Origin of the sequence: Enterobacter sp. WCHEn090032, from assembly GCF_003986875.1 — a bacterium.
Lineage (GTDB): Bacteria > Pseudomonadota > Gammaproteobacteria > Enterobacterales > Enterobacteriaceae > Enterobacter > Enterobacter sichuanensis.
The window spans coordinates 57,672-115,342 of record NZ_RXRN01000014.1; the positions used below are offsets into that span (position 1 = coordinate 57,672).

Consider the following 57,671-nt stretch of genomic DNA (forward strand, 5'->3'; position numbering starts at 1 on the left):
CGTTTTAACCCGGCACTAAAACCGTACTTTTCCGCCCCCTGTGAGGCTCCCCCCGCAAAAAAAAGTGCCACCAACAACAGGACTTTTGACCAGATGTTACACTGAGAAATAGTCATCTTTAATTACCCTACTGCATTTTTTGAAAGCGTATCCATCAATGAGAAAAGAGCAACAAAGACCCAAACCACGCTGCCCCCCAAAACAAGCGTGGCTAAATTCTTCAGAAGCCCTGCCAGTTTTTTTATGTACTCCTGAATATGCTCTCTTGAACGCTCAGAAACAGAAAGCAGTACTTCATTGAACGAAGGAAGATCGGCATACAAGCTAATATTCAGCAGTTCTTCCGGTCCCATAAGACCTGTATCAAGTGCCTTTCCATAATTGATACCATGGGCCATTTTTTCCAGCATGGCGAAAATATGCCATTTCAGCCAGCGATTGGCATTCAACTGGATAATAGTCAGGGCGTCCGTCAGAGGAATACTGTTGCTCAACATGAGCGACAAGTTATTCAGAAAGATCGAAGAGGTCAACTGCCGATAGGTCGAAAAAGGCATTACTCTGTCACAAACTTTATTCCTCATCGTTCCTTTCATATTGGCCATCGCGAAACGTATGAGGATAACCAACAGAACAAATCCAATCAGAATTTTTAGCCAGAGACCTTCATAAAGTGCAACCCCAAAATGATAAAGGCTCTGCGTAACGCCAGGCCATTTATCAATGGGCACAACGGATGCGAAAGCGGGAAAAACTTTCAGAGAATAGCCGGCAATCACAATCAGAGATAAAGTGATCATGATCAGAGGAAAGATAAGCGCACCGATGATTTTTTTCCTTAGCTCATCATTATATTTAATAATAGAAACGAGCGTAAAAAATCCCTCAGACAGGCTTCCACTCTTTTCTGCTGCAGTGATGACGCTTAATTCTGAATTCGGAACCAGGCCTTCGAATACCGCGGCTACAGAAGTTTCCTGTTTCATCTGGTTGATCAAACCAAGCAGTCGCTGACTGAAGCCTTTACCCAATAAGGTTTGGCCTTCCTTTTGCAGCTTTTGCATTGAATCATACAAAGGCAGGCCAGCCTTCACCATATCTGCGCAAAACTGGTAGATATAAATTCGCTGCTTTTTAGTGAATTTTTTCAACGATCATCTCCAGGTCTTCATCCGGCAGGACGCCGAATTCCATTGCAAACCAATACGCATCAATCCGACCACGCAAAACATGGGCCATGACTTTTTCACGTATCTCAAATCCTTCGGCAAGCCCCGGGGTTGTTTTCCTTTTTTCACGCCAGAGGGTATAAACGTTAAGCCACTCCTGTCGGGAAATGGCAGCAAGTTCCTCATAAGTCGGCAAAAAGTATTCCATTACAAGTTGCCTTCCTTTAATACCACTGTGTTTACACTTAACGCATCCATTCTCTCCTGCGCGATAGAGATTAAAGCTTTGCCCGTATATGATTTTTTCTTCATAAAATTGTTTACACGCTTCGCAAAGCACGGGGACTAATTTTTGACACTGTAAACCGGCAACAAAGCCGGGGGTGGAGAGTTTATCGCTGCTAATACCCAGCGCTGACATGCGCTGCAGCAGCGAAACGATATTTCCCGCATGAACGGTAGTAAAACAGTAGTGACCACTTTCAACCGCCCCGGCCAGGGCATTCGCGGAAACATTGTCACGAATTTCCCCCACCATCAAAACATCGGGGTCTCTGCGAAGCGCTGATTTTATTGCCGCGTGAAACCCCCCTCCATCTACACTCACAACAGAGCTTTGTTTTGCGCCATAGATCTGATATTCGACCGGATCTTCAACAGTCAGAAAACAGCCTCGGTCGTCATAGCGATTGATTTGCAGCCATTCCATCAGGTTTTTTAGGGTGGTCGACTTACCCGATCCTGTCGTACCTGCAATCACATACGCGCCATAAGGGTTACTGAGGATCTTTTTGAGATCGACAATTTCTTCAGGCGATATACCTATCTTTTCCAGAGACCCCAGATTATCTTTTTGCAAACCCGAGGGGATAATACGTAACACAGCGTGGTAGCAGTCCGCAGTTTCACCGAAGATAGGGAAGTGCGCATAACGAAAACGATAAGGTTTACCGTTAAGGCTATAAAGTATGTTTGCATTCTGTGGAATCGCCCGGTTCCATGTCGTATCTCTTGTTGTCGCTTCAACGTTGTACAATACAAATACCAGCTCATCACATTGCTGCGATTTTATCTGCATAAATGGCATCAGCACCCCATTAACGCGCGCTTCAAACTGGGCAAGCACATCATTACGCGTAATATGCAGGTCGCTGGCACCCATGCTCACTACGCGCTGGAGTATGCTGACAAGCTGCTTTTGTGTATCGGTGACATCAATCTCATTCTGAGCGGCATTTAATGCCCTCAGCGAGATAAACTCCAGAATATGAAAATAATCTTCCTCTGAAACGACGGCAATACCAACGACCGGCCGCTTATGCATTGATTTCAGACGCGATATCTGTAACTTATATTCGAAAAGCTTATCGATATTAACTATATGTACAAGTAAATATTCATTATTTTCATGGGTTGCACTGATCCCTATCCCTTCAAATTCGTGGTATTCCCAATGCCCTGAAAGTATCTCTTCAGATGCGATACGTTTAAACCCAACATTCACAGATTTGCTTCCTTAATCTGCAAACCAATTTTTTTATCTTTTGTCAGAATGTATTGTTTGCCATCCATTGCAAATGTCTCACCAGGCTGAACATAAAGCAATTGATCACCACCTTGATTAATAACGGCAATACGAGAAAGACCACCGATGACAGACTCCAGCACGACATGAGGTAAAGGCGAATTTTCAGTAACCGATGCTTTGTTCTCGGAAATATTAACCGTCTCCCGTGCCGGTGCCGGAACAGGTTTTACTTTATCCTCACCACGTAACTTGCGAATTTCGCTGAGCATCTTTTCCATCTCGACTTCATGCTTCAGCTTGCGTAATTCTGCCTGGTAGCGATAATCATTTTCTACCAGTTGCTGGATATGCTTCTGCATCATCAGTTCTGATGATAAAGATTCATCTAATTTATCATTCGAAAAATTATTTACGGTCTTGACGTCCTTTTCTGACTCATTGGCAGACGTTGTGGCATTTCCTTGCGTTTTAGGTGCCACGGGTAAATCAGTAGTGGGTGCAGCAATAACCCTACCCCCCAACGCTATTGCAAATACTACCACCATTAATTTTTTTACGCTTTGCATACTAATCCTCCAGACACTTTCATTCCGTCTTTAATACTTTCAATTTTCCTTATCAGAAAGGCATCACGATATGCTTGTTTATATAAGAAAGCCTGAAGCAATATGATCTCATCCTCTTCATTACTATCGCCTCGTGTTATTTCCATACTCCATTCTGAAAAAAGCATATTGTAAGGTTTAACCTGACCCGCTAATCTCTTTTCCAAATCGCTGACTGAGGATTTAGGTAAAGATTTAAAAATAATCTCCCCATCTTTTGACTTGTGCTCTTCTTTTTCCAATGCGCTATTATAGGTTTTAATATAAGAGATGACCTCATTGCATGCATGAAGAGTTAATTTTTTTTCCTTCTTATAGGCTTTCAGCAAATCATTTTTAAGGTCCTTAACCCCCATACCATTATATTCAAGAGAGATGACGTCCGTTTTTACCTTTCCTTTCTGCATTGGAAAAGAAGCCGTATATCGCTTGCCAAAAAATGTTAATTCCGGCTGAGTCAGAATACGCTCTGGCTCCAGTTCAAACCCCATGTTGCAAGATTTTTCTGTACAGACAATGTTTACTGATTTCGCTGAAAAATAAACCATCCTTACCGGAACTAAAGTATGATGGATCTCATTGAGGATTCTAATACCAGAGCTGATATCAAAGCCGTCTAATGATTTTTCATACCAGTCTTGAACAGTATTAATATCACTACGTATTTTCTGCGCTGCCTGCTGCCTGGCCAGTAACTCATCAGCAGGCAATTTTATAAAATAATACCAATAACCTGCCCCAGCACCAGATAATAACAGCACAACCACCAGTAAAAATGGAACAATGCGCATTGCGGATGCCGTTCCATTTTTATTTTTCCAGAAATAGAATCCTTCAAGCATAGTTTATCCTGCAACCAAAAAATGCAACGCTAACGCAAGCAGTGCCAAAAATATGATTCCGCCAAAGAGGATTGAACTAATGATAAATCTTCGACGACGTTTAAGAGATACCTGATGAGCGTGACATTTTTCAATAACGACGGACAGCTGAACCTCAGTCAAAAGTGTGACTTCAAGATGTTCATATTGTTCCGGGTGTCGCATTAACTCATCAAACAGCTCACGTTCAATAAAACAATCCGTTCCGCTAACAATCCGCCCTTCGTTAACTATTAACAGATAGGTAAAATTATCATCACTGTGCGAAAAGTAGATCCCATCTCCAAAAAGCTCTTTAATATAAATGGCAAACGGCTCATAGAGTGTGGAAATTTTTTCACAATACCCGAGCGCCAGGTGTCCCGCTGCGTCTTTATACACCAACCGACGATTAGCTTTAACCATTCCACGAAAAGCAGCCTGCGCACCGGGATCAAGGAAAGACAAACTTTCTGGTTCCCAAAGAAGACCAGTAAGAATATTGTTAGCTTGCAATAGCTTTTCCATACCTCCTCCTATCGGGAAGTGATGGGCTGTCGATAGTAATCGACACCAATGACCATTACGACAGTCGCTGCTTCATCCTCGTCTTTGTCACCAACGCCAAGCACCTGATATTCAAGACCGCCTTTCTCGCCTTTGACGTCATACTTCGCTACCATTAGCAGATCGCCGGGCATAATAATTGATGAGTTAAACGATTCTGTCGTGCTGACATTTGGCAGCTGAACATCATCGTACGTTTCAATACCTTCCAGGTAACGTTTAGTAAAACCGCTCACCACCTCTATTCGCCCATCAGAAAGTACGCGTGGTGTGATAATAAAGCTTGTCCCGGTGATGATTGCTGATGTTTCCACCTCAACATTGACCTCACCATTATCATCAACCGTTCGCGTTCTGCTGGAGACATAATTCTGGGATTTTGTCATGTTGAGCGGTACTGCCATATTATTACGAGTTATAAAAGAACCGCTTTGTAAAGACCTGTCTCCGGTTAATTTATACAAAGCATCCAGGCCACCGCTGATATCAACGTGACTATTTTTCCAGCCAGCCGTTATGCCTCCCGTCAAGGAATCTAGCAGACTTGAACTTATCTTCATGGTGTTATGCGCATCATTGAAGTTAAAATTAAGCCCCGCAGTCAACTCTTTGACTTTACTTTTGTCGAGAGTAAATATCTTATACGTAACAATAAATTGCCGGCTATTATCTGCCTTATATTTTTCTAAAGAACGATTTAAAGCTTCATATTCCGACGGTCTTGAATTGACCATTAAAATTGATGAATCTTTAAATATGTTATAATTTCCGGATGATATATAATTTTTTGCCATATCCTCAACATCATCCCAGAATGAGGATTCAAACTTGGTCTCCGTCTTACCGGTCAGCCCACCGTTCGAAGTGGCTTCATTACCAGAGAGGTCAAGTGTTGTTTCGGTTTTATTGTTTTCACCATAGAAATCCAGCTTAATAACATAGGTTTCAAAGACATTTACTTTTAGAACGTTATGGTTATCAAGCTTAGGACTCACATCATAGAGAGAGGCGATATAATCAATAAACTCTTCGAAGGTCCCATCAAATTTTACACTACGAGCAACATCCCAACTGCTATCGCCGCTGGTGCTGCCGGACTTTCCACCTAATGCAGTATCGTTAATTCGATAGCTGATTCCTGTTTGAGCTGAAACAGCGTCCATGATGACAGATAACGTCGCAGGCTCATAGGATGAGATTTTGACATGCTTGCCCATAATACGTTGCTGCTCAACGCTATAATCAACTTTCTGACCTATAAAAGCACCGTCGTATTTAATATATGGCTTTGCTTTAGATTCGTCCTGCGTGGTGGTATTTTTGAAATGTTCTTGCACCTGCCTTTCTGAATCATACTTTTCCTCAAAATCGCTAATACAACCCTGAAGCAAAATGGTTAACATTAACAAGCCTGTCTTAATTTTCATCCCTGTACCCATCTCACATTTCATCAATGACAATCACACGGTTTTTTTGGTATTTTTTCACAACCAGACCATAATTTTCTGAGAAAAAAAGTTCTCCAAGGGCTTGCAGTATCTCATCATCACTTTTACCTGATAATGTAATTCTGTTGTAAACAAGATAATCTTTTTTACTGTTCCAAAAGAGTTTATATCCATTGCCGGTTACCCACTTTTGAATCTCCTGGCTCAACAGATTATTTTCCTCAATGATTAATGAGGACACTAAAGATATAGCTACATTTTGCGCTGAATCAGAAAATGGGTTTTTACTTACTTGTTGGTTAGTCGCATTTAGCATTGTGGATTGCGTGTTCATCGTTATGGCAGAAGAACTGTCATTGCTTGCCAGCGCTTGAGGCAGTGACATAACCAAAAATAAAAAGAGGCTTATCTTCCTGACAATCATTTTTTTTCCTTACTTTCTGCAGAGTATTATTTATAAGTGGTTGTGCTTAATAAATCATATGGCGTGCCTGATTGTGGAATAGTACTGCACCACTTAGTGATCGTATAAGATATCGACTGCGGGTTTTCAATATTAACTCCCAGCCCTGATTCTGAATCATACATACCCATTGTAGCGGTCACTACCCATACATATTTGGCATTAGGATATATTAATTTTCGACCAGGGTTATGTTGTCCATCTTCCCCACCATGAGCCATTTCCTGTTCGGCAAGTTCAACCTGTATTGTCACACCACCCAGCAGATCCAATTTATCGCGATCGGAAATATTATGTCGTGTATCATTTTCAGTGGTATACATATCCGTTTTACCACCGCCACTGTAAGCCGAAACAGACGAAAGACTGGCTGATAAGTGCGGATATAACACCCTTTCCACAGATACAGTCTGTTGTTTTCCTTCACTATTCAGCAGCGCATTACCCTTAGCATCACGTAGTATTATGTCTTGCTTAATTTTTGGGCATGACTGCACATAAAATCGATGCGTTCCGGAGTGACTATCCTCATTATAATCAGGCACGAAATTTTGAACATTCGTGATGTCTACTGACTCTTTTTCGAAGCCTGAATATTCTGTCACAGAGGGTGTGACCAGTTCAAAAGCATCATATACTTCAGGTATATAATACTCTGAGGTTACATCAGCGCCACTCATTGTATTTCCATCCCAGGCACGGTGCCCGGTATTATCATCAAGGTAAAACTCACCTTCAAATGCTTCGCCGTTAGCGTCTTTATACGTAAAACGCTCAGGCTCGCCGTTTGCAGATAGCTGCAGGTCGCCACCATAGCTCCGTTTGAAGATATAAACGGGTCTGCCGGTATTTTCCATCACAAGGTTTGCTTTTAGCGTGCCTGTTCTGGTTCCGTCATCTTGATTATCCTTATCAAGCATATCCAACGACAGGATTTGATCTTCACCATGCATACCCGTACCCGCTTCCTGGTTGTAGCACAGTTCAATCTTACTCTTCGTGGTGCTCCAACACTTCGAACCACCACCACCGCTACCACCACTGTCGTTATCCTTCATCTCGAAGATAAAGCGAATGCCCAGTTGCTGGCCATTACCGATTTTCTCAAGTCGTTCCAGATTCGATGCGATATCAGCAAATTCAATGGGTGTGCTGCCATCAGCCTTTGTCACCAACTTCCAGGCATCTGCTGTCGTCCCCCGGTGAACAATCATGATATGAGAAGCGATCAAACCCGTATTATTAAGGGCATTGTTAAAAGGTGACACGTAATTGGCAAAGCTGTATTTGTCATCACCCTGCGTAAAGTTAAATGCGACAATGGCATCCATACGATCAACGGTGTTGGACTGCTTTTGCAAATCATCGGTAGCAAACCCAATACGTTCAATTTTGGCTGCTGGGTTGCTGGCTGAACTCATCAGTGAGCAGGGCAGATACTCGTTTGTTAACTCATATGTGGATTTCAGCGTAACCTTACAGCCTTTACTGATAAAATAGTAACGCTGCTGTTTTTGAGGATTGGTTCCATCACCCCATAAAAAATACTGGGTCGCGGTTCCTGTATCGATATCGGTAACACCATTCGTGATACGATAATGATAGTGCGCTTCCGAAGGCGAAATAACACTTTCATAAAATGGGTTAGGCTTCTCACCATCTTTAGTTTGCAGCGTCCCGTCGCGTAAGAAATTCATCACGCCATTCATTTCATGGACAAGTGCATTGGCAATGTTCTGGCGCATCTCTTTTGCAGCCTGTTTTCGCGCATAGTTGGTGTAAGCCACTAACGCACTTCCTGCAATAGCCAATACAACGATGATTTCCAGCAATGAAAAACCCGATGCTCGATTTCGCGACCGCATAGATAACCCTGAGTAATTCTTTTTATTGGCAATATATTTGAGTGGCTATTTATTTAAATAGCCACTCTGCTCAATCTGAAACAATTTTTATAGCATTTCAGATATCTTTAATTATTTACTACCGAAAACAATACCGTTGCCAGCGCCTGTGTTATTACAGGTTGTATCTGCAACAATGTTTGCAGCTGGGATATCTGCAGATGTAGCAAGAGACTTCAGTACGTTAGTAGAAATTGCATCATCCAATGCAACGTCAGTTAACGCAGCGGACTGATCGACGCCAGATGGTGCATTGATAATACCAACATAATCCCATTGATTACCCATTTGAGAAATCAGGTTACGACAGGTTTCTTGATCCAAACCGTTAACCAATACGACAAACCCTTTGCTAACAGTACTGCTTTGATCAACGATAGCATTACCAATTTGGAAAACATCGCCTGAGATTCCGTTGAAAGATTCATTAGGGGATATTTTTCCTAATTTGTTAAGCGTAACAATAGGAGAGAGGTCATTAGCAGTAGCTACGTTTGCTTTTGTGAGATTAATTGCGGTTGACGTTGGGTCTGGATATTCAGTCTCATCTTTGAATGCCTCAGTCATCGCGGTACGGATGCTGTTGGTATTATTCTGGATGTCAGACAAATCCTGTGAAGTAAACGCACGCTGAGCAAGGATAACCACACCCGCGGCAATAACACCGATAATCCCCAAAACGATGATAATTTCCAGCAACGTCACACCGCGCTGTTTTCTCATCTCTTTTACCTGTGCGACTTTGCGAGCCACATTCCCTTTTAAATCTAATATCAATGTATTCATTATATGCCCTTATTAATCCATGTTATGTCGCAGGTGTATTGCCCTGCAGCACTGGCATTATTCACTCAGAAAAAAACTGACACAACCAAACACAAAAAAACTAAGAATACATTTATATTTAGCTTAAAAATTTAATGCCATATTGTTATTGAACAATAACGAAAGATCATTCTTAATAATTAATTCAACGAAATAAGAGACATCTGACAGGCACTTATTTAATTTTTCATTAACATGAAATGACATTACAAATAACAACCCATGTAATTTTAAATAAAAACATTCATCCGTTTTGTTACGAATATCATTCCAAATCAAATAATTAGCCGTACTTAGCTATTTTTTTGCTCTGCCAGATAAAAAACAAAACGCCCGGTGAATGACCACCAGGCGTTTTGCATTGAAACGTAACAACGTTTTTTAGGGTTTATCAGTTCGCCGCTGCGGGCTGTTTAAACCGCCTTTACGGCATCCGCAATACGGTGCGCAAATTCTGTCACCTGCGCTTCGTCTTCGCCCTCTACCATCACGCGGATCAGCGGTTCAGTACCAGACTTACGCAGCAGAACGCGCCCACGGCTGCCGAGCGCGGCTTCAACCTCAGCCATTACCGCTTTCACATTTTCACTTTCCAGCGGATCGCCTTTGCCGGCGGTGAAGCGCACGTTTACCAGCACCTGCGGGAACATTTTCATGCCGCTGCAGAGATCCTGCAGGGTCATATGGTTACGTGCCATGGCGGCAACGACCTGCAGCGCGGCCACGATGCCGTCACCGGTGGTCGTTTTGTCCAGCAGGATCACGTGGCCCGAGTTTTCAGCACCGATACGCCAGCCCTTCTCCTGAAGTTTCTCCAGCACATAGCGGTCGCCCACTTTCGCGCGGACAAACGGGATCCCAAGCTGTTTCAGCGCCAGTTCCAGACCCATGTTACTCATCAGGGTCCCCACCGCGCCGCCGCGCAGCTGACCCTGACGCAGACCTTCACGCGCGATGATATACAGGATCTGGTCGCCGTCGACTTTATTCCCTTCGTGGTCGACCATGATCACACGATCACCGTCACCGTCCAGCGCAATACCCAGATCGGCTTTCTCCGCCAGCACGCGCGCCTGCAGGGCACGAACGTCCGTCGCACCGACCTGTTCGTTAATGTTCAGACCATCCGGCTCACAACCGATAGCGATCACTTTCGCACCCAGCTCACGGAAGACATTCGGAGCGATGTGATAGGTCGCACCGTTTGCACAGTCCACCACAATTTTGAGGTGCGCCAGGCTCAGTTCGTTCGGGAACGTACCTTTGCAAAATTCAATGTAACGACCCGCTGCATCGACAATACGGTTCGCTTTCCCCAGCTCAGCGGAATCTACACAGGTGATCTCTTTTTCCATCTCGGCTTCAATGGCTTCTTCCACTTCGTCCGGCAGCTTGGTGCCATCGATAGAGAAGAATTTGATGCCGTTGTCATAGAACGGGTTGTGAGAAGCAGAAATGACAATCCCCGCTTCCGCGCGGAAGGTGCGGGTCAGATACGCAACAGCAGGCGTTGGCATTGGCCCAGTAAAGGAGGCAGAAAGACCTGCAGCCGCCAGACCGGCTTCCAGCGCAGACTCCAGCATATAACCCGAAATACGGGTATCTTTACCGATAATGATCTTACGGGAACCATGACGTGCCAGTACCTTGCCAGCGGCCCAGCCAAGCTTCAGGACAAAGTCAGGGGTGATTGGCGCATCGCCTACCCGGCCACGGATACCATCGGTACCAAAATATTTACGATTACTCATAGCGTTTGTTTTCCTTCGCTGCCAGTGTGGCTTCCACCACACGCATGGCTTCTACTGTTTCTTTGACGTCATGGACACGAATAATGTGCGCCCCCTGCATCGCCGCAATCACCGCGCAGGCCAGACTCCCGCTCAGGCGCTCACTCGGACCGACATTAAGCAACTGCCCAATCATCGACTTTCTCGACATACCCACCAGCAGCGGCAGGCCGAAATGATGAAACTCTGATAAGCGTGCAAGCAATGCATAATTGTGTGAGAGATTTTTACCGAAACCGAACCCCGGGTCGAGCAGCAATTTCTCTTTTGGGATGCCCGCACGTTCACAGCGTGCGATGTGCTTAATAAAGAAGCGATTTACATCCGCAAAGACGTCGTCATACTTCGGCGCATCCTGCATCGTTTTCGGCTGACCCTGCATGTGCATCAGACACACCGGCAGCCCGGTTTCCGCGGCCGCTTCAATCGCCCCCGGCTCTGTCAGTGAACGAATATCATTAATAATGTGAGCACCCACTCTCGCCACTTCCCGAATCACCTCAGGTTTGGAGGTATCGACGGAGATCCATACCTCAAAGCGCTGGGCGATGGCTTCAACCACCGGCACCACGCGTGCCAGCTCTTCTTCCACCGAAACATCTGCCGCACCAGGTCGTGTCGACTCACCGCCAACGTCAATAATGGTGGCACCCGCGTTGATCATTAAATTGGCGTGCTTAACCGCCTCGATCAGGGTGTTATGCGTGCCGCCATCTGAGAAGGAGTCAGGGGTAACATTCAGGATCCCCATCACATGAGGATGTGAAAGATCGAGATGCGAGTCCTGGGCGAATAGTTTCATGGCTAAATCCCTGGTATTAATGTGGTTTAATGAAAAAGAAAAACCCCGGAGCAAGCTCCAGGGTTTGAGGTACAGAAAAACATTTCAACAGCAGTGACTTACTTATCGCCCAACTGTTCTGACATGGTGTTGCCCGGGTTCGGCGTACGCGGTTCATCAACCGGACGCGGCGCACGCGGAGTGCCATTGTTGTCAGAATTGTTGGAAGCGCCTGGGTCTTCCCAGCCTGCTGGCGGACGCACTTCGCGGCGAGCCATCAGGTCGTCAATCTGCGGAGCATCGATGGTCTCATATTTCATGAGTGCATCTTTCATCGAATGCAGGATGTCCATATTGTCGTTCAGGATCTGACGTGCGCGACCATAGTTACGTTCAATCAGCGCTTTCACTTCCTGGTCGATGATACGAGCTGTTTCATCGGACATATGTTTCGCTTTCGCCACGGAGCGGCCCAGGAACACTTCACCCTCTTCCTCTGCATACAGCAGCGGACCGAGTTTGTCGGAGAAGCCCCACTGAGTCACCATGTTACGCGCCAGATTTGTCGCGACTTTAATGTCGTTGGACGCACCGGTAGAAACATGTTCTGGCCCGTAGATGATCTCTTCCGCCAGACGACCACCGTACAGGGTCGAAATCTGGCTTTCCAGTTTCTGACGGCTGGCGCTGATCGCGTCGCCTTCAGGCAGGAAGAAGGTCACACCCAGCGCACGGCCGCGTGGAATAATCGTCACTTTATGCACCGGATCGTGTTCCGGCACCAGGCGACCGATAATCGCATGGCCTGCTTCGTGGTATGCAGTGGACTCTTTCTGCGCTTCCGTCATCACCATGGAGCGACGTTCCGCACCCATCATGATTTTGTCTTTCGCTTTCTCGAATTCGACCATCGACACCACGCGCTTGTTACCGCGAGCGGCAAACAGTGCAGCTTCGTTGACCAGGTTAGCCAGGTCCGCACCGGAGAAGCCCGGGGTACCGCGCGCAATAATTGCCGCATCGATATCTGGTGCCAGCGGTACGCGACGCATATGGACTTTCAGAATCTGTTCACGACCGCGAACATCCGGCAGACCGACAACAACCTGACGGTCGAAACGGCCTGGACGCAGCAGCGCCGGGTCAAGAACGTCCGGACGGTTAGTCGCCGCGATTACGATGATACCTTCGTTACCTTCGAAGCCGTCCATCTCAACCAGCATCTGGTTCAGGGTCTGTTCACGTTCATCGTGACCACCACCAAGGCCCGCGCCACGCTGGCGGCCTACGGCGTCGATTTCATCGATAAAGATAATGCACGGTGCTGCCTTCTTAGCCTGCTCGAACATGTCACGCACACGAGATGCACCAACACCCACGAACATTTCGACGAAGTCAGAACCTGAAATAGTAAAGAACGGCACCTTCGCTTCACCCGCGATGGCTTTCGCCAGCAGGGTTTTACCGGTACCCGGAGGACCAACCATCAGAACGCCTTTCGGGATCTTACCGCCCAGTTTCTGGAAACGGCTCGGCTCACGCAGGTATTCAACCAATTCACCTACTTCTTCTTTCGCTTCGTCACAACCGGCGACGTCAGCAAACGTGGTCTTGATCTGATCTTCCGTCAGCATACGCGCCTTGCTCTTACCGAACGACATGGCACCTTTGCCACCGCCGCCCTGCATCTGGCGCATAAAGAAGATCCAGACGCCGATAAGAAGCAGCATCGGGAACCAGGAAATGAAGATAGAAGCCAGCAGGCTTGGTTCTTCTGGCGGCTCGCCTACAACTTTGACGTTTTTGGTCAGAAGGTTATCAAGCAGCTTAGGATCGTTCACCGGGATGTAAGTCGTGTAACGGTTACTATCTTTCTTGGTAACGTTGATCTCACGTCCGTTGATACGCGCTTCGCGAACCTGGTCCTGATTGACCTCCTGCAGGAAGGTAGAATAATCCACCTTGCGGCCATTCGACTCGCTGGGCCCAAAGCTCTGGAATACTGACATCAGCACAACGGCAATGACCAGCCAGAGTATTAGGTTTTTCGCCATGTCACTCAAGGGATTAACCTCATATTACAACTGTGTTAAAAACAGCGTCAGGATACTCTATATCCAGTTTCATTCAAACTTTCGCCTGAAATCTACCGGTTATCATTTTCGCCCGGTCGCTACAATATACACTTCACGGGAACGGGCCCGGGAAGAGTCCGGCTTACGAACTTTGACCTTCGCAAACAGGGAGCGAATTTCCTTAAGATACTCCTCGAAACCTTCGCCCTGAAACACCTTCACAACAAAACTACCACCAGGCGCTAGTACATCACGACACATTTCTAACGCTAGCTCCACCAGATACATGGCGCGGGGGATATCCACCGCCGGTGTTCCACACATATTTGGTGCCATATCTGACATGACAACCTGGACCTTACTGTCACCTACACGATCAAGTAACGCTTTCAGCACTAATTCATCACGAAAGTCGCCCTGAAGGAAGTCGACACCGACGATAGGATCCATTGGTAAAAGATCGCACGCGATGATTCGGCCCGTTCCGCCGATCTGCGTTACCGCATACTGGGACCATCCGCCAGGTGCTGCTCCGAGGTCGACAACCGTCATCCCCGGCTTAAAAAGTTTGTCACTTTGCTGTATTTCATCAAGTTTAAACCAGGCACGGGAACGCAACCCCTTTTTCTGTGCCTGTTGAACATATATATCGCTAAAGTGTTCCTGAAGCCAGCGGCTGGAGCTGGCAGAACGCTTTTTACCTGTCATTTAACATTTCCGTCCTGGTTCATCGTTGCTTGCCTGTGACGTAAATTTCTACGCAGCTATTTGGCGATATAAGGGAGATGGCGGTAGAATGAACCGTTTTCAATCCCAACGTAAGCAAAAATATACGATGAATCTGAGTACTAAACAAAAACAGCACCTTAAAGGTCTGGCACATCCGCTCAAGCCTGTAGTGATGCTTGGCAACAATGGTTTGACCGAAGGGGTGCTTGCCGAGATTGAACAAGCGCTGGAACACCACGAGCTGATCAAGGTGAAAATCGCCTCTGAAGACAGAGACACTAAAAACCTGATCGTGGAAGCCATCGTGCGCGAAACCGGCGCCTGTAATGTACAGGTCATCGGTAAAACGCTGGTGCTCTATCGCCCATCTAAAGAGCGTAAAATCTCGCTGCCACGCTAAGGATATCCTGAATCAAACACATTTTCTGTGTTAAACGAGGGATTTCTGTCAGCAGGTGAGCAAAATGCCATGCTCCTTGAGTTGTTAAAAGGCCGCTATGCGGCCTTTTTCCTTTCTTTACAATGTATCAACATCTTTGCAGAGAGGCGAATTACAGGTACTCAACCTTGATAATTTCGTATTCGACTTCACCGCCAGGGGTGCGGATGGTGACAACATCATCCTGCTCTTTGCCAATCAGGCCGCGAGCAATGGGTGAGTTCACCGAAATCAGGTTCTGTTTGAAGTCGGCTTCATCGTCACCCACGATACGATACGTTTGCTCTTCGTCGGTATCCAGGTTCAGCACGGTAACCGTTGAGCCGAAGATCACGCGGCCATTGTTTGGCATTTTGGTAATATCGATAACCTGCGCATTCGACAGCTTCGCTTCGATATCTTTAATACGCCCTTCACAGAAACCCTGCTGCTCACGCGCCGCGTGGTATTCAGCATTCTCTTTCAGGTCGCCATGCTCACGCGCTTCCGCGATAGCGGCGATGATTTCAGGGCGGCGAACGGATTTCAGGAAATCCAGCTCTTCGCGCAGTTTTTCGGCACCACGTAAGGTCATCGGAATAGCTTGCATTTGTTATACCTCTTAAACATTCCTGTTGGGAGCAGTGTTCCCTGCCCCGGCCCTCAAGAGCAGGCCAGAAGCAAAAAGAAAACCGACCCGGGAGCAACGCCCCAGGTCAGCAGCAATTTTCAATTTGATACGCATTTTACCGCGAAGTTCACTATGGGTCATCGTTTACTTTGCAGTGCCATGCACCGTAGTATGACGGTTTGTTTTCGGGTTGTTAGCGCGAGATTATGCGATTTTCCAGATTTATCATCGGATTGACTACCAGTATAACGTTCAGCGTTCAGGCCGCGAATGTTGATGAGTATATTAATCAACTGCCCGCAGGTGCCAACCTTGCCTTGATGGTGCAAAAGGTCGGGGCGCAGACGCCGGAGATTGACTACCATAGTCAACAGATGGCCCTGCCTGCCAGCACCCAGAAGGTGATCACTGCGCTTGCCGCCCTCCTTCAGCTTGGTCCTGACTTCCGCTTTACCACCACGCTAGAGACCAAAGGCAAGGTCGAAAATGGCGAACTGAAAGGCGATCTGATCGCCCGTTTTGGCGGCGACCCGACCTTTAAACGCCAGGATATTCGCAATATGGTGGCAGTGCTGAAAAAATCGGGCGTGCAGAAGGTTGATGGAAACGTACTCATCGACACCTCCATCTTTGCCAGCCATGATAAAGCCCCCGGCTGGCCGTGGAACGACATGACGCAATGCTTTAGCGCCCCGCCCGCCGCCGCGATTGTTGACCGAAACTGCTTCTCGGTTTCGCTTTACAGCGCTCCCAAACCGGATGATTTAGCGTTTATCCGCGTGGCGTCTTACTACCCGGTCACGATGTTCAGCCAGGTCCGCACGCTGGCCAAGGGCTCTCCGGATGCACAGTATTGCGAACTGGATGTGGTGCCCGGCGATCTTAATCGCTTCACGCTTACCGGCTGCCTGACGCAGCGTGCCGATCCACTGCCGCTGGCCTTCGCCATCCAGGATGGCGCAAGCTACGCAGGCGCCATTCTTAAGGACGAACTGAAACAGGCAGGGATCACCTATACCGGTACCCTGCTGCGCCAGACGCAGGTTAACCAACCCGGCACGGTTATCGCCAGCAAACAGTCTGAACCGTTGCACGATCTGCTAAGGATCATGCTGAAGAAGTCTGACAATATGATCGCTGACACGGTGTTCCGCATGATTGGTCACGCGCGCTTTGGCGTTCCAGGAACCTGGCGTGCAGGTTCCGATGCAGTCCGTCAGATCTTACGTCAGCAGGCGGGAATCGACCTGGGTAATACTATCGCTGTCGATGGCTCCGGGTTATCGCGACACAATTTGATCGCCCCGGCAACCATGATGCAAGTGCTTCAGTACATTGCTCAACATGACACTGAGCTAAACTTTATCTCGATGCTGCCGCTCGCCGGGCATGACGGTTCACTTCAATACCGGGCCGGCCTTCACGCTGCCGGCGTTGATGGTAAAGTGTCAGCCAAAACAGGTTCACTGCAAGGGGTATACAACCTTGCAGGCTTCATCACTACCGCCAGCGGACAGCGCATGGCATTCGTGCAGTATCTTTCCGGCTATGCCGTCGAACCGACCGACCAGCGCAACCGTCGTATTCCACTGGTTCGCTTCGAAAGCAGGCTTTATAAGGACATCTACCAGAATAACTAGCGATGAAACTACTTATAGTTGAAGACGATCTGTTATTACAGGAAGGGCTGGCGCTTGCGCTGGCCAGTGAAGGATATGCCCTCGACTGCGCCGCCACGGCGGCGGAGGCCGATGCCCTGATCCAGAGCGGCGAATACAGTCTGGTGATCCTCGATTTAGGTTTACCGGATAAAGACGGCGCGACGCTGCTCACCCAGTGGCGTCGCCGCGGCATCGCTAATCCGGTGTTGATCCTGACGGCACGCGATGCCATTGAAGATCGTATTACCGGCCTTGATGCTGGAGCCGATGATTATCTGGTGAAGCCCTTTGCTCTGGCAGAGTTGCAGGCGCGCGTCCGGGCCCTAATCCGCCGTTATCAGGGACACAGTGATAACTTACTCACCGACGGCGATATCACGCTGAATCTGCAAACCCAGCAGGTCCTGCGCCAGTCCCAGCCGGTAGAAGTCACGCCCAAAGAGTTTGCCCTGCTTACGCGCCTGATTATGCGCAGCGGACAGACGGTGCACCGTGAAACCCTCCAGCAGGATATCTACTCCTGGCAGGACGATCCGGGGTCGAATACCCTTGAGGTTCATATCCATAATCTGCGTCGTAAGCTCGGGAAAGACAGGATCAAAACCGTCCGCGGCGTGGGCTACCGTCTGGAGAGTCAGAAATGAACAGCATGCGTCGGCGGTTAATGGTTCTGCTGGCGGTGATACTGTTGTTTTTCCAGCTGATCAGCGTGATCTGGCTCTGGCATGAAAGCCGCGAGCAGATTGGTTTTCTGGTCAATGAAACATTGTCTGCCAAGTCACGTAATAACCATGTCGAGAAAGAGATCCGTGAAGCGATTGCCTCGCTGCTGGTCCCTTCCCTGGTGATGGTCGGCTTCACCCTGTTCTTCTCCTTCTGGGCCGTCACCTGGATAACCCGGCCCCTGAATAAACTGCGTGTCAGTCTGGCGAATCGTTCGGCGGATAACCTGACCCCGCTTCCGATGTACTCTGACATGGAAGAGATTGGCGCCGTCACCACCTCTCTCAATCAGCTGCTTGCCCGGCTGGATCACACCATTCAACAAGAGAGGCTGTTTACCGCCGACGCCGCACACGAGCTGCGAACGCCCCTCGCCGGGATCAGGCTGCATCTGGAACTCATGGCGCAGTCAGGCGCGCCGCAGGCCGCGACATTGATAACCCGTATCGATCAGTTGATGCACACGATTGAACAGCTGCTGATGCTGGCGCGCGCCGGGCAGGCGATGGCGAGCGGTCACTACGAGACGGTGAACTGGACAGACACGATTATTACGCCGCTTGGCCTTGAGCATGAAGCCAAAGAGCATACGGTTATTTGGCCGGCTAAAAGTGCGCTCACGGTGCAGGGAGACGCTGTGCTTCTGCGTCTTATGCTGCGCAACCTGCTTGAAAATGCCGGACGTTACAGCCCTGCCGGGACAACCATCACAGTGACATTATCCGCGCAGGGCGGCGGAACGCTGGTCAGCGTTATCGATCAGGGGCCCGGTATCGATGAAGCGCACCGACAGTCAATCACAGAACCGTTCCGCCGTCTCGACCAACGCTATGGTGGCAGTGGCCTGGGCCTGAGCATCGTGCAGCGTATCCTGCAGCTTCATCATGGAAAACTGACGCTGGAGAATGGCGAGAAAGGCGGTCTCATTGCCAGCTGCTGGCTGCCTGCAACGTTAGAATAAAAAAAGCCCCTGAATCAACAGGGGCCTTTCACGACGATTAGTGCTTGTAGATGAACTCGACGCCTTCTTCGTCGTCTTCATCCCAGTCATCGTCCCAGTCTTCATCATCCCCTTCCGCTTCCAGCTCTTCGAGCTGCTGGCGGTGGTAGTCATCCCACATGAATTCGACTTTTTCTGGCTGTTTGGCTTCTTCCGCCTGAACAACTGGGTTCTCGATGATGAAGGTCATCACATCCCAGCACAGATCTTTCACGCCCACCTGGCTTGCGGCGGAGATAAGATAGTATTTATCTTCCCAGCCCATCGCTTCAGCAATGGCTTTCGCTTTTGCTTCCGCTTCGGCTTTATCCATCAGGTCAATTTTGTTAAAGACCAGCCAGCGCGGTTTGTTCGCCAGTTTTTCGCTGTATTTCTCCAGCTCGCCGACGATGATACGGGCATTTTCTACCGGATCGGAACCATCAATTGGATCAATATCGATCAGGTGCAGCAGGACGCGGCAACGCTCAAGGTGTTTCAGGAAGCGGATACCCAGACCGGCACCTTCCGCTGCGCCTTCAATCAGACCCGGAATATCGGCAACCACGAAACTCTTCTCGTTATCCATACGAACAACGCCCAGGCTTGGCACCAGGGTCGTAAACGGATAGTCCGCCACTTTTGGTTTCGCAGCAGAGACGGCACGAATAAACGTCGATTTGCCCGCGTTTGGCATCCCGAGCATGCCCACGTCTGCCAGAAGCATCAGCTCCAACTGCAGATCGCGCTTATCGCCCGGCGTACCCATGGTTTTCTGACGTGGCGTACGGTTAACAGATGATTTAAAACGGCTGTTGCCCAGACCGTGCCAGCCACCTTTAGCGACCATCAGGCGCTGACCGTGTTTGGTCATGTCACCCATGGTTTCACCGGTCCCCTGGTCAATCACACGCGTACCGACAGGCACCTTAATGGTGACGTCTTTTCCGCGTTTACCGGTACAGTCACGGCTCTGGCCGTTCTGACCACGTTCAGCGCGGAAGGATTTTTCAAAACGGTAGTCGATCAGCGTGTTGAGGTTCTCATCCGCCTCCAGCCACACGTCACCACCATCCCCGCCGTCGCCGCCGTCAGGGCCGCCACGAGGGATATACTTTTCACGGCGGAAGCTCACGCAACCGTTGCCGCCATCACCAGCCACGACAAGGATCGTCGCTTCATCAACAAACTTCATTTTACACTCCGTAACTCATTCGCCTGAGCGGGGGACTACTACAACCGCTTCATTTTTGCGCCAACGTCCCCAAAGACGATGACCAATGGCGGAATACATCGCGCCCGCAACCACGACAAACGCACCGAGATAGCCCAACAGGTTGAGCATCGGTCTGACGAAGACATCGGGCCAGGCCATTGATAACAAATCTGAAAATAACAGCGTAAACAGCGGAGTAAGCGTAATTAATGCGCTCACCTGTGCTGCCTGCCAGCGCGCCATTGCTTCGGCCAGCGCGCCATAACCAACCAGCGTGTTCAGCCCACAAAAAATGAGGCACGCCAGTTGCCAGTCGCTAAGCTCGGTGATTACCCCCGGCTTCGCTAACGGCAACAACGCCAGTGTACACAAAGTGTACAGCAAAAAGAGGATCTGCTGTGAGGCAAGACGACGCAATAACACCTTTTGCGCGACACCATAGCTCACCCAGACCGTTGCTGCCCCTACACCGAAGATCACACCCCAGGTGTAATCGGTCAGCCGGGTAAAAATCTCGATCAGACTGGTGTTGAAGAACATCACCAGACCGCATAGCAGCATGCTCGCCCCGATAATCTGCGTACCGCGCATCTTCTCCTTGAGGATAAAGACGCTGGCGACCATCATGCCCACGGGTGAAAGCTGACCAATCACCTGTGACGCCGTAGGGCTAAGATATTGCAGGGAAGAACTGAACAGGATGAAGTTCCCAAACAGTCCACCTGTCGCGATAGCCAGTAACACAAGCCAGCGCGGTTTCCGGAAGAGTCGCAGCGGAGGAAGCTTACCTTTGACAGCCAGAATCGCCCCGAGGCCGATACTTGCCATCAGAAAGCGATAAAAGACCACCGTAGGCGGCTCCATCACTTCCAGTACCTGCTTCATTGCAATTGGCAGCGCACCCCAGCACATTGCGGTAGTGAGCGCCAAAAGAATACCTATGCCGGCCTGCTGCTTCATGCCCGTTTTCCCTACAGAAAAAATTACCGGGTTTCCAATGTAAAAAGCCCCGCAACAGGTTGCGGGGCTTTAATCCGTTACCGGACCGAGAAAACCTTACTCAGCAACGATGCTGATGTATTTACGGTTGTTCGGGCCTTTAACTTCAAATTTCACTTTACCGTCTGCTTTAGCAAACAGAGTGTGGTCACGACCGCAACCTACGTTGTTGCCAGCGTGGAATTTGGTACCACGTTGACGAACGATGATGCTACCCGCCAGAACGGATTCGCCACCGAAACGCTTAACGCCCAGGCGTTTAGCTTCTGAATCGCGACCGTTACGTGTGGAGCCGCCAGCCTTTTTATGTGCCATTTAAATCTCTCCTCAGGTCTTAGGCGCTGATGCCAGTAATTTTCACATCAGTGAACCACTGACGGTGGCCCTGCTGCTTACGGTAGTGCTTACGACGACGAAACTTAACGATTTTAACTTTCTCGCCACGACCGTGTGCAACAACTTCAGCTTTGATAACGCCGCCATCAACGAAAGGAACGCCGATTTTGACTTCTTCACCGTTTGCGATCATCAGAACTTCTGCGAACTCAACAGATTCGCCAGTTGCGATGTCCAGCTTTTCCAGGCGAACGGTCTGACCTTCGCTTACTCGGTGTTGTTTACCACCACTTTGGAAAACCGCGTACATATAAACTCCGCTTCCGCGCACGTCCTCGTATGAATCAGAGTGCGCTATAAATATTCACAATAGGGCGCGAATATTACGCAAAACGCGAGCCTTTGACAAGTGCTACCGTCAATACATGAAGAAAAAAAACACAACACGTACGGTAACGTTTATCTGAGCCGTTTTTTCAGTACAATCAGCAATACTATTGATAAACCGAAACCCTTCGTTACCCCATAGTAGATGGGATCAACAGGATAAAAAGCCCGGCTTTTGCGATGAATTTAGAAAAAATCAACGAGTTAACCGCGCAAGATATGGCGGGTGTGAATGCAGCAATCCTGGAGCAACTCAACTCTGACGTTCAACTGATCAATCAGTTGGGCTATTACATTGTCAGCGGTGGCGGTAAACGCATACGTCCGATGATTGCCATTCTGGCTGCCAGAGCCGTTGGTTATCAGGGAAATGCCCACATCACCATCGCAGCGCTCATCGAATTTATTCACACAGCGACGCTTCTGCATGATGATGTTGTGGATGAATCGGATATGCGTCGCGGCAAAGCCACGGCGAACGCCGCTTTCGGGAACGCAGCCAGCGTACTGGTGGGGGATTTTATCTATACCCGCGCCTTCCAGATGATGACCAGTCTGGGCTCCCTGAAAGTACTGGAAGTGATGTCCGAAGCCGTTAACGTCATCGCAGAAGGCGAAGTACTGCAACTGATGAACGTCAACGATCCTGATATTACTGAAGAAAACTACATGCGCGTGATCTACAGCAAAACCGCGCGCCTGTTTGAAGCAGCCGCCCAGTGTTCCGGCATTCTGGCTGACTGTACCGACGCCCAGGAAAAAGGGCTGCAGGACTACGGTCGTTATCTGGGTACGGCATTCCAGCTGATTGATGATTTGCTGGACTACAGTGCGGACGGCGAGACGCTCGGCAAAAACGTGGGGGATGACCTGAACGAAGGCAAACCGACCCTGCCGCTGCTCCACGCCATGCGCAACGGAACGGCCGACCAGGCGAAAATGATCCGTGAAGCGATTGAGCAGGGAAATGGCCGCCATCTTCTGGAACCCGTACTGGAAACCATGGCCATTTGCGGATCGCTCGAGTGGACGCGCCAGCGTGCGGAAGAGGAAGCGGATAAAGCCATTGCTGCACTTCAGGTTATTCCAGACAGCCCGTGGCGCGATGCGCTGATCGGTCTGGCGCACATCGCCGTTCAGCGCGATCGGTGATCCCTCCTGTTTCTCCCCGCGCCTTTGCGGGGAGATTCCCGTACGTTCCTGTAAATTACGTCTTCATGTAAACGCATCGGTTTAGAGACCGCATGAATAAAGCTGTGCCTTATTCTGAATATCCCTTCAAGTAACGCGAACTTTTTAGAACAAGAGTGTGAAATGGGTATAGTAACCCCGTCGTTTCTGACGAAACGGCGAAGGTGAATCCGAACTAAGGACAGCGTTATGGACACGAAATTTATCGACTGGCACACGGCGGATATTATTGCCGCACTGCGCAAAAGAGGCACGTCACTGGCAGCAGAGTCCCGCCGCCACGGTCTGAGTTCTTCAACCCTGGCAAACGCCCTCACCCGCCCATGGCCCAAGGGAGAGCTCATTATCGCAACGGCGCTGGATACGCACCCGTGGGTGATTTGGCCCTCGCGTTACCACGATCCCATTACCCATGAGTTTATTGACAGAACGCGCATGATTCGCCAGAAAAAGGCAAAGAAAGGATTGCAGGAATAACACGTTAATTGACAGGCACAGCAACCCCCCGGTCATTGCTGGCAGGGGGCTGCCGGAACGATTACTCGCCCTTCACACGCTCGATATTCGCACCCAGCGCGCGCAGTTTATCTTCGATACGCTCATAACCACGATCGATGTGATAAATACGATCCACAATCGTTGTCCCTTCCGCGATACAACCCGCCAGCACCAGGCTCGCAGACGCACGCAGATCGGTGGCCATCACCTGAGCACCCGACAGTTTCTCCACGCCGTGGCAAATTACGGTATTACTCTCGATCTCTGCATGCGCGCCCATACGGATCAGCTCCGGTACGTGCATAAAGCGGTTCTCGAAAATGGTTTCAGTGATGAAGCCCGTCCCTTCGGCGACCAGGTTCAACAGGGTGAATTGCGCCTGCATGTCCGTCGGGAACGCCGGGTGTGGCGCCGTACGCACATTGACAGCTTTTGGACGCTGACCGTGCATATCGAGGCTGATCCAGTCTTCACCGATTTCGATATCCGCGCCGGCATCGCGCAGCTTCGCCAGCACCGCATCCAGGGTATCAGGCTGTGCGTTACGGCAAACAATCTTACCGCCAGAGATCGCCGCTGCCACCAGGAAGGTACCGGTTTCGATACGGTCCGGCAGGACGCGATAAACACCACCACCCAGACGCTCAACGCCTTCAATGGTGATACGGTCAGTACCCTGACCGGAGATCTTCGCCCCCAGCGCCACGAGGAAGTTGGCGGTATCAACAATTTCCGGCTCACGCGCGGCGTTTTCGATGATCGTGGTACCTTCAGCCAGCGTTGCCGCTGACATAATGGTGACTGTTGCGCCCACGCTCACCTTGTCCATGACAATGTGCGCGCCTTTCAGACGACCGTTGACGGACGCTTTAACGTAACCTTCTTCCAGTTTGATCTCTGCGCCCAGTTTTTCCAGGCCAAAGATATGCAGGTCAACCGGACGCGCCCCGATGGCACAACCGCCCGGAAGTGAAACCTGCCCCTGGCCAAAACGCGCCACCAGCGGGCCAAGCGCCCAGATGGAAGCACGCATGGTTTTCACCAGATCGTAAGGTGCAGAGAAGTTATTCACATTGCTGGCGTCGATCCAGACAGAACCGTTACGCTCAACTTTAGTGCCCAACTGGGTGAGCAACTTCATGGTCGTGTCGATATCTTTCAGTTTCGGGACGTTTTGAATTTCTACCGGCTCTTCCGCGAGCAGCGCAGCAAAGAGGATTGGCAGCGCGGCGTTTTTCGCGCCAGAAATTGTGACTTCGCCCTGGAGGCGCGTTGGCCCCTGTACACGAAATTTATCCATTGTGTGCTCTCTTATAAATTCAACCGTGCTGCGGGCCTGTCGCCCTCAGCTCAAAAACCGTTTAGTTTGCGATCGCGTGCCCACTCTTGCGGGGTGAACGCTTTAATCGACAGGGCGTGGATGCGGTTATCCGCAATATATTCCATCAGCGGCGCGTACACAGCCTGCTGTTTCTTCACGCGGCTCATGCCGTCGAACATCTCACCCACAGCAATAACCTGGAAGTGACTGCCATCGCCAGTGACGTGGGCTTCCTGAAGGGAGAGTGCATTCATCAGCACTGTCTGGATTTCATGATTTTCCATGGGTTCTTAATCATCTGATAGTGAAAACAAGCCCAACATCTTAGAGCAAAGTGGCGTCGTCTTAAACAAGCAAAAAGCCCCGACGATGAAACTGTCAGGGCTTTCGGAAGTAACGCACTGAAAATATTAACGAGGCAGTACGTCCTGAGGAAGATTGTAGAGCTGCGCAAGGGTCACGACATTATCGCTCGCGCCGTGAAGCCTGACGCTCGCCCCCTGCTTTTTCCCCTCGGCAACCAGATGGGCAAGCAGCGCAACACCTGCCGTATCCACCCGGGTGATACCGCTTAAGTCAATCAGCGTCACGCCCTGCATGGCGTCATGGCGCTGGTCCCATAACGGGTTCAGGAGGTCCTGATCCAGTTCGCCGGACAGTTTCAATGTCTCGCCTTCACGCGACCAGCTGAGTTGCTGTGACATTACTTCTTCTCGTCCAGCGTGATTTTCTGACGAGCAATGGACTGCAGCTGTGCAGTCAGGCCATCAATGCCTTTAGTGCGCAGCAGGTCGCTCCACTCGTTCTGCTTGGTGGTGATCATGCTTACCCCTTCGGCGATCATGTCATACGCCTGCCAGTGGCCTGTCTGGCTGTTTTTACGCCACTGGAAATCCAGACGAACCGGCGGACGACCGTTAGGATCGTTGATCGTCACACGGATAGGCACGATGGTCGCATCACCCAGCGGTTGCTCAGGTGCAATCTGGTAGGTCTGGCCGTGATACATCGCCAGCGCCTGACCATAAGCCTGCTTCAGATATTCACGGAACGCGGCAAAGTAGGCCTCACGCTGCGCAGGGGTCGCGTCTTTGTAATAACGACCCAGCACCAGCGCACCCGCATATTTAATCTGCACATACGGCAGCAATTCCTGGTCAACAACGTCACGCAGGTAATCAGGATTCGCACGAATTTTAGGCTGTTCGTTTTTAAGACGGTCGAAGGTTTTCTTCGCCGCTTCGTCCATCAGTTTGTACGGGTTACTCTGATCCGCAGCATGGGCAGCGGTAAGAGGGGCAATGACCAGCATGGCCACCATTAACAGTCGTTTAAACATGAATGACTTCTCCTGAAATTAATGCGTCGTGCCAGGTGTCGGTGCGACGTCGGTATGATCTTCAGACTGCGCAGGGGCAGCGTCGGATTTTTTCTCATCCCCTTTACTGTTGTAAAGGAACTGACCAATCATATCTTCCAGCACCATTGCGGACTTCGTATCCTGAATAACGCTGCCGTCTTTAAGAATAGTCGTTCCCAGCTCGGGGTCTTCAAAGCCGACGTTAAGCGCCAGATATTGTTCACCCAGCAGACCGGAAGTCCGGATCGACAGGGAACTGGTGTCCGGAATATGGTTGTAACGCTCTTCGATATCCATCGCGACGCGTGGCAGATAGGTTTTCTCATCAAGCGTAATGTCTGATACGCGTCCGATCACCACGCCGCCAATACGGACCGGTGAACGGGCCTTCAGCCCGCCGATGTTATCGAAGGTGGCATAGATGCGATATGTCGGCTCGGTACGCACGGAGGTGATATCCGCCGCTCTCAGGCAGATAAACAGTGCGGCCAGCAGCGCCAGCAGCAGGAACACGCCGACCCAAATTTCATTTTTTTTCGTTTGCATGAACTCAATTCCCAAACATCAGTGCGGTGAGCACAAAATCCAGACCCAGTACGGCCAGCGACGAATGTACGACTGTACGTGTAGTTGCACGGCTAATGCCTGCCGACGTCGGGATGGCATCGTAACCATTGAACAAGGCAATCCAGGTGACCGTAATGGCGAATACCACGCTTTTAATCAGACAGTTAACCAGATCCATTCGCAGGTCGATGGCGTCCTGCATGGCGGACCAGAAGAAACCGGCATCAATGCCTTTCCAGTGAACGCCAACCAGCGAACCGCCCCAGATACCCACGGCGACAAACAGAATAGTCAGTAACGGTAAAGAGATCACCCCAGCCCAGAAACGCGGCGAAATTACGCGACGCAGCGGGTCAACCGCCATCATCTCCATACTGGAGAGCTGCTCAGTCGCACGCATCAGGCCAATTTCAGCCGTTAATGCCGACCCCGCGCGTCCGGCGAACAACAGCGCCGCCACAACCGGCCCCAGTTCACGCAGCAGCGAAAGCGCCACCAGCATCCCGAGACTGGTTTCCGCACTGTAGGTTGTCAGGACGAGGTAGCCCTGCAGCCCCAGCACCATGCCGATAAACAGACCGGACACAATGATGATGAGCATCGACAGCACGCCGACGTTATAGAGTTGACGCACCAGTAAAGGCGCATGCTTTCGGAACTCCGGCTTGCCGACCAGCGCGTTGAATAACATCAATCCGGCACGCCCGAACGTCCTGATGGTTTTTATGCCACGGTGTCCGAGAGCGGCCAACGCATTTAACAGCATGAGTGGCTTAACTCCCTATTCCCAGTAAATCGTCACGATAGTCGCCCGCCGGGTAGCGGAACGGCACAGGGCCATCGGCAATACCGTCGAGGAACTGTCGCACGCGCGGATCGCAATTTTCCTGCAACGCCTGGGCGCTACCGTGTGCGACGATCTTTTTGTCCGCCACGATATAGGCGTAATCGGCGATGCTCAACACTTCCGGCACATCGTGAGAAACCACAATGCAGGTTACGCCAAGTGCGCTGTTCAGCTCAGAGATGAGCTTCACCAGCACGCCCATCGTGATGGGATCCTGCCCGACGAACGGTTCATCGAACATAATTAAATCCGGTTCTAATGCAATGGCTCGCGCCAGCGCGGCGCGGCGCGCCATCCCGCCGGAGAGTTCCGAAGGCATCAGCTTCGCCGCCCCGCGCAAACCGACGGCTTCAAGCTTCATCATCACCGTACTTTTCAGCAACGCAGGCGGCAGGCTGGTATGTTCGCGCAGCGGATAGGCCACGTTATCAAAGACGTTCATATCGGTGAACAACGCCCCCGACTGAAAGAGCATGCTCATGCGCTTGCGAACGGTATACAGACGCGAGCGCGACATCTCCGGGACATTTTCGCCATCAAAGAGGATTTCACCACTGTCAGGTGGGATCTGCCCACCAATAAGACGCAGCAGTGTCGTTTTACCGATCCCGGACGGCCCCATGATGGCCGTGATCTTGCCACGCGGTACGGTCAACGAAATATCATCAAATATCAATCTGTTGGCGCGAGAAAAACTCACACCGCGGACATCGACTAAATTCGCCATCGTTTGGCTCATTTATGGTTCCTTTCTTACCCTGCTCACGTTTAGGCATGCAGCCTGGATCAGCCCTAAACTCAGCATTTTTACAGAATAATAGCCGTTGAGGTTAGCGAAAGCTGGCATTTGTTTTACTTTTCCGGCGCATAAAGTCAAAATTAGGAATTCGTTACGCCTCAGACTGTATGCAGTCCAGCCATTCCCGCGCGATGGACCGACGAGTATACCTGAAGAAAGGACTTTTGATGCTTTTAGCAACAGCACTGTTAATAATTGGTTTACTTTTGGTGGTCTACAGTGCTGACCGTTTAGTGTTTGCTGCATCTATCCTGTGTCGTCTGACGGGCGTGCCACCTCTCGTGATCGGGATGACCGTTGTCAGCGTTGGAACGTCACTTCCTGAAATCATCGTCTCTGTCTCGGCATCGCTGCATGGCCAGTTAGACCTGGCCGTCGGTACCGCGATTGGCTCTAATATCGTTAATATATTGTTGATCTTAGGCCTGGCGGCACTGCTCCATCCATTTCGCGTGCATTCTGATGTTCTGCGTCGTGAATTGCCGCTAATGTTAATCGTAAGTCTGCTGGCAGGGTGCGTATTTTATGATGGCATACTGAGCGTCAGTGACGGCATTTTCTTGCTGGCGCTGGCCGTCATTTGGTTGCTGTATAGTGTTAAGATCGCCCGTCTGGCTGAGAAGCAGGGGCACGATAGCCTCACGCGTGAGCAGGTCGCCGAACTCCCGCGGGAAGGCACGCTCCCCGTCGCCCTGCTCTGGCTTGGCGTGGCGCTGATCATCATGCCGATGGCCACGCGCATGGTCGTAGATAACGCGACGGTCGTGGCGAACTATTTTGCCATCAGCGAACTGACCATTGGCCTGACGGTTATTGCTATCGGTACCAGTCTGCCAGAGCTGGCCACGGCCATTGCCGGGGCGCGGAAAGGAGAGGATGACATTGCCATTGGTAATATCATCGGCTCCAATATTTTTAATATCGCGATAGTAATGGGTCTGCCGGCCCTGATTACGCCGGGGCCCTTTAACCCCCTGGCGTTTTCACGCGATTACGGTGCGATGCTGCTGGTCAGCGTGATATTTGCCCTGCTCTGCTGGCGGCGGCAACGACAGATTGGCAAAGGCGCAGGCGCGCTGTTGACGGGTGGATTTATCGTATGGATGGCGATGCTGTACTGGCTCTCGCCTCTTCTCTCTGGGTAAACGGAAACGCATTATGTCGCAAATAGAATTGCAGCCGGGTTTTGACTTTCAGAAAGCAGGCAAAGACGTTCTGGAGATTGAACGTGAAGGTCTGGCGCAGTTGGATCAGTACATTAATCAGGATTTTAGTCTGGCATGTGAGAAGATATTCTACTGTGCCGGCAAAGTCGTGGTGATGGGGATGGGCAAGTCCGGCCACATTGGACGCAAAATGGCGGCAACGTTTGCCAGTACCGGAACCTCTTCATTCTTTGTCCACCCGGGGGAAGCCGCCCACGGCGACCTGGGTATGGTCACGCCGCAGGATATCGTCATCGCGCTGTCCAACTCCGGTGAGTCCAATGAAATTCTGGCGCTGATCCCGGTACTGAAGCGTCTGCAGGTGCCGCTCATTTGCATGACCAGCCGTCCGGAAAGTAGCATGGCGCGCGCAGCCGATATTCACCTGTGCGTAAAGGTGCCGAAAGAGGCCTGCCCGCTCGGCCTGGCGCCGACCTCCAGCACCACCGCGGCGCTGGTGATGGGCGATGCGCTCGCCGTGGCGCTGCTGGAAGCCCGTGGTTTTACGCCGGAAGATTTCGCCCTTTCCCACCCGGGCGGCGCGCTGGGGCGTAAGTTGCTGCTGCGGGTTAACGATATTATGCACACAGGGGATGAAATCCCTCACGTCAGTAAAGCCGCCTCCCTGCGTGATGCGCTGCTGGAAATCACCCGTAAGAATCTGGGTATGACGGTCGTGTGCGACGATCTGATGAAAATTCAGGGGATCTTCACCGATGGCGACCTGCGTCGCGTGTTCGACATGGGTGTGGATGTCCGTACGCTGGGCATTGCCGATGTGATGACACCCGGCGGCATTCGCGTGCGCCCGGGGACGCTGGCAGTGGATGTGCTGAACCTGATGCAGTCCCGTCATATCACCTCCGTTATGGTTGCCGATGGCGACCAGTTGCTGGGTGTGGTACATATGCATGATCTGCTGCGCGCAGGCGTAGTGTAATGAAGGATAAGACAATGAGTAATGCGGGTGCATCCCTTGCAACCTGTTATGGTCCGGTCAGTACCCAGATGATGGCAAAGGCGGAAAACATTCGCCTGCTCATTCTGGATGTGGATGGCGTACTCTCCGATGGCCTGATTTATATGGGCAATAACGGTGAAGAGCTTAAAGCGTTTAACGTTCGCGACGGCTACGGTATCCGCTGTGCGCTGACCTCAGGTATCGAGGTGGCTATCATCACCGGACGGAAAGCTAAACTGGTAGAAGATCGCTGTGAAACCTTAGGCATTACCCATTTGTATCAGGGTCAATCCGATAAGATGGCGGCGTTCAACGATTTACTGGGTAAACTGGCTATCGCACCGGAAAACGTGGCCTACGTCGGGGACGATCTGATTGACTGGCCCGTAATGGCTGAAGTTGGGCTGAGTATCGCCGTTGCCGATGCGCATCCGCTGCTGATCCCGCGTGCGGACTACGTTACCCACATCAACGGGGGCCGCGGTGCCGTCCGTGAAGTCTGCGATCTGCTCCTGCTGGCGCAGGGCAAGCTTGATGAGGCCAAAGGGCAATCGATATGAGTAAAACCAGACGTTGGGTTATCATTTTGCTTTCGCTTGTCGCCCTGGTATTGATTGGCGTGAACCTCGCCGATCGCGACGATACGCAAACGGAAGTGATCAACAATAACGATCCAACCTATAAAAGCGATCACAGCGACACCGTGGTCTACAGCCCGCAAGGCGCGCTGAACTATCGCCTGATTGCCCAGCATGTTGAATATTTTTCAGATGACGGTATTTCGTGGTTTACCCAACCTGTTATGACCACGTTTGATAAGGACAAAGTACCGACGTGGTCAATCAAGTCAGACCGGGCAAAACTGACAAATGACCGTATGCTTTATCTGTATGGCCACGTTGAAGTCAACGCCCTGACCGCTGACTCGCAACTGCGAAAAATTACGACGGATAATGCCCAGATCAACCTGGTGACCCAGGATGTGACGTCGCAGGATCTGGTTACTCTGTATGGCACAACATTTAATTCCAGCGGTTTGAGAATGCGCGGGAACTTACGCAGCAAAAACGCCGAGCTGATTGAAAAGGTTAGAACCTCCTATGAAATTCAAAACAAACAAACTCAGCCTTAAAGTAATTATCGCCAGCGCGATGCTGGCGACCAGTCTCCCCGCGCTTGCTGTAACGGGCGATACCGAGCAGCCGATTCATATCGAGTCCGACACCCAGTCTCTTGATATGCAGGGTAATGTCGTCACCTTCACGGGTAACGTCGTCATGACCCAGGGCACCATCAAAATCAACGCCGACAAAGTGGTTGTTACCCGTCCGGGTGGCGAGCAGGGCAAAGAGATTATCGATGGTTACGGTAATCCGGCGACCTTCTACCAAATGCAGGACAACGGCAAACCGGTGAAAGGCCATGCCACGCATATGCACTATGAGCTGGCGAAGGACCTGGTGATCCTGACCGGAAATGCGTACCTGGAACAGCTGGACAGCAACATTACCGGCGACAAGATTACCTATCTGGTTAAAGAGCAAAAAATGCAGGCCTCCAGCGAGAAAGGCAAACGCGTCACCACCGTACTGGTACCGTCGCAGCTGCAGGACAAAGGCAAAGGCCAGGCCCCGGCACAGAAGAAGAGTAACTAATTCGTTATGGCAACATTAACTGCAAAAAATCTCGCGAAGGCCTATAAGGGCCGCCGTGTCGTAGAGGATGTCAGTCTGACCGTTAACTCCGGCGAAATTGTGGGTCTGCTTGGCCCTAACGGTGCGGGTAAAACGACAACCTTCTACATGGTCGTTGGCATTGTGCCGCGCGATGCCGGCAACATTGTCATTGATGATGAAGACATCAGCCTTCTGCCGCTGCATGCACGCGCACGCCGCGGGATCGGCTATTTGCCGCAGGAAGCCTCCATTTTCCGTCGCCTTAGCGTTTACGATAACCTGATGGCGGTTCTGCAAATTCGTAACGATCTGACCAGCGAACAGCGTCAGGATCGTGCCAATGAGCTGATGGAAGAGTTCCACATTGAGCATCTGCGCGACAGCCTCGGTCAGGCGCTCTCCGGGGGGGAACGCCGACGCGTTGAGATTGCGCGTGCGCTGGCCGCAAACCCGAAATTTATCCTTCTGGATGAACCGTTTGCCGGTGTTGATCCGATCTCCGTTATCGATATTAAACGTATCATTGAGCACCTGCGCGACAGCGGGCTTGGCGTGTTGATCACCGACCACAACGTGCGTGAAACGCTGGCCGTGTGTGAGCGTGCGTATATTGTGAGCCAGGGTAACCTGATCGCCCACGGTACGCCGCAACAAATCCTCGAAGATGATCATGTTAAGCGCGTCTATCTTGGGGAAGACTTCAGACTCTGATAGGGTAGAGGTAACGTAACGCCGAACCGGAGAAAAATGCTCTGAACATGAAGCAAGGTTTGCAATTAAGGCTCAGCCAACAACTGGCAATGACGCCGCAGCTACAGCAGGCAATTCGCCTGTTGCAACTGTCCACGTTAGAACTTCAGCAGGAACTCCAGCAGGCGCTGGACAGTAACCCCCTGCTGGAACAAACCGATCTTCATGACGAGGTAGATACCCAGCAATCGCAGGATACAGAAGCGCTCGACACCGCGGATGCACTCGAACAAAAAGAGATGCCGGACGAGCTTCCGCTGGATGCCAGCTGGGATGAGATCTACACCGCCGGAACCCCATCCGGAACGCGTGCGGACTACCAGGACGATGAGCTACCGGTCTATCAGGGAGAAACCACCCAGTCGCTTCAGGATTACCTCATGTGGCAGGTGGAGCTGACCCCCTTCTCCGACACCGATCGTGCGATTGCCACATCCATTGTCGATGCCGTTGATGACACCGGCTATTTAACCGTCACGCTGGACGACATCCTCGAAAGCATGGGCGACGAAGAGATTGAGCTTGAGGAAGTTGAAGCCGTTCTGAAGCGCATTCAGCGTTTCGATCCAGTAGGCGTGGCCGCAAGAGATCTGCGCGACTGCCTGCTGATCCAGCTTTCTCAGTTCAGCAAAGAGACGCCGTGGCTCGATGAGGCGCGCTTAATCATCAGCGATCATCTGGATCTGTTGGCTAACCACGATTTCCGCACCCTGATGCGCGTCACGCGGCTGAAAGAAGACGTGCTGAAAGAAGCGGTGAATCTGATCCAGTCGCTCGATCCGCGCCCCGGTCAGTCGATCCAGACCAGCGAACCCGAATACGTGATCCCGGATGTGCTGGTCCGAAAACACAATGGCCGCTGGGTCGTTGAACTGAATTCTGACAGCATTCCTCGCCTGCAAATCAACCAGCAGTATGCCTCCATGTGCACCAGCGTGCGTAACGACTCCGACAATCAATATATTCGTAGCAATTTGCAGGAAGCGCGATGGTTGATCAAAAGTCTGGAGAGCCGTAATGATACGCTGCTTCGCGTCAGCCGCTGCATTGTCGAACAGCAGCAGGCGTTCTTTGAGCAGGGCGAAGAGTATATGAAACCGATGGTGCTGGCGGATATCGCCCAGGCCGTCGAGATGCATGAATCAACCATTTCCCGTGTCACCACGCAGAAGTATCTGCACAGTCCACGCGGTATTTTTGAGCTTAAGTATTTCTTCTCCAGCCACGTCAATACCGAGGGTGGCGGCGAAGCGTCGTCAACCGCGATTCGTGCCCTGGTGAAGAAGTTGATCGCCGCGGAGAACCCCGCGAAGCCACTGAGTGACAGTAAGTTAACCACCATGCTGTCCGAACAGGGTATTATGGTGGCACGTCGTACTGTCGCGAAGTATCGAGAGTCTTTATCCATTCCGCCGTCCAACCAGCGTAAACAGCTGGTCTGACACAACCGATAAGGAAGACACTATGCAGCTCAACATCACTGGACAAAACGTCGAAATTACTGAGGCTTTACGCGACTTTGTGAATACGAAGTTTGCAAAACTCGAGCAGTATTTCGAAAGGATCAACCAGGTCTATATTGTGTTGAAAGTGGAGAAAGTGACTCACATCTCGGATGCCACCCTGCATGTTAATGGGGGGGAACTTCATGCCAGTGCGGAAGGGCAAGACATGTACGCAGCTATCGACGGCTTGATTGATAAGCTTGCGCGACAGCTCAATAAACATAAAGATAAACTGAAACAACACTAATTGTCCGGGCAGTTAACGGGTGCAGGACGGCCTGTTGTGAAACACAACAGGCCATTTGTACAGTTAGCGCTTAGGTGAAATTATGATGAACAACGATTCCGCTCTTCAACTGAGCAATGTCCTTAACCAGGAATGTACCCGCAGTGCTGTTCACTGCCAGAGCAAAAAACGTGCGCTGGAGATCATCAGTGAGCTGGCCGCAAAACAGCTGGGCCTGCCGCCACAGGTGGTGTTCGAAGCGATCCTGACCCGTGAAAAAATGGGCAGTACCGGTATCGGCAACGGCATCGCCATCCCGCACGGCAAACTGGAAGAGGATACCCTGCGTGCCGTGGGTGTGTTTGTGCAGCTTGAAACACCCATCGCCTTCGATGCCATTGATAACCAGCCCGTCGATCTTCTCTTCGCGCTGCTGGTGCCTGCCGACCAGACGAAAACCCATCTGCATACGCTGTCGCTGGTTGCCAAACGTCTGGCCGATAAAACCATTTGCCGCCGACTGCGCTCGGCCCAAAGTGATGAAGAGCTCTATCAGATTATCACTGAAGCAGAAGGCAATCAGGATGATGCATAACCAGGAGATGGCCTTCACATCTGTTGTCCTGAGGAGAAACGGAACATGGTGCTGATGATTGTCAGTGGTCGTTCAGGGTCGGGGAAATCCGTTGCTCTGCGCGCGCTGGAAGACATGGGTTTTTACTGCGTAGATAACCTGCCAGTCGTGTTGCTGCCCGATCTGGCTCGCACGCTTGCGGAAAGACAAACCTCTGCCGCCGTCAGTATCGACGTTCGTAACATGCCTGAATCGCCTGAAATTTTTGAACAGGCAATGAGTAACCTGCCTGATGCGTTTTCGCCTCAGCTGCTGTTCCTTGATGCAGACCGCAATACCCTGATCCGTCGCTACAGCGATACCCGTCGTCTGCACCCGCTTTCCAGCAAGAACCTCTCTCTGGAGAGCGCTATCGACGAAGAGAGCGACCTGCTGGAACCGCTTCGTTCACGCGCTGACCTGATTGTCGACACCTCTGAGATGTCCGTTCACGAGCTGGCGGAAATGCTGCGTACCCGGTTGCTGGGCAAGCGCGAGCGCGAACTGACGATGGTGTTTGAATCCTTTGGCTTTAAGCACGGGATTCCAATTGATGCAGATTATGTTTTCGACGTGCGCTTCCTGCCGAACCCGCACTGGGATCCGAAACTGCGTCCCATGACCGGTCTGGATAAACCCGTCGCGGCCTTCCTCGACCGGCACACAGAAGTTCACAATTTTATCTACCAGACGCGAAGCTACCTTGAGCTATGGTTACCTATGCTGGAGACAAACAATCGCAGCTACCTGACGGTGGCGATTGGCTGTACCGGCGGTAAACATCGTTCGGTCTACATCGCCGAACAGCTGGCCGACTATTTCCGCTCGCGCGGGAAGAACGTTCAGTCCCGTCATCGCACGCTGGAAAAACGTAAAACATGACCGTAAAACAAACCGTTGAGATCACCAATAAGCTGGGCATGCATGCGCGCCCGGCGATGAAGCTGTTTGAACTGATGCAGGGTTTCGATGCGGAAGTTCTGCTGCGAAATGATGAAGGTACCGAAGCGGAAGCAAACAGCGTGATTGCGCTGCTGATGCTGGATTCCGCCAAAGGCCGCCAGATTGAAGTTGAAGCCACCGGCCCTCAGGAAGAGGAAGCGCTGGCGGCGGTGGTTGCGCTGTTTAACGCCGGTTTTGACGAAGACTAACGCCTCATTTTCTGGCGGGTGGCGCTGCGCTTACCCGCCTTACATCAACTGATTACGCTGCATAAACCCTTCCCCACCCAGCTGACGCATCTGACGCATAATCCACGCCTGACGGCTTCGCACGTACCCTGACGGGGCACCGGCTTTAAAGCGGATAGGGTTAGGTAACACTGCGGCCAATAATGCCGCTTCAGACATACTCAACCGGCTGGCCGGTTTATTAAAATAGCGTTGTGCAGCCGCTTCCACGCCAAATACCCCATCGCCAAACTCAGCGATATTCAGGTAGACGGTCAGAATGCGCTTTTTACTCCAGACCGTTTCCATGCCCAGCGTCAGCCCCGCTTCCAGCCCTTTTCGTACCCAGCTGCGGCCGTCCCACAAAAACAGATTCTTTGCCGTCTGCTGTGACAGGGTTGATGCACCGCGCACGCGGTTTTCGTGGCGTTCATTATGGGCCAGCGCCTTCTCTATGGCCGCGACGTCGAACCCCCAGTGTTCCGGGAATTTCTGATCCTCCGCCGCAATCACGGCCAGCCCCATAAAGGGCGAGATATCGTCCATGCTCACCCAATCAGAATGCGCGACATAGCTGAAATCACCGGTAAACCATGCACCGAGCTGACGCTCAACCATCACGGCAGAAAATGGCACGGGCAGAATGCTGAACAGGGCGAGTCCCCCGCCCCAGAAGACCGCCAGCACAAGAACGATGCGCAACAGGGTGCGCTTCACCCATGCGCCAGCACCGGATGGACGACTCATTCAGCCAGCACCAGCACTCTGGCCACCAGCTTCTCAATACCCGTGGCCGCTTCTGCAATATTCTGCGCCAGCATATACGCAGGCGTGGTGACGATCTTATTGTCTTCGTCCACCACAATGTCATCCACCGGACAAGGCACGTGCTCGCCGCCCATATCTTCAATGACTTCCGCGGTATCAATATCCGTCCCGATGGTCAGGCGCAGCGGGAAATCAAAAATGTTAGGCAGCATGGCGGGGGCGATACAGATAAAGCCCAGCGGTTTTCCCGCCGCGTGCATAGCCTGCGAAAGCGTTTTTAGATGCGGATCGATCTGACACTCCGCCCCCTGGGTGGCAAACGTACTGAGATTTTTGGCCGCGCCAAACCCACCGGGCACAATTAGCGCATCAAGCTCTGTGGCGTCTGCCTGAATAAGAGGGTGAATATTTCCGCGGGCAATACGCGCGGCCTCAACCAGTACGTTACGGGTTTCCGCCATTGGCTCACCCGTGAGATGGTTAATCACATCCGCCTGATTTTTGTCCGGCGCAAAACAAATCACCTCTGCACCCTGTTTTGCCAGGGCCAGCAGCGTAATGACGGCTTCATGTATTTCAGAGCCATCGTAAACACCGCATCCACTCAGCACGACACCAATCTTTTTCATCATGAGGATCCTTTTCTGCAACTTGCTGAAGCACATTAATAATTTTGATTAAAACGCTATGCTTCACACATTTCACTGATTCATGTAACAAACCATTTAAGATTTGCTATCTTATCTGCGTGCGGCCTAAATTTTTCAGGCGGCGCCGATTCGAAAAATACTTGAAAAAACAGGCGCAGCCACGATTTCCCTGGTGTTGGCGCAGTATTCGCGCACCCCGGTTAAGCCGGGGTCATTTTTTTCTGGTCTCGACCCAGGCTTTAAGTACCGCAACATCGTTTTGCCACTCTTGTTTCATCTCTTCAACCCAATCACCCACGTTATCTTCCCATGCAGGTAAATCAGGCGACTGAATCTGTTGACCCAGCTGTTGCAGGTGGCGCAGGCCGACCGAGCCGGCTGCACCTTTGATTTTATGTCCTTCTTCTACGATGCCTTTCTGGTCGCGCGCGGTCAGGTTGGACTCCAGCACGCTCAGATAGCCCGGCATCATTTTTTCGAACACCGCCAGACCGTCGGTAATCAGTTTCGGGCCAACCAGATCGATATACTGCTCCAGCATCGCGGTATCGAGTATCGTTTGGGTTTTTGCGCTATCAACAGACGTCATGGTGCTCTCCTCTTCATCATGGGTATCCCAGAACTTCTTGATCATAGCGGTCAGAGCAGGCACCGCCAGCGGCTTGCTGAGCACATCGTCCATACCGGCATCGAGATACTCTTTTTTATCTTTCAGTACGTTCGCCGTCAGCGCAACCAGCGGCGGCAGCTCATCGGCCGCGTACTGACGCGTCAGTTCACGGGAGATATCCAGCCCGGTCATATCCGGCAGTTGAATATCCAGCAGAACGAGATCGTATTCACCCGGTTTAAACATCTCCAGCGCGGCTTTGCCCGTCATCGCGACATCCACGCTGTTGCCCAGTTTTTCCAGCACCGAGCGCGCCACAATCACGTTCAGCTCGATGTCTTCCACCAGCAGGACATGCAGCGCAGGCAGCGGCATATCGTCGTCTTCAAAGGTATCCTCAACCTCTTCCGCCACCGCCGGAGCATGCACCGTCAGGGTGAACGTTGAGCCTTTGCCCGGCTGACTGGCTACGGTGATATCCCCGCCCATGCTCTTCGCCAGCCGTTTCGACACCGCCAGGCCAATGCCCGTACCGGTAGCCGGTTTCCCGCCGTTGCTGTCTTTCACCTGGTAGTACATGGCAAAGATTTTGTCCTGCTCCTCCTGCGGAATACCAATCCCGGAATCCTCCACCTCAAAGTGCAGCATGTCACCGTCGTCATAGCGGACACGCACGGCCACCTGCCCCTTCTGGGTAAACTTTACCGCGTTGCTGATCAGGTTCCACAGGATCTGACGCAGACGCGTACCGTCAGTCACCACTTTATGCGGCAGCGGCAGGGTTGGATCCATGACAAAGCTCAGTCCCTTCTGCTGCGCCTGCAGACCGGACAGGTTTTCCAGATCCGCAAGGAAGCTGGTGAAATCAACCGGCTGATTATCAAGCTGAACTTTTCGGCGTTCCATTTTATCCATATCAATAATATCGTTGAAGATATTCCCCAGCGTGACCGCCGAGACATGGATAGTTTTGAGGTATTTTTCCTGCTCCGCGGTCAGGTCGGTATCCAGCAGAATGCGGCTCAACCCGACGATACCATTCAGCGGGGTACGCAGTTCGTGGCTAATGGTAGAGATAAAGGTGGTCTTATCGCGGCTGGCACGCTCCAGGGCATCCTGATAGCGCTTACGCTCGGTAATGTCGCGGCCAAAGCCCATCAGGCCGTGGCGTTTCCCCACGCGGTCATAGTAGGGGACCTTACGGATCTCAAAGCAGGCTTTGCGTCCGTCCGGATAATCCAGCCACTGTTCATAGGTCAGCGAGACATTGTGACGGAACACTTTTTCGTCCGTCTCCATAACCTTGGCGGCCGCCTCTTCAGAGTAAACGTCCTGTGGCTTCAGGTGGATAAGCTGCTTCTCGCTTTTCCCGGTGAGCAGCTCCATAGCGCGGTTACAGCCGGAAAACTCTTTATCTTCATTGCGGTAGAACACCAGATCCGGCGACGCGTCCAGGAACGAACGCAGGAAAGAGGATTGCTGTTCAAGCTGGATCTGCGTGACCTCACGCTCTTTCATTTCGATTTTCAGCTGCTCCAGCGTGGCCTGACGCTCGGCTTCCGCCTTCTCACGATCCGAAATCTCCTGATTGAGCTGCGCAATGTTGTCTTTGAGCTGAACGTTAAGCTTCAGGTCGCGCTCGCGCATCTCTTCCAGTTTATCGACCAGTTTTGACAAACGCTGACGGGACTCTTCCAGCTGTTCAACCACCACAGACAGGAAATAGACCGCCCAGGGAGTAATCAGCAAGCCAAAGAAGATAGAGCGGATGACGTCGATACTCTCGACCTGACCATGCAAAACCATGGTGACGGCCATTTGCACGACGATGGCCAGAACGACCAGCGCCAGCGCAAGCAGCATGGAGAAACGCACCAGCCCAAGCTTCATCATCAGGTCGACGTAATACTGGGCAAGCATTCGAATTTGCTTCATAGAGGATCCCTTCACGACTTTATCGCTCAATAATACTCAAATTCGCGGCGGGACGTTGAAGGTTGTGAGAAAAAGTGCGGGGTGAAACAGGAGATTAGCCTCGCTCCCGGGTAACCGGAAGCGAGGAAAGGTCAATCAGGAGCGTTTAAGCAACAGCCAGAGGCTGATCAGGAGGAAACTGGCGCTTGGCAGCAGCGCGCCAATAATTGGCGGAATGCCATATACCAGCGTCAATGGACCGAAGATCTGATCGAGCACGTAGAACACAAAGCCGAAGCTGATACCGGTGACAACGCGCACTCCCATCGGCACACTGCGCAGCGGGCCGAAGATAAACGACAGCGCCATCAGCATCATCACCGCCACGGACATCGGCTGGAAGATTTTGCTCCACATGTTGAGCTGATAACGTCCCGCATCCTGGCCGCTCGACTTCAGGTATTTCACATAGTTGTGTAAACCGCTGATGGAGAGCGCGTCAGGATCCAGCGCCACGACCCCGAGCTTATCGGGCGTGAGGTTGGTCTTCCACGTACCGGACACCGTCTGAGAACCGGTGATCTGTTTCGGATCTCTCAGGTCAGACTCATCAACCTGCGACAAACGCCACTGCTTATGTTCAGGGTCAAACTTCGCCGAAGAGGCGTGTTTAACTGACTGCAAGCGGCGCTGGTCATTGAAGGCGTAGATGCTCACACCGCCTAACTCATCATCGCCTTTTACGCGTTCGATGTAGACGAAGCTGTTGCCATCTTTCGCCCATAACCCTTGCTGAGTGGAAAGCAGAGAACCACCGTACATCGCCTGAGCGCGGTAGTTACGCGCCATCTGTTCACCCTGCGGCGCAACCCACTCACCGATCGCCATGGTCAACAGCACCAGCGGGATCGCGGTTTTCATTACCGACAACGCAACCTGCATACGAGTAAAACCCGATGCCTGCATAACCACCAGTTCACTGCGCTGCGCCAGCATTCCCAGCCCCAGCAGCGCACCCAACAACGCCGCCATCGGGAAGAAGATTTGCACATCTTTCGGCACGCTGAGCAGGGTATACATTCCCGCGCCGAGCGCGTCATAACTTCCCTGCCCGGCTTTTTTCAGCTGGTCGACAAATTTGATAATGCCGGAGAGCGACACCAGCATGAACAACGTCATCATGATGGTGGTAAAAATGGTTTTACCGATATAGCGATCAAGAACGCCAAACGCCTGCATTAGATGGCTCCTTTACGCGAGAATCGGGCACGTATGCGGCGCACAGGCACCGTATCCCACAGGTTTAATCCCAGCGCCAGTAAGATATACAAGCTGTTCACGAACCATGTCCAGACCATAGGGTCCAGCTTACCCTTCGCGCCGTTGGAACGAATCGAGGTTTGCAGCAGGAAGTAGATCAGGTAAAGCAGCATCGCTGGCAGCATCGAGAGCACGCGTCCCTGACGCGGGTTCACCACGCTCAGCGGAACAACAATCAGCGCCATCATAAATACGGTAAATACGAGAGTAATACGCCAGTGGAACTCCGCACGCGCTCTGTTGGTATCGGTATTCCACAGGGTACGCATATCCATCTGCTCGGTATCGGTTGGATCGAGCGCCACCGTCTGATGGCCGATGATGGCCTGATAGTTCTGGAAATCCGTAATACGGAAGTCACGCAGCATCGCGGTCCCTTCGAAACGGGTACCTTTGTCCAGCGTCACGATCTGCGAACCGTCTTTGCGCTGAGCAAGTTTCCCGGAGTCGGCAATGACCACTGACGGACGCGCGTTACCTTTCGTACGCAGCTGCGCCAGGAAGACGTCGTTAAACTTGCTGCCGTCAACGCTTTCAATAAAGAGCACGGAGTTCCCGTCGGTGGCTTGCTGGAATTGCCCCTGGGCTAACGCCGCCATGCCGGGGTTAGCTTTCGCTTCGGCCAGCACTTCGTCCTGATGACGGGAAGACAAGGGGCCCGCCCACATCACATTCACCGCCGCAACAATTCCCGTGAACAGCGCCAGTATCATGGCCGCTTTCACCAGTACCGCTTTGCTCAGGCCACAGGCATGCATCACCGTGATTTCACTCTCGGTGTAGAGCTTCCCAAGGGTCATGAGCAGACCAAGGAAAAGACTTAGCGGCAGGATAAGCTGCGCCATTTCCGGGATCCCTAAACCAAGCAGGGAAAGCACCAGATTCGTTGGAATTTCGCCGTCAACAGCCGCACCGAGGATCTTAACCAGCTTCTGACAGAAAAAAATCAGCAGCAGGATGAAGAGGATCGCCAGCTGGCTTTTGAGCGTCTCCCGCACCAGATATCTTATGATTATCACTTTAAATACGCCCGTAAAAACCCGTCTCTTTGCAGGAATTTCGCTTGTTTCATGGCTTAAACGTCATTTATTCTCTTGAGTCGTCGAAATCATCGCTAAGATTAAAACATCCGGCGGATTCACGCTTCAGGACTTTTTCTGACGTGTCGAAACCGTAGTAACGTAAGATTAACACGAAGTCACCACAACAGCGGACATGAGTTACGAAAGGTTTCAATTCTATCCGTAGCCGCCGCCGTTGTCTTTAAGATTCAGGAGCGTAGTGCATGGAGTTCAGTGTAAAAAGCGGTAGCCCGGAGAAACAGCGGAGTGCCTGCATCGTTGTGGGCGTCTTTGAACCGCGCCGACTCTCCCCGATCGCCGAACAACTCGATAAAATCAGTGACGGCTATATTAGCGCCCTGCTGCGCCGTGGCGAACTGGAAGGCAAACCTGGGCAGACGCTGTTACTGCATCATGTTCCGAACGTCCTGTCCGAACGCATTCTGCTGATTGGCTGCGGCAAAGAACGCGAGCTGGATGAGCGTCAGTATAAGCAGGTGATTCAGAAAACGATTAATACGCTGAATGACACCGGTTCAATGGAAGCCGTCTGTTTCCTGACGGAGCTGCACGTCAAAGGGCGTAACACCTACTGGAAAGTCCGTCAGGCGGTCGAAACGGCAAAAGAGAGCCTGTACAGCTTCGATCAACTGAAGACCAATAAAAGCGAGCCGCGTCGCCCGCTGCGTAAAATGGTCTTTAACGTGCCAACCCGCCGCGAACTGACCAGCGGCGAGCGCGCCATTCAGCACGGTCTGGCCATTGCTGCCGGCATTAAAGCGGCCAAAGACCTCGGCAACATGCCGCCGAACATCTGTAACGCCGCGTACCTGGCCTCTCAGGCGCGTCAGTTGGCCGATGCCTACAGCAAGAATGTCATTACCCGCGTCATTGGCGAACAGCAGATGAAAGAGCTGGGAATGCACTCTTATCTGGCGGTGGGTAACGGCTCGCAGAATGAGTCGCTGATGTCGGTCATTGAGTACAAGGGCAATCCGTCCGAAGATGCGCGCCCTATCGTGCTCGTCGGTAAAGGCCTGACCTTCGACTCCGGCGGTATCTCCATCAAGCCGGCCGAAGGCATGGATGAGATGAAGTACGACATGTGCGGCGCGGCGGCGGTGTATGGCGTGATGCGCATGGTGGCGGAACTTCAGCTGCCTGTTAACGTTATTGGCGTACTGGCGGGCTGCGAAAACATGCCTGGCGGTCGTGCCTATCGTCCGGGTGACGTCCTGACCACCATGTCCGGACAGACGGTTGAAGTGCTGAACACCGACGCCGAAGGCCGTCTGGTGCTGTGTGACGTGCTGACCTACGTGGAACGCTTCGAGCCGGAAGCGGTGATTGACGTCGCTACGCTCACCGGCGCCTGTGTGATTGCGCTGGGCCATCACATCACCGGTCTGATGTCGAACCACAATCCGCTGGCGCATGAGCTTATTAGTGCCTCGGAGCAGGCCGGCGACCGCGCATGGCGTCTGCCGCTGGGTGACGAGTATCAGGAGCAGCTGGAATCTAACTTCGCGGACATGGCGAACATCGGCGGACGTCCTGGTGGAGCTATCACTGCAGGCTGTTTCCTGGCACGCTTTACCCGCAAGTACAACTGGGCGCACCTGGATATCGCGGGCACCGCATGGCGCTCCGGTAAGGCCAAAGGCGCAACCGGTCGTCCGGTGGCGTTACTGTCGCAGTTCCTGCTGAACCGCGCGGGTTTTAACGGCGACGAGTAAGTCATCACGGCAGCAAACCGTAGGCCGGGTAAGCGTAGCGCCACCCGGCTTTGCCTTTGAATCCAAAACAAGAACCCCCATATATGAAGAATGCAACGTTCTACCTTCTGGACAACGACACCCATCAGGATGGCCTGAGCGCCGTCGAACAGTTGGTGTGTGAAATTGCCGCAGAACGTTGGCGCGCAGGTAAACGTGTGCTGATTGCCTGTGAAGATGAACAGCAGGCGATTCGACTTGATGAAGCGCTGTGGGCGCGCCCGCCGGAGAGCTTTGTGCCGCATAATCTGTCAGGCGAAGGCCCACGCGGCGGCGCACCGGTTGAAATTGCCTGGCCGCAAAAGCGCAGCAGCAGCGCGCGCGATATTCTGATTAGCCTGCGGATAGATTTTGCAGATTTTGCCACCGCTTTCACAGAAGTGGTAGACTTTGTCCCTTACGAAGAATCTTTGAAACAACTGGCGCGCGAACGCTATAAAGCGTACCGCCTGGCTGGTTTTAACCTGAATACGGCAACCTGGAAATAATGGAAAAGACATATAACCCACGCGATATCGAACAGCCGCTTTACGAGCACTGGGAACAGCAGGGCTATTTCAAGCCTAACGGCGACGAAAGCAAAGAGTCCTTCTGCATCATGATCCCGCCGCCGAACGTCACCGGCAGTTTGCATATGGGTCATGCTTTCCAGCAGACCATCATGGACACCATGATCCGCTACCAGCGTATGCAGGGTAAAAACACCCTGTGGCAGGCGGGGACTGACCACGCGGGTATCGCGACCCAGATGGTGGTTGAGCGTAAAATTGCCGCTGAAGAAGGGAAAACCCGCCACGACTACGGTCGCGACGCCTTCATCGACAAAATCTGGCAGTGGAAAGCCGAATCTGGCGGCACCATTACCCGTCAGATGCGCCGTCTCGGCAACTCCGTTGACTGGGAGCGCGAGCGTTTCACCATGGACGAAGGCCTGTCCAACGCCGTGAAAGAAGTTTTCGTCCGCCTTTACAAAGAAGACCTGATTTACCGTGGCAAACGCCTGGTAAACTGGGACCCGAAACTGCGCACCGCCATCTCTGACCTGGAAGTGGAAAACCGCGAGTCCAAGGGCTCCATGTGGCACATCCGCTATCCGCTGGCCGACGGCGCAAAAACCGCAGACGGTAAAGATTACCTGGTGGTCGCGACTACCCGTCCGGAAACCCTGCTGGGCGATACCGGCGTGGCCGTTAACCCGGAAGATCCGCGTTATCAGAGTCTTATCGGTAAATTCGTGGTGCTGCCGCTGGTGAACCGCCGTATTCCGATTGTGGGCGACGAACACGCCGATATGGAAAAAGGCACCGGCTGCGTGAAAATCACCCCGGCGCACGACTTCAACGACTACGAAGTGGGCCGTCGTCACGCCCTGCCGATGATCAACATTCTGACCTTCGACGGTGATATCCGTGAAAGCGCAGAAGTGTATGACACCAAAGGCAACGAATCTGACGTTTACTCAAGCGACATTCCGGCTGAGTTCCAGAAGCTGGAACGTTTTGCGGCGCGTAAAGCGATCGTGGCTGCCGTTGATGCGCTCGGCCTGCTGGAAGAAATCAAACCTCACGATCTGACCGTGCCGTACGGTGACCGTGGCGGCGTGGTTATCGAGCCAATGCTGACCGATCAGTGGTACGTGCGTGCCGACGTGCTGGCGAAACCGGCTGTTGAAGCGGTTGAGAACGGCAGCATCCAGTTCGTGCCGAAGCAGTACGAAAACATGTATTTCTCCTGGATGCGTGACATTCAGGACTGGTGTATCTCCCGCCAGCTGTGGTGGGGTCACCGTATCCCGGCGTGGTACGACAACGAAGGCAACGTCTACGTAGGACGTAGCGAAGATGAAGTGCGTCAGGAAAACAACCTGAGTGCAGATGTTGCCCTGCGCCAGGACGAAGACGTGCTGGATACCTGGTTCTCCTCCGCACTGTGGACCTTCTCCACACTCGGCTGGCCGGAGAACACCGACGCGCTGCGTCAGTTCCACCCAACCAGCGTGATGGTGTCCGGCTTCGACATCATCTTCTTCTGGATTGCCCGCATGATCATGATGACCATGCACTTCATCAAAGACGAAGACGGCAAGCCGCAGGTTCCGTTCCATACCGTCTATATGACCGGTCTTATCCGTGATGATGAAGGCCAGAAGATGTCCAAGTCCAAGGGTAACGTCATTGACCCACTGGATATGGTTGACGGTATCTCTCTGGAAGAGCTGCTGGAAAAACGCACCGGCAACATGATGCAGCCGCAGCTGGCAGAGAAAATCCGCAAGCGTACCGAGAAACAGTTCCCGAACGGGATTGAGGCTCACGGTACCGACGCCCTGCGTTTCACCCTGGCGGCGCTGGCCTCTACCGGTCGCGACATCAACTGGGACATGAAGCGTCTGGAAGGTTACCGTAACTTCTGTAACAAGCTGTGGAACGCCAGCCGCTTCGTGCTGATGAACACCGAAGATCAGGATTGCGGCTTCAACGGCGGTGAGATGACCCTGTCTCTGGCAGACCGCTGGATCCTGGCGGAATTCAACCAGACGGTGAAAGCGTTCCGCGAGGCGCTGGACAGCTTCCGCTTCGATATCGCGGCGGGTATTCTGTACGAATTCACCTGGAACCAGTTCTGTGACTGGTACCTGGAACTGGCGAAGCCGGTCATGAACGGCGGCACTGAGGCTGAACTGCGCGGTACGCGTAATACGCTGATTACCGTTCTGGAAGGTCTGCTGCGCCTGGCGCATCCGGTCATTCCATTCATCACCGAAACCATCTGGCAGCGCGTGAAGGTGATTGCAGGCATCAATGCCGACACCATCATGCTGCAGCCGTTCCCGGAATTCGATGCGGCGAAAGTTGATGACGCGGCATCTGCAGATACCGAGTGGCTGAAGCAGGCGATCGTAGCGGTACGTAACATCCGTGCTGAAATGAACATCGCGCCGGGCAAACCACTGGAGCTGCTGCTGCGCGGCTGCAGCGAGGCGGCGGTTCGTCGTGTCAACGAGAACAACACCTTCCTGAAAACCATGGCGCGCCTGGAAAGCATCACCGTGCTGCCTGCTGATGACAAAGGTCCGGTCTCCGTGACCAAAATCATCGACGGCGCCGAGCTGCTGATCCCGATGGCAGGTCTTATCGACAAAGATGCTGAGCTGGCGCGTCTGGCGAAAGAAGTGGCGAAAGTCGACGTGGAAATCGGCAAGATCGAAAGCAAACTGGCGAACGAAGGCTTTGTTGCCCGTGCGCCGGAAGCGGTCATCGCGAAAGAGCGTGAGCGTCTGGTGGCTTTCGCCGATGCGAAGACCAAGCTGATTGAGCAGCAGGCGGTTATCGCAGCCCTGTAATGCTATTACCCCTTACGCTTCAGGGCGTAAGGGGTATCCTTCCTGAAAACTCCTCGCTTGCACTCCCCTTTCCGCGGTGCTATTAACAGCAAATGTGTGTCAATTTTTGTAATGAGTAATGCTATGAGCGTGATCACTCCCGTCGCGACGACGATGCGTCGGATCTCTGTGCAGGACAACCCGGCTATCGCCGCCGTCATCCGCACGGTTTCTGCCGAATATGGCCTTACGGCTGATAAAGGCTACACGGTTGCCGACCCGAATCTGGACGAACTGTTTCAGCTGTACAGCCAGCCGGGGCATGCTTACTGGGTCATCGAGCAGAACGGCCAGGTCGTCGGCGGCGGCGGCGTAGCGCCCCTCAGCTGCAGCGAGCCGGATATCTGCGAACTGCAAAAAATGTATTTTCTGCCGTCCGTTCGCGGGCAAGGCCTGGCGAAAAAGCTGGCGCTGCTTGCCCTGGACCACGCGCGCAAACAGGGTTTTACCCGCTGTTACCTCGAAACAACCGCCTTCCTCAAAGAGGCCATCGGCCTGTATGAACATCTGGGCTTTGAGCATATTGATGCACCGCTGGGCTGCACCGGGCACGTCGATTGCGAAGTCAGGATGTTGAAAACGCTGTAAACATCTTTGCTGCCCTCTTCTGTTAAGCGGTGGTTAACTGAATGCTCTACACTCTCAGTTCACACCACAACGGGGGAAACACGATGTCGAAGATAAAAAGCTACGCCGCACCGCAGGCGGGTGCAGAACTTGAACTGTACGAGTACGATGCAGGCGTTCTAAAAGCAGAAGACGTCGAGGTACAGGTTGATTACTGCGGGATCTGCCACTCGGATCTCTCGATGATCGATAACGAATGGGGCTTTTCAAGCTATCCACTGGTTGCCGGGCACGAAGTCATTGGCCGTGTTGTCGCGCTCGGTAGCGCTGCGCAGGACAAAGGGCTGAAAGTCGGCCAGCGCGTGGGCATTGGCTGGACAGCACGCAGCTGTGGCCACTGCGACGCCTGTATCAGCGGCAACCAGATCAACTGCCTCGAAGGCGCTGTTCCCACCATTCTGAATAAAGGCGGTTTTGCCGATAAGCTGCGCGCCGACTGGCAATGGGTCATTCCGCTGCCTGACAGCATTGATATTGAATCCGCCGGTCCGCTACTGTGCGGCGGTATTACCGTCTTCAAACCGCTTCTGATGCACCATATCACCGCCACCAGCCGCGTGGGCGTCATCGGTATTGGCGGCCTCGGGCATATCGCCATCAAACTGCTGCACGCGATGGGTTGCGAAGTGACGGCATTCAGCTCGAACCCGGCGAAAGAGCAGGAAGTGCTGGCGATGGGGGCGGATAAAGTCGTCAACAGCCGCGATCCGGACGCGCTGAACGCGCTGGCGGGTCAGTTTGATCTGATCATCAACACTGTGAACGTGGATCTTAACTGGCAACCGTATTTTGAAGCCCTGGCCTACGGCGGTAACTTCCACACTGTGGGTGCGGTGATGAAGCCGCTGCCGGTTCCGGCGTTTACCCTGATCGGCGGGGATCGCAGCATATCCGGCTCTGCGACCGGTACGCCGTACGAGTTGCGCAAACTGATGAAGTTCGCCGGGCGCACCAAAGTGGCACCGACCACCGAACTGTACCCGATGTCGAAAATCAATGAAGCCATCCAGCACGTGCGCGACGGCAAAGCCCGTTATCGCGTGGTGTTGAAAGCGGATTTTTGATGTGACAGTGCCGGGTGGCGGCTTCGCCTTACCCGGCCAGGGTTCGTTTTTGTAGGCCCGGTAAGCGCAGCGCCACCGGGCTTTTTCGACTACCGCACCAGTGCCGCAAAGACTTCCGCGACAGCCACCGCCCCCGGATCCATTACGCCATCCAGATTCTCTTTATTCACGTACGACGAACGTCCCGCACCCGCTTTCACCATTTTCGCCGTTGCCTCCGCCCCCTGCTGCGCCGCCTGCGCCGCAGCCTGAAGATCTTTTTTCTGTAAAGCCTCCAGCGCCGGTTGCAGCGCGTCGATCAGCGTGCGATCGCCGAGATCCGCCCCGCCATACTGCTTCATCTGCGCCAGCCCGCTGAGCAATGCCTCCGGGAGCGATTGTCCGTCATGCAGCTTTTGCCCGGCCGCAGTAAAGAAGATCGACATTAATACGCCGCTCGATCCGCCCATTACCGTGGCCAGCCGCTCGCCAGCCAGTAACAGTAGCGTAGAGACATCGTTAAGCGGGAGGGTATTCTCCTCCAGACGCTGCGCAATATCCCGCGCACCTTGCGCAAAAGTGGAGCCGGTGTCGCCATCTCCCACTTTCGCATCCAGCGCGTTGAGGCGGTTTTCCAGCTGGATCAGCGTTTGCGTCACTGAGGAGACACACTCTCCCACCTGCGGATTGTTCGATGGGGTATATTCCACGCGGTCATGAATGGCGCTGTGCTCAACGGTGCGCAAGGGCGCAAACGCCACGGGTTTCTGCCAGCCCAGCGTTTCGACGTCGGCATGAATCGCCTTTTCGAAGAAATCGTTAAGCTTCAGCAGCGTCAGCGAAAAGCCCTTCATGTCCAGGGCGCTTACCAGTGGCGCGGGACCTATCAGGTACGCGATCTCTTCTTTCAGCACCGAGTGCGCCAGCTCTTTCGTCAGCAGCGCCATCTCCAGCGCCGATACCCCGCCGAGGTTGTTAATCAGTACCGCAAAGCGCCCCTCACCCGCCTCTGTTTTCAGTGGCGTGACCAGCGTGTCGATAATGGCTTTGCTGTTTTGGGTATCCACCACGGACGCCCCGGGCTCGCCGTGAATGCCCAGACCCAGCTCGACGTGGCCCTGCTTAATGCGCCCCTCTTCCTCCTCGCTGCCGGGCAGGTTACAGGTTTGCATTGCAACGCCCAGGCTCCAGAGGTTATCGCAGGCCTGCTGCGCGATCTCCCGCACTTCACTCAGCGATTTTCCGAGCTCCGCCGCATAGCCCGCAATCTTATGCACCAGCGCTGTCCCGGCAATACCGCGCGGTTGCTTGTTATCCGGCAGCGCGATGTCATCCGCTACAATCACCATCTCCACCTTCAGACCGTAACGTTTGGCCTTTTCCGCCGCGAGGCCGAAGTTCAGACGGTCGCCGGTGTAGTTTTTGACGATCAACAGACAGCCGCGATCGCCGGTTACGGCGACGATGGCATTGAGTACCGCATCCACGCTCGGCGAGGCAAACAGATCGCCACACACCGCCGCCGTCAGCATGCCTTTGCCAACAAATCCGGCATGCGCGGGTTCATGTCCTGAGCCGCCACCGGAGATCACCGCCACGCGGCTTTTGTCCCAGTCGCCGCGCGCGACAATCCTGATGGCCGGATCGATATCAAGCTTGACGAGATTTGCATGGGGCGCAGAAAGCAGTATGCCTTCAATGGCATCGTTGACCAGCTGTTTGCGGTCGTTAAAGAAGAATCTGGACATAGTTTCCCACTATTTTGTGAACCGTATGCAAAAGCATAGTCCGCGCTGGATAATGCGCCGCAAACTCAGGAATTTACTCATCCCTTTTGCCGTCAGGTTGCCTATACTCCACCCAGGACTACGAGAGGAAGCGCATCATGAGTACACCATTGTTAATTGCCCGGACGCTGGAAAAAGAGCTGTATTTACTGCCCGCCATGACGAACCGCCACGGCCTGATCACCGGCGCCACCGGGACGGGGAAAACCGTGACCCTGCAAAAGCTGGCGGAGTCGCTTTCAGAGATCGGCGTACCGGTGTTTATGGCTGACGTGAAAGGCGATTTAACCGGTGTGGCTCAGGAGGGTACCGCCTCAGAAAAACTGCTCGAGCGGCTGAAGAATATTGGCATTACGAACTGGACGCCACACGGCAACCCGGTGGTCGTGTGGGATATCTTCGGTGAGAAAGGCCACCCGGTGCGCGCCACCGTCTCCGATCTCGGCCCGCTGCTGCTCGCCCGCCTGCTGAACCTTAACGACGTCCAGTCCGGGGTGCTGAATATTATCTTCCGCATTGCCGATGACCAGGGTCTGCTGCTGCTTGATTTTAAAGATCTGCGGGCCATTACTCAGTACATTGGCGATAACGCGAAATCCTTCCAGAACCAGTATGGCAATATCAGCAGCGCGTCGGTAGGGGCTATTCAGCGCGGGTTACTGACGCTTGAGCAACAGGGGGCTGAGCATTTCTTCGGCGAGCCCATGCTGGATATCAAAGACTGGATGCGCACCGACAGTAACGGCAAAGGCATTATTAATATCCTCAGTGCCGAGAAGCTCTACCAGATGCCGAAGCTTTACGCCGCCAGCCTGCTGTGGATGCTCTCCGAGCTTTACGAACAACTGCCCGAAGCAGGCGATCTGGAAAAACCAAAGCTGGTGTTCTTCTTCGACGAAGCGCACCTGCTGTTCAACGATGCGCCGCAGATATTGCTGGACAAGATTGAACAGGTCATTCGCCTGATCCGCTCTAAGGGCGTCGGCGTCTGGTTTGTTTCGCAAAACCCGTCTGATATCCCGGATAACGTGCTTGGGCAGCTTGGTAACCGCGTTCAGCACGCCCTGCGCGCCTTTACGCCGAAAGATCAGAAAGCGGTGAAAGCCGCTGCGCAAACCATGCGCGCCAATCCGGCCTTTGATACCGAAGCCGCAATTCAGGCGTTAGGCACCGGTGAAGCGCTGATCTCATTCCTGGATGCGAAGGGCAGCCCGTCCGTGGTGGAACGCGCGATGGTGATCGCCCCCTGTTCGCGGATGGGACCGGTGACGGACGATGAACGCAACGGCCTGATTAACCACTCCCCGGTGTACGGGAAGTATGAAGACGAGGTGGATCGGGAATCCGCGTTTGAGATGCTGCAAAAAGGGGTCCAGGCGACAACGGAATCGCAGGATGCCCCTGCCGCTAAAGGGCAGTCGGTGGCGGTGGATGACGGTATTCTCGGTGGGCTCAAAGATATCCTGTTTGGCAGCACCGGGCCGCGCGGCGGTAAGCGCGACGGCGTGGTACAAACCATGGCGAAGAGCGCGGCGCGGCAGGTGACTAATCAGATAGTGCGCGGCATGCTGGGGAGCCTCTTAGGCGGCCGTCGCCGGTAGACGGGGAACCCACGGGCGCCCAAGAGCCGAACCCTGCACGCCGTTTTCCTGAAGATAGCGGTCAATTTCCACCATCCCCGTCCAGCGGTTCTCGCACCACAAGGGTGCCAGAAGCGTTGGACGGCGGGCGCTGGCAGAGATGCGATGGTAGACAATCTCCGGCGGCGTGTGACGAATCATCTCCCCCGCCGTCATCGTATAGGCGTCAAGTTCGATACCGTTCAGGCGCCCGGCTTCCCAGGCTTTGGCCATAATGCTGCCCTTCACGATATGCAGCGGATGCAGCTTGATACCGTCCACGCCGGTCTCCACCACTTTTTCCAGCGTCTCCAGACCGTGACGCTGCCCTTCACCAGGCAACCCGACAATCAGATGCGAGCAGACTTTCAACCCGCGCTCACGGGCAAGACGGGTAGTGCGCTGGTAGCAGGCGAAATCATGACCTCGGTTGATGCGGTGCAGGGTTTTGTCGTGCGCGGTCTGTAGGCCCAGCTCCAGCCAAACCTCGTAGCCTTGATCGTTATACTCGCTGAGCAGATCCAGCACCGCGTCCGGTACGCAGTCCGGCCGCGTACCCGCACAGAGCCCGACAATACTGGCCTGGCTGACAGCCTGCTGATACATGTCGCGCAGCACCTGCACTTCCGCCCACGTGCTGGTATAGGCCTGAAAATAGGCCAGATAGCGTCTGGCGCGGTTTACCAGACTCGCCTGATGCGAAAGCTGTTCGGCAATAGAGCGATGCTGCTGGGCCTCGTCTGCAAATGACGCAACGTTACAGAACGTGCAGCCCCCGCGCCCGATCGTCCCGTCCCGGTTTGGGCAGCTAAACCCGCCATGCAGCGTCAGCTTGTGAACCTTTTGCCCGTACCGCTGCAAAAGATCCCCACCAAACATATTGACTAATTTCTGTAACTGCATAATCTGATAGACCGTCCCGGAGAAAGGGGACAAGCCTGCCACTTTTAGCCTCTGTCGGCGATGACCTGGATCAATCGCCCTGGACGGCTTTTATCTATATGAATAACTACTCAGGATTACTGCAATTTCATTCACGCCGGCCGTGATTACTTTTCCTTATGTTCTGATTGTTTTTTTCATTTATAGCGCCACCTCTGAAAAACAGTGACTTTATGCGGGTTTAACCCCCGCAGCAGCGTAATATTCTGTTAAAAAACCGCTATTCAGCATGCTGCATTGATAATACCGCTTTCAGATAGTGAGTCAGATCACACTCCACCACGCCCTGTCAGGGCATTCATTCAATGTAAAATTAGTTAAATTACCTTAAATTACAAATATTTAACTTATCTTTAGCACATTTTTGTATAAATAAGATTGCCATTTGACCTGTGTACCAATTCCCGATAAGTTGGAAATCCGCTGGAAGCTTTCTGGATGAGCGGCCTGCTCATCATATTTATGCAGTAATTGAGATTCCCTCTGAAGCAAGTCCTCAAACTTGTTTACCTGCGCGAAAGGATGAAAAAGAGGGCGAATGCGAGGTCCGCGTATGAAACGCAAACCCCGTCGCCATGCTCTTTCTGCGCCTGTGCGCCACGGTTACGTTCAGAGAGAAGCCCGACGAGCCTGGGGAGGTTCACTGATATGTTGTACGATAAATCCCTTGAGAAGGATAACTGTGGTTTCGGCCTGATCGCCCACATAGAAGGCGAACCTAGCCACAAGGTAGTGCGTACTGCTATTCACGCACTGGCCCGAATGCAGCACCGTGGCGCCATCCTTGCCGATGGTAAAACCGGCGACGGTTGCGGCCTGCTGCTGCAAAAACCCGATCGTTTCTTCCGCATCGTGGCGGAAGAGCGCGGCTGGCGTTTAGCCAAAAACTACGCTGTCGGTATGCTGTTCCTGAACCAGGATCCTGAAAAAGCTGCCGCTTCGCGCCACATCGTCGAAGAAGAACTTCAGCGTGAAACCCTGTCTATTGTCGGCTGGCGCGATGTGCCAACCAACGAAGGGGTGCTCGGTGAAATCGCCCTCTCCTCGCTGCCTCGTATTGAACAGATTTTTGTCAATGCCCCTGCGGGCTGGCGTCCACGTGATATGGAACGCCGTCTGTTTATCGCCCGTCGCCGCATTGAAAAACGTCTCCAGGACGATAAAGAGTTCTACGTCTGTAGCCTCTCGAACCTGGTGAATATCTATAAAGGTCTGTGTATGCCGGCTGACCTGCCGCGCTTCTACCTGGACCTGGCAGACCTGCGTCTGGAATCGGCCATTTGCCTGTTCCACCAGCGCTTCTCCACCAACACCGTACCTCGCTGGCCGCTGGCGCAGCCGTTCCGTTATCTGGCGCACAACGGCGAGATCAACACCATTACCGGTAACCGCCAGTGGGCCCGTGCCCGTACCTATAAGTTCCAGACGCCACTGATCCCTGACCTGCACGATGCCGCGCCGTTCGTGAACGAAACCGGCTCCGACTCCAGCTCGATGGATAACATGCTGGAATTGCTGCTGGCGGGTGGGATGGATATCGTGCGCGCCATGCGTCTGCTCGTGCCACCGGCCTGGCAGAACAACCCGGATATGGATCCAGAGCTGCGTGCGTTCTTCGACTTTAACTCCATGCACATGGAGCCGTGGGACGGCCCGGCGGGCATCGTGATGTCTGACGGTCGTTTTGCCGCCTGTAACCTGGACCGTAACGGTCTGCGTCCGGCGCGCTACGTCATCACCAAAGATAAGCTCATCACCTGTGCCTCTGAAGTCGGTATCTGGGATTACCAGCCTGACGAAGTGGTTGAGAAAGGTCGCGTCGGTCCTGGCGAACTGATGGTTATCGACACTCGCGTTGGGCGTATTCTGCATTCCGCCGAAACCGATAACGACCTGAAAAGCCGCCATCCGTACAAAGAGTGGATGGAGAAAAACGTGCGTCGTCTGGTGCCGTTTGAAGATCTGTCGGACGAAGAGGTGGGCAGCCGCGAGCTGGACGACGATACCCTCGCCAGCTACCAGAAGCAGTTTAACTACAGTGCGGAAGAGCTGGACTCGGTTATCCGCGTGCTCGGTGAAAACGGCCAGGAAGCGGTCGGCTCGATGGGTGACGATACCCCGTTTGCCGTGCTCTCCAGCCAGCCGCGTATCATTTATGACTACTTCCGTCAGCAGTTTGCGCAGGTCACCAACCCGCCAATCGACCCGCTGCGTGAAGCACACGTGATGTCGCTGGCCACCAGCATTGGTCGTGAGATGAACGTCTTCTGCGAGGCCGAAGGCCAGGCGCACCGTCTGACCTTTAAATCGCCGATCCTGCTGTATTCCGATTTCAAACAGCTCACCACCATGAAAGAGGAGCACTACCGCGCTGACACGCTCGATATTACCTTCGACGTGAACGACGCGAGCCTTGAAGAGACGGTGAATGCGCTGTGTGACAAAGCCGAACAGATGGTACGTAACGGTACCGTTCTGCTGGTGCTGTCCGACCGAAATATCGCGAAAAACCGTCTGCCGGTGCCTGCGCCGATGGCGGTGGGTGCGATCCAGACGCGTCTGGTCGATAAGAGCCTGCGCTGCGACGCCAACATCATTGTTGAAACCGCCAGCGCTCGCGACCCGCACCACTTTGCCGTGCTGTTAGGTTTTGGTGCGACGGCAATCTACCCGTATCTGGCCTACGAAACGCTGGCCCGTCTGGTGGATACCCGCGCGATCGACAAAGACTACCGTACAGTGATGCTGAACTACCGTAACGGCATCAATAAAGGTCTGTACAAAATCATGTCCAAAATGGGCATCTCAACCATTGCCTCCTACCGTTGCTCGAAGCTGTTTGAGGCGGTCGGTCTGCATAACGACGTGGCCAATCTCTGCTTCCAGGGCGTCGTCAGCCGCATCGGCGGAGCCGGATTTGCTGACTTCCAGCAGGATCTGGTGAACCTGTCGAAACGCGCATGGCTGGCACGTAAGCCGCTGGATCAGGGCGGTCTGCTGAAATACGTTCACGGCGGCGAGTATCATGCCTATAACCCGGACGTGGTGCGCACGCTGCAGCAGGCGGTGCAGAGCGGCGAATACAGTGATTACAAGCAGTATGCTGAACTGGTGAACAACCGTCCGGCGGCGACGCTGCGTGACCTGCTGGCCCTCAATCCGGGTGATGAAGCGGTCAGCATTGACGAGGTTGAGCCAGCATCTGAACTGTTCAAACGCTTTGATACCGCGGCGATGTCCATCGGCGCGCTGAGCCCGGAAGCCCACGAAGCGCTGGCGGAAGCCATGAACAGCATCGGCGGCAATTCTAACTCCGGTGAAGGCGGTGAAGATCCGGCGCGTTACGGCACCAACAAAGTGTCCCGTATCAAGCAGGTGGCCTCCGGCCGCT

The 57,671-nt window shown here is 52.8% G+C and carries 57 protein-coding genes (2 of these 57 cut by a window edge); 24 read left to right on the forward strand and 33 right to left on the reverse strand.

Translation table 11 applies throughout. The annotated features are described in order from the left end of the window. From EKN83_RS13770 to rlmE, 14 genes are all read right to left on the reverse strand, one after another. Positions 1-116: the start of a hypothetical protein gene (locus EKN83_RS13770; RefSeq protein ID WP_126801136.1), read on the reverse strand. The gene continues 721 nt to the left of window position 1, outside the view; 116 of the gene's 837 nt are visible here — the first part of the coding sequence; it begins with the start codon at positions 114-116; its stop codon lies off the left edge, out of view. A gap of 6 nt (positions 117-122) precedes the next feature. After that, positions 123-1,151, reverse strand: coding sequence for a type II secretion system F family protein (locus EKN83_RS13775; RefSeq protein WP_126801137.1), 1,029 nt, complete (start codon positions 1,149-1,151; stop codon positions 123-125). Next, on the reverse strand, positions 1,135-2,493 hold the full coding sequence (locus tag EKN83_RS13780) for an ATPase, T2SS/T4P/T4SS family (RefSeq protein ID WP_185857680.1): 1,359 nt from the start codon (positions 2,491-2,493) through the stop codon (positions 1,135-1,137). Before EKN83_RS13780 ends, EKN83_RS13775 begins: the two co-directional genes overlap by 17 nt. A gap of 176 nt (positions 2,494-2,669) precedes the next feature. Further along, positions 2,670-3,263, reverse strand: coding sequence for a hypothetical protein (locus tag EKN83_RS13785; RefSeq protein ID WP_126801139.1), 594 nt, complete (start codon positions 3,261-3,263; stop codon positions 2,670-2,672). Further along, a complete protein-coding gene (locus EKN83_RS13790) occupies positions 3,251-4,144 on the reverse strand; it encodes a hypothetical protein (protein WP_126801140.1) in 894 nt (297 codons plus the stop codon). Before EKN83_RS13790 ends, EKN83_RS13785 begins: the two co-directional genes overlap by 13 nt. A gap of 3 nt (positions 4,145-4,147) precedes the next feature. Further along, positions 4,148-4,690 carry a pilus assembly protein gene (locus EKN83_RS13795; RefSeq protein WP_126801141.1) on the reverse strand — a complete coding sequence of 181 codons (543 nt, stop codon included), beginning with the start codon at positions 4,688-4,690 and terminating at the stop codon, positions 4,148-4,150. A gap of 8 nt (positions 4,691-4,698) precedes the next feature. After that, a complete protein-coding gene (locus tag EKN83_RS13800; protein ID WP_126801142.1) occupies positions 4,699-6,156 on the reverse strand; it encodes a type II and III secretion system protein in 1,458 nt (485 codons plus the stop codon). A gap of 13 nt (positions 6,157-6,169) precedes the next feature. Further along, positions 6,170-6,601 carry a TcpQ domain-containing protein gene (locus EKN83_RS13805; RefSeq protein WP_126801143.1) on the reverse strand — a complete coding sequence of 144 codons (432 nt, stop codon included), beginning with the start codon at positions 6,599-6,601 and terminating at the stop codon, positions 6,170-6,172. Between the two features lie 26 nt (positions 6,602-6,627). Then, a complete protein-coding gene (locus EKN83_RS13810; RefSeq protein WP_126801144.1) occupies positions 6,628-8,505 on the reverse strand; it encodes a type II secretion system protein in 1,878 nt (625 codons plus the stop codon). A gap of 111 nt (positions 8,506-8,616) precedes the next feature. After that, positions 8,617-9,330: a type IV pilus major pilin gene (locus EKN83_RS13815; protein ID WP_045284750.1), complete on the reverse strand. Its 714-nt coding sequence runs from the start codon at positions 9,328-9,330 to the stop codon at positions 8,617-8,619. A 452-nt stretch (positions 9,331-9,782) separates the two neighbouring features. Beyond that, positions 9,783-11,120 (reverse strand): phosphoglucosamine mutase, encoded by a 1,338-nt coding sequence (gene glmM, locus EKN83_RS13820; protein ID WP_095450580.1) that lies wholly within the window; start codon positions 11,118-11,120, stop codon positions 9,783-9,785. After that, positions 11,113-11,961 carry a dihydropteroate synthase gene (folP, locus tag EKN83_RS13825; protein WP_126801145.1) on the reverse strand — a complete coding sequence of 283 codons (849 nt, stop codon included), beginning with the start codon at positions 11,959-11,961 and terminating at the stop codon, positions 11,113-11,115. Before folP ends, glmM begins: the two co-directional genes overlap by 8 nt. 98 nt (positions 11,962-12,059) lie before the next feature. Beyond that, the gene (gene ftsH, locus EKN83_RS13830; protein WP_013098921.1) at positions 12,060-13,994 is read right to left on the reverse strand and encodes an ATP-dependent zinc metalloprotease FtsH; all 1,935 of its coding nucleotides are present in this window, start codon (positions 13,992-13,994) and stop codon (positions 12,060-12,062) included. A gap of 102 nt (positions 13,995-14,096) precedes the next feature. Next, entirely contained in the window at positions 14,097-14,723 is a 627-nt protein-coding gene (gene rlmE, locus EKN83_RS13835) for a 23S rRNA (uridine(2552)-2'-O)-methyltransferase RlmE (protein ID WP_126801146.1), read from the reverse strand. 127 nt (positions 14,724-14,850) lie between these two features. Between rlmE and yhbY the strand changes: the two genes are divergently transcribed. Next, positions 14,851-15,144: a ribosome assembly RNA-binding protein YhbY gene (gene yhbY, locus EKN83_RS13840; RefSeq protein ID WP_003861814.1), complete on the forward strand. Its 294-nt coding sequence runs from the start codon at positions 14,851-14,853 to the stop codon at positions 15,142-15,144. A 151-nt stretch (positions 15,145-15,295) separates the two neighbouring features. On the opposite strand, the gene greA is transcribed toward yhbY, so the two are convergent. Then, a complete protein-coding gene (gene greA, locus EKN83_RS13845; RefSeq protein WP_025756709.1) occupies positions 15,296-15,772 on the reverse strand; it encodes a transcription elongation factor GreA in 477 nt (158 codons plus the stop codon). A 227-nt stretch (positions 15,773-15,999) separates the two neighbouring features. Here greA and dacB point away from each other — a divergent pair, with 227 nt between their 5' ends. The 3 genes from dacB to pmrB are packed head-to-tail and all read left to right on the forward strand — an operon-like array spanning position 16,000 to position 19,138. Then, positions 16,000-17,433 (forward strand): serine-type D-Ala-D-Ala carboxypeptidase, encoded by a 1,434-nt coding sequence (gene dacB / locus EKN83_RS13850; RefSeq protein WP_059385410.1) that lies wholly within the window; start codon positions 16,000-16,002, stop codon positions 17,431-17,433. 2 nt (positions 17,434-17,435) lie between these two features. Continuing rightward, entirely contained in the window at positions 17,436-18,098 is a 663-nt protein-coding gene (gene pmrA, locus EKN83_RS13855) for a two-component system response regulator PmrA (protein ID WP_025756707.1), read from the forward strand. Then, positions 18,095-19,138 carry a two-component system sensor histidine kinase PmrB gene (pmrB, locus tag EKN83_RS13860; RefSeq protein WP_126801147.1) on the forward strand — a complete coding sequence of 348 codons (1,044 nt, stop codon included), beginning with the start codon at positions 18,095-18,097 and terminating at the stop codon, positions 19,136-19,138. Before pmrA ends, pmrB begins: the two co-directional genes overlap by 4 nt. A gap of 37 nt (positions 19,139-19,175) precedes the next feature. Here pmrB and cgtA read toward each other — a convergent pair whose 3' ends face one another. The 4 genes from cgtA to rplU form a co-directional block, all read right to left on the reverse strand. Then, a complete protein-coding gene (gene cgtA / locus EKN83_RS13865) occupies positions 19,176-20,351 on the reverse strand; it encodes an Obg family GTPase CgtA (RefSeq protein WP_025756705.1) in 1,176 nt (391 codons plus the stop codon). Between the two features lie 15 nt (positions 20,352-20,366). After that, positions 20,367-21,332 (reverse strand): DMT family transporter, encoded by a 966-nt coding sequence (locus tag EKN83_RS13870; protein WP_025756704.1) that lies wholly within the window; start codon positions 21,330-21,332, stop codon positions 20,367-20,369. A 96-nt stretch (positions 21,333-21,428) separates the two neighbouring features. Further along, a complete protein-coding gene (gene rpmA, locus EKN83_RS13875) occupies positions 21,429-21,686 on the reverse strand; it encodes a 50S ribosomal protein L27 (RefSeq protein WP_004385076.1) in 258 nt (85 codons plus the stop codon). Between the two features lie 19 nt (positions 21,687-21,705). Next, positions 21,706-22,017 (reverse strand): 50S ribosomal protein L21, encoded by a 312-nt coding sequence (gene rplU / locus EKN83_RS13880; protein ID WP_003025032.1) that lies wholly within the window; start codon positions 22,015-22,017, stop codon positions 21,706-21,708. A gap of 257 nt (positions 22,018-22,274) precedes the next feature. Here rplU and ispB point away from each other — a divergent pair, with 257 nt between their 5' ends. Both ispB and sfsB read left to right on the forward strand, forming a co-directional pair. After that, on the forward strand, positions 22,275-23,246 hold the full coding sequence (gene ispB / locus EKN83_RS13885) for an octaprenyl diphosphate synthase (protein WP_025756703.1): 972 nt from the start codon (positions 22,275-22,277) through the stop codon (positions 23,244-23,246). Between the two features lie 228 nt (positions 23,247-23,474). Beyond that, positions 23,475-23,762, forward strand: a complete 288-nt coding sequence (sfsB, locus tag EKN83_RS13890; protein WP_047959543.1) for a DNA-binding transcriptional regulator SfsB — start codon at positions 23,475-23,477, stop codon at positions 23,760-23,762. A gap of 61 nt (positions 23,763-23,823) precedes the next feature. On the opposite strand, the gene murA is transcribed toward sfsB, so the two are convergent. The 7 genes from murA to mlaF form a co-directional block, all read right to left on the reverse strand. Beyond that, on the reverse strand, positions 23,824-25,083 hold the full coding sequence (gene murA, locus EKN83_RS13895) for a UDP-N-acetylglucosamine 1-carboxyvinyltransferase (RefSeq protein WP_025756701.1): 1,260 nt from the start codon (positions 25,081-25,083) through the stop codon (positions 23,824-23,826). A 50-nt stretch (positions 25,084-25,133) separates the two neighbouring features. Continuing rightward, a complete protein-coding gene (gene ibaG, locus EKN83_RS13900) occupies positions 25,134-25,388 on the reverse strand; it encodes a BolA family iron metabolism protein IbaG (RefSeq protein WP_008501458.1) in 255 nt (84 codons plus the stop codon). Positions 25,389-25,514: 126 nt separating this feature from the next. Next, complete coding sequence (gene mlaB / locus EKN83_RS13905) at positions 25,515-25,808, reverse strand: lipid asymmetry maintenance protein MlaB (protein ID WP_045284744.1); 294 nt, start codon at positions 25,806-25,808, stop codon at positions 25,515-25,517. Then, a complete protein-coding gene (gene mlaC, locus EKN83_RS13910; RefSeq protein WP_014885387.1) occupies positions 25,808-26,443 on the reverse strand; it encodes a phospholipid-binding protein MlaC in 636 nt (211 codons plus the stop codon). Before mlaC ends, mlaB begins: the two co-directional genes overlap by 1 nt. A gap of 18 nt (positions 26,444-26,461) precedes the next feature. Next, complete coding sequence (gene mlaD, locus EKN83_RS13915) at positions 26,462-27,010, reverse strand: outer membrane lipid asymmetry maintenance protein MlaD (protein WP_025756699.1); 549 nt, start codon at positions 27,008-27,010, stop codon at positions 26,462-26,464. Between the two features lie 4 nt (positions 27,011-27,014). Next, on the reverse strand, positions 27,015-27,797 hold the full coding sequence (gene mlaE / locus EKN83_RS13920) for a lipid asymmetry maintenance ABC transporter permease subunit MlaE (protein WP_010436044.1): 783 nt from the start codon (positions 27,795-27,797) through the stop codon (positions 27,015-27,017). Positions 27,798-27,804: 7 nt separating this feature from the next. Continuing rightward, positions 27,805-28,617, reverse strand: coding sequence for a phospholipid ABC transporter ATP-binding protein MlaF (gene mlaF / locus EKN83_RS13925; RefSeq protein WP_025756698.1), 813 nt, complete (start codon positions 28,615-28,617; stop codon positions 27,805-27,807). Between the two features lie 227 nt (positions 28,618-28,844). On the opposite strand from mlaF, the gene EKN83_RS13930 reads away from it, so the two are divergent. From EKN83_RS13930 to npr, 11 genes are all read left to right on the forward strand, one after another. Next, positions 28,845-29,822 carry a calcium/sodium antiporter gene (locus EKN83_RS13930; RefSeq protein WP_126801148.1) on the forward strand — a complete coding sequence of 326 codons (978 nt, stop codon included), beginning with the start codon at positions 28,845-28,847 and terminating at the stop codon, positions 29,820-29,822. A 13-nt stretch (positions 29,823-29,835) separates the two neighbouring features. Beyond that, on the forward strand, positions 29,836-30,822 hold the full coding sequence (kdsD, locus tag EKN83_RS13935; RefSeq protein WP_025756696.1) for an arabinose-5-phosphate isomerase KdsD: 987 nt from the start codon (positions 29,836-29,838) through the stop codon (positions 30,820-30,822). Between the two features lie 14 nt (positions 30,823-30,836). Beyond that, entirely contained in the window at positions 30,837-31,403 is a 567-nt protein-coding gene (kdsC, locus tag EKN83_RS13940) for a 3-deoxy-manno-octulosonate-8-phosphatase KdsC (RefSeq protein ID WP_025756695.1), read from the forward strand. Beyond that, the gene (lptC, locus tag EKN83_RS13945) at positions 31,400-31,975 is read left to right on the forward strand and encodes an LPS export ABC transporter periplasmic protein LptC (RefSeq protein WP_025756694.1); all 576 of its coding nucleotides are present in this window, start codon (positions 31,400-31,402) and stop codon (positions 31,973-31,975) included. The genes kdsC and lptC overlap by 4 nt, the downstream gene beginning before the upstream one ends. Then, on the forward strand, positions 31,944-32,498 hold the full coding sequence (lptA, locus tag EKN83_RS13950; RefSeq protein WP_025756693.1) for a lipopolysaccharide ABC transporter substrate-binding protein LptA: 555 nt from the start codon (positions 31,944-31,946) through the stop codon (positions 32,496-32,498). The genes lptC and lptA overlap by 32 nt, the downstream gene beginning before the upstream one ends. Positions 32,499-32,504: 6 nt before the next feature. Then, positions 32,505-33,230, forward strand: coding sequence for an LPS export ABC transporter ATP-binding protein (gene lptB, locus EKN83_RS13955; RefSeq protein ID WP_025756692.1), 726 nt, complete (start codon positions 32,505-32,507; stop codon positions 33,228-33,230). 47 nt (positions 33,231-33,277) lie between these two features. After that, entirely contained in the window at positions 33,278-34,711 is a 1,434-nt protein-coding gene (rpoN, locus tag EKN83_RS13960) for an RNA polymerase factor sigma-54 (protein ID WP_025756691.1), read from the forward strand. Positions 34,712-34,733: 22 nt separating this feature from the next. Beyond that, a complete protein-coding gene (gene hpf, locus EKN83_RS13965; protein WP_013098943.1) occupies positions 34,734-35,021 on the forward strand; it encodes a ribosome hibernation promoting factor in 288 nt (95 codons plus the stop codon). 82 nt (positions 35,022-35,103) lie between these two features. Then, positions 35,104-35,595 (forward strand): PTS IIA-like nitrogen regulatory protein PtsN, encoded by a 492-nt coding sequence (ptsN, locus tag EKN83_RS13970; protein WP_008501443.1) that lies wholly within the window; start codon positions 35,104-35,106, stop codon positions 35,593-35,595. A 45-nt stretch (positions 35,596-35,640) separates the two neighbouring features. Continuing rightward, complete coding sequence (gene rapZ / locus EKN83_RS13975; protein ID WP_014885397.1) at positions 35,641-36,495, forward strand: RNase adapter RapZ; 855 nt, start codon at positions 35,641-35,643, stop codon at positions 36,493-36,495. Further along, a complete protein-coding gene (gene npr, locus EKN83_RS13980) occupies positions 36,492-36,764 on the forward strand; it encodes a PTS phosphocarrier protein NPr (protein WP_025756690.1) in 273 nt (90 codons plus the stop codon). Before rapZ ends, npr begins: the two co-directional genes overlap by 4 nt. Positions 36,765-36,803: 39 nt before the next feature. On the opposite strand, the gene mtgA is transcribed toward npr, so the two are convergent. The 5 genes from mtgA to lptF form a co-directional block, all read right to left on the reverse strand. Continuing rightward, complete coding sequence (gene mtgA, locus EKN83_RS13985) at positions 36,804-37,529, reverse strand: monofunctional biosynthetic peptidoglycan transglycosylase (RefSeq protein ID WP_126801149.1); 726 nt, start codon at positions 37,527-37,529, stop codon at positions 36,804-36,806. Then, positions 37,526-38,179, reverse strand: coding sequence for an isoprenoid biosynthesis glyoxalase ElbB (elbB, locus tag EKN83_RS13990; protein ID WP_025756688.1), 654 nt, complete (start codon positions 38,177-38,179; stop codon positions 37,526-37,528). Before elbB ends, mtgA begins: the two co-directional genes overlap by 4 nt. Before the next feature lie 232 nt (positions 38,180-38,411). Continuing rightward, positions 38,412-40,745, reverse strand: a complete 2,334-nt coding sequence (gene arcB, locus EKN83_RS13995; RefSeq protein ID WP_126801150.1) for an aerobic respiration two-component sensor histidine kinase ArcB — start codon at positions 40,743-40,745, stop codon at positions 38,412-38,414. Positions 40,746-40,880: 135 nt separating this feature from the next. After that, on the reverse strand, positions 40,881-41,963 hold the full coding sequence (lptG, locus tag EKN83_RS14000) for an LPS export ABC transporter permease LptG (RefSeq protein ID WP_025756686.1): 1,083 nt from the start codon (positions 41,961-41,963) through the stop codon (positions 40,881-40,883). Continuing rightward, complete coding sequence (lptF, locus tag EKN83_RS14005) at positions 41,963-43,063, reverse strand: LPS export ABC transporter permease LptF (RefSeq protein ID WP_126801151.1); 1,101 nt, start codon at positions 43,061-43,063, stop codon at positions 41,963-41,965. The genes lptG and lptF overlap by 1 nt, the downstream gene beginning before the upstream one ends. 266 nt (positions 43,064-43,329) lie before the next feature. Here lptF and pepA point away from each other — a divergent pair, with 266 nt between their 5' ends. The 5 genes from pepA (at position 43,330) to EKN83_RS14035 (ending at position 49,953) form a co-directional block, all read left to right on the forward strand. Beyond that, complete coding sequence (gene pepA, locus EKN83_RS14015; protein WP_126801152.1) at positions 43,330-44,841, forward strand: leucyl aminopeptidase; 1,512 nt, start codon at positions 43,330-43,332, stop codon at positions 44,839-44,841. A gap of 83 nt (positions 44,842-44,924) precedes the next feature. Next, complete coding sequence (gene holC / locus EKN83_RS14020; RefSeq protein WP_025756683.1) at positions 44,925-45,368, forward strand: DNA polymerase III subunit chi; 444 nt, start codon at positions 44,925-44,927, stop codon at positions 45,366-45,368. Continuing rightward, positions 45,368-48,223: a valine--tRNA ligase gene (locus EKN83_RS14025; RefSeq protein ID WP_094919365.1), complete on the forward strand. Its 2,856-nt coding sequence runs from the start codon at positions 45,368-45,370 to the stop codon at positions 48,221-48,223. Before holC ends, EKN83_RS14025 begins: the two co-directional genes overlap by 1 nt. A gap of 123 nt (positions 48,224-48,346) precedes the next feature. Continuing rightward, positions 48,347-48,850, forward strand: coding sequence for a GNAT family N-acetyltransferase (locus tag EKN83_RS14030; RefSeq protein WP_126801153.1), 504 nt, complete (start codon positions 48,347-48,349; stop codon positions 48,848-48,850). 83 nt (positions 48,851-48,933) lie between these two features. After that, positions 48,934-49,953, forward strand: coding sequence for an NAD(P)-dependent alcohol dehydrogenase (locus EKN83_RS14035; protein WP_025756680.1), 1,020 nt, complete (start codon positions 48,934-48,936; stop codon positions 49,951-49,953). 89 nt (positions 49,954-50,042) lie between these two features. On the opposite strand, the gene EKN83_RS14040 is transcribed toward EKN83_RS14035, so the two are convergent. Beyond that, entirely contained in the window at positions 50,043-51,680 is a 1,638-nt protein-coding gene (locus tag EKN83_RS14040) for a dihydroxyacetone kinase subunit DhaK (RefSeq protein WP_126801154.1), read from the reverse strand. A gap of 137 nt (positions 51,681-51,817) precedes the next feature. Here EKN83_RS14040 and EKN83_RS14045 point away from each other — a divergent pair, with 137 nt between their 5' ends. After that, on the forward strand, positions 51,818-53,320 hold the full coding sequence (locus tag EKN83_RS14045) for a helicase HerA-like C-terminal domain-containing protein (RefSeq protein ID WP_095450567.1): 1,503 nt from the start codon (positions 51,818-51,820) through the stop codon (positions 53,318-53,320). Here EKN83_RS14045 and EKN83_RS14050 read toward each other — a convergent pair. Further along, entirely contained in the window at positions 53,300-54,241 is a 942-nt protein-coding gene (locus tag EKN83_RS14050) for a TIGR01212 family radical SAM protein (RefSeq protein ID WP_126801158.1), read from the reverse strand. The two genes, EKN83_RS14045 and EKN83_RS14050, sit on opposite strands and share 21 nt — an antisense overlap. Positions 54,242-54,928: 687 nt before the next feature. Here EKN83_RS14050 and gltB point away from each other — a divergent pair. Next, positions 54,929-57,671, forward strand: the 5' portion of a protein-coding gene (gltB, locus tag EKN83_RS14055) for a glutamate synthase large subunit (RefSeq protein ID WP_126801155.1). The gene runs 1,718 nt beyond the window's last position; the window shows 2,743 of its 4,461 coding nt (coding positions 1-2,743); its start codon is at positions 54,929-54,931; its stop codon lies beyond the right edge, outside the window.

Coding starts and splice junctions, on each gene's coding strand:
- holC (WP_025756683.1), top strand. CDS start 44,925: ATGAAGAATGCAACGTTCTACCTTCTGGACAACGACACCCATCAGGAT.
- sfsB (WP_047959543.1), top strand. CDS start 23,475: ATGGACACGAAATTTATCGACTGGCACACGGCGGATATTATTGCCGCA.
- EKN83_RS13815 (WP_045284750.1), bottom strand. CDS start 9,330: ATGAATACATTGATATTAGATTTAAAAGGGAATGTGGCTCGCAAAGTC.
- mlaB (WP_045284744.1), bottom strand. CDS start 25,808: ATGTCACAGCAACTCAGCTGGTCGCGTGAAGGCGAGACATTGAAACTG.
- EKN83_RS13785 (WP_126801139.1), bottom strand. CDS start 3,263: ATGCAAAGCGTAAAAAAATTAATGGTGGTAGTATTTGCAATAGCGTTG.
- murA (WP_025756701.1), bottom strand. CDS start 25,083: ATGGATAAATTTCGTGTACAGGGGCCAACGCGCCTCCAGGGCGAAGTC.
- mlaC (WP_014885387.1), bottom strand. CDS start 26,443: ATGTTTAAACGACTGTTAATGGTGGCCATGCTGGTCATTGCCCCTCTT.
- mlaE (WP_010436044.1), bottom strand. CDS start 27,797: ATGCTGTTAAATGCGTTGGCCGCTCTCGGACACCGTGGCATAAAAACC.
- elbB (WP_025756688.1), bottom strand. CDS start 38,179: ATGAAAAAGATTGGTGTCGTGCTGAGTGGATGCGGTGTTTACGATGGC.
- pmrA (WP_025756707.1), top strand. CDS start 17,436: ATGAAACTACTTATAGTTGAAGACGATCTGTTATTACAGGAAGGGCTG.
- EKN83_RS14035 (WP_025756680.1), top strand. CDS start 48,934: ATGTCGAAGATAAAAAGCTACGCCGCACCGCAGGCGGGTGCAGAACTT.
- npr (WP_025756690.1), top strand. CDS start 36,492: ATGACCGTAAAACAAACCGTTGAGATCACCAATAAGCTGGGCATGCAT.
- EKN83_RS14030 (WP_126801153.1), top strand. CDS start 48,347: ATGAGCGTGATCACTCCCGTCGCGACGACGATGCGTCGGATCTCTGTG.
- EKN83_RS13930 (WP_126801148.1), top strand. CDS start 28,845: ATGCTTTTAGCAACAGCACTGTTAATAATTGGTTTACTTTTGGTGGTC.
- EKN83_RS13805 (WP_126801143.1), bottom strand. CDS start 6,601: ATGATTGTCAGGAAGATAAGCCTCTTTTTATTTTTGGTTATGTCACTG.
- rplU (WP_003025032.1), bottom strand. CDS start 22,017: ATGTACGCGGTTTTCCAAAGTGGTGGTAAACAACACCGAGTAAGCGAA.
- hpf (WP_013098943.1), top strand. CDS start 34,734: ATGCAGCTCAACATCACTGGACAAAACGTCGAAATTACTGAGGCTTTA.
- EKN83_RS13810 (WP_126801144.1), bottom strand. CDS start 8,505: ATGCGGTCGCGAAATCGAGCATCGGGTTTTTCATTGCTGGAAATCATC.
- ibaG (WP_008501458.1), bottom strand. CDS start 25,388: ATGGAAAATCATGAAATCCAGACAGTGCTGATGAATGCACTCTCCCTT.
- EKN83_RS13780 (WP_185857680.1), bottom strand. CDS start 2,493: ATGCATAAGCGGCCGGTCGTTGGTATTGCCGTCGTTTCAGAGGAAGAT.
- lptA (WP_025756693.1), top strand. CDS start 31,944: ATGAAATTCAAAACAAACAAACTCAGCCTTAAAGTAATTATCGCCAGC.
- ispB (WP_025756703.1), top strand. CDS start 22,275: ATGAATTTAGAAAAAATCAACGAGTTAACCGCGCAAGATATGGCGGGT.
- yhbY (WP_003861814.1), top strand. CDS start 14,851: ATGAATCTGAGTACTAAACAAAAACAGCACCTTAAAGGTCTGGCACAT.
- folP (WP_126801145.1), bottom strand. CDS start 11,961: ATGAAACTATTCGCCCAGGACTCGCATCTCGATCTTTCACATCCTCAT.
- dacB (WP_059385410.1), top strand. CDS start 16,000: ATGCGATTTTCCAGATTTATCATCGGATTGACTACCAGTATAACGTTC.
- EKN83_RS13800 (WP_126801142.1), bottom strand. CDS start 6,156: ATGAAAATTAAGACAGGCTTGTTAATGTTAACCATTTTGCTTCAGGGT.
- lptC (WP_025756694.1), top strand. CDS start 31,400: ATGAGTAAAACCAGACGTTGGGTTATCATTTTGCTTTCGCTTGTCGCC.
- EKN83_RS14045 (WP_095450567.1), top strand. CDS start 51,818: ATGAGTACACCATTGTTAATTGCCCGGACGCTGGAAAAAGAGCTGTAT.
- mlaF (WP_025756698.1), bottom strand. CDS start 28,617: ATGAGCCAAACGATGGCGAATTTAGTCGATGTCCGCGGTGTGAGTTTT.
- EKN83_RS14050 (WP_126801158.1), bottom strand. CDS start 54,241: ATGCAGTTACAGAAATTAGTCAATATGTTTGGTGGGGATCTTTTGCAG.
- arcB (WP_126801150.1), bottom strand. CDS start 40,745: ATGAAGCAAATTCGAATGCTTGCCCAGTATTACGTCGACCTGATGATG.
- lptG (WP_025756686.1), bottom strand. CDS start 41,963: ATGCAGGCGTTTGGCGTTCTTGATCGCTATATCGGTAAAACCATTTTT.
- lptB (WP_025756692.1), top strand. CDS start 32,505: ATGGCAACATTAACTGCAAAAAATCTCGCGAAGGCCTATAAGGGCCGC.
- mtgA (WP_126801149.1), bottom strand. CDS start 37,529: ATGAGTCGTCCATCCGGTGCTGGCGCATGGGTGAAGCGCACCCTGTTG.
- ptsN (WP_008501443.1), top strand. CDS start 35,104: ATGATGAACAACGATTCCGCTCTTCAACTGAGCAATGTCCTTAACCAG.
- EKN83_RS13870 (WP_025756704.1), bottom strand. CDS start 21,332: ATGAAGCAGCAGGCCGGCATAGGTATTCTTTTGGCGCTCACTACCGCA.
- ftsH (WP_013098921.1), bottom strand. CDS start 13,994: ATGGCGAAAAACCTAATACTCTGGCTGGTCATTGCCGTTGTGCTGATG.
- kdsC (WP_025756695.1), top strand. CDS start 30,837: ATGAGTAATGCGGGTGCATCCCTTGCAACCTGTTATGGTCCGGTCAGT.
- rpmA (WP_004385076.1), bottom strand. CDS start 21,686: ATGGCACATAAAAAGGCTGGCGGCTCCACACGTAACGGTCGCGATTCA.
- EKN83_RS13795 (WP_126801141.1), bottom strand. CDS start 4,690: ATGGAAAAGCTATTGCAAGCTAACAATATTCTTACTGGTCTTCTTTGG.
- greA (WP_025756709.1), bottom strand. CDS start 15,772: ATGCAAGCTATTCCGATGACCTTACGTGGTGCCGAAAAACTGCGCGAA.
- rapZ (WP_014885397.1), top strand. CDS start 35,641: ATGGTGCTGATGATTGTCAGTGGTCGTTCAGGGTCGGGGAAATCCGTT.
- glmM (WP_095450580.1), bottom strand. CDS start 11,120: ATGAGTAATCGTAAATATTTTGGTACCGATGGTATCCGTGGCCGGGTA.
- EKN83_RS14025 (WP_094919365.1), top strand. CDS start 45,368: ATGGAAAAGACATATAACCCACGCGATATCGAACAGCCGCTTTACGAG.
- rlmE (WP_126801146.1), bottom strand. CDS start 14,723: ATGACAGGTAAAAAGCGTTCTGCCAGCTCCAGCCGCTGGCTTCAGGAA.
- EKN83_RS13790 (WP_126801140.1), bottom strand. CDS start 4,144: ATGCTTGAAGGATTCTATTTCTGGAAAAATAAAAATGGAACGGCATCC.
- mlaD (WP_025756699.1), bottom strand. CDS start 27,010: ATGCAAACGAAAAAAAATGAAATTTGGGTCGGCGTGTTCCTGCTGCTG.
- pmrB (WP_126801147.1), top strand. CDS start 18,095: ATGAACAGCATGCGTCGGCGGTTAATGGTTCTGCTGGCGGTGATACTG.
- rpoN (WP_025756691.1), top strand. CDS start 33,278: ATGAAGCAAGGTTTGCAATTAAGGCTCAGCCAACAACTGGCAATGACG.
- EKN83_RS14040 (WP_126801154.1), bottom strand. CDS start 51,680: ATGTCCAGATTCTTCTTTAACGACCGCAAACAGCTGGTCAACGATGCC.
- cgtA (WP_025756705.1), bottom strand. CDS start 20,351: ATGAAGTTTGTTGATGAAGCGACGATCCTTGTCGTGGCTGGTGATGGC.
- kdsD (WP_025756696.1), top strand. CDS start 29,836: ATGTCGCAAATAGAATTGCAGCCGGGTTTTGACTTTCAGAAAGCAGGC.
- pepA (WP_126801152.1), top strand. CDS start 43,330: ATGGAGTTCAGTGTAAAAAGCGGTAGCCCGGAGAAACAGCGGAGTGCC.